Origin of the sequence: Bacteroides salyersiae WAL 10018 = DSM 18765 = JCM 12988, assembly GCF_000381365.1 — a bacterium.
Taxonomy (GTDB): Bacteria; Bacteroidota; Bacteroidia; order Bacteroidales; family Bacteroidaceae; genus Bacteroides; species Bacteroides salyersiae.
The window spans coordinates 530,771-588,441 of record NZ_KB905466.1; the positions used below are offsets into that span (position 1 = coordinate 530,771).

Below are 57,671 nucleotides of genomic sequence, written 5' to 3' on the forward strand. Positions count from 1 at the left end.
AGGACCGGCACCAATGATAAGGACCGTATCCTCTTCAGAAATCTCCGAAATGCGAGCTGCCCAAAAGCCTGTTGCAAGAACATCACCAACGAACAACGCTTGTTCATCACTAACGGTATCAGGTATACGGTTCAAACCTTGATCGGCATATGGAACCCTGATATATTCCGCCTGCCCACCGTCAATACGGCATCCCAATGCCCATCCCCCATTGGAATCAGTACAATTATTAACATATCCGTGCCGGCAAAAAAAACATTCTCCACAAAAAGTTTCAACATTTACTGTCACCCTATCTCCGGGCCTAACCGAAACAACTCCGGAACCGACTTCTTCCACAACGCCTACCATCTCATGACCGACCGTAACTCCAGGTACGGCACGCAGCACACTGCCATGTTTGATATGCAGATCGCTGGTACAAATACTACCAAGCGTTACACGTACAATCGCATCCCGTGTATCCTTTATTTTCGGTCTCGGCTTCTCCAATAGTTGGAACTTTCCATGTTCAATATAAGTATATGCAAGCATAAATATCTTCCCAATTAATTAATACATCTATTACACAACAAAAATAATAATTTCATCGACAAAACGTAAATTCTAATCAAATTAAAATCACAATCAGAGTTTCTCCACTCTGACTTAATCCCATTCTGCAGACATAGTACTATGAACGGAATATATTATTCTTTCCATCTTAGCAGTTTCTAAATCAAAAACTTTCTCAGGCAAAATAATAAATACAAATCACAAGACACTGATAAACAATAAAATAATCACAAAGTGATATGCTTTTCTTTAGACATAATCAAGCATACCGAATAGTAAGCAAAAGAATATTTTCATATACTTATCTTTAAATGTGCCAAAAACAAGAAATCCCTGTAAATTATTAATTTACAGGGATTTCCTTTGATTTTTATTTCTTTTTCGCGGAGAGACAGGGTTTTGAACCTACAAATCTAACCGCTTATATTTCAGCTACTTTGCTTTCAAAATTTCAAATAGGTAACGAAACAGTAACGATTTTCAGATGTTGGGCTTGTCCAACTTTGACCGCTGTTTGTCTGCCTAACTTTCGGGTTCAAAGATACGGCTTTCTTTTGAAACTCGCAAATATCTGATAATAAATATTTTTGGGTTAGTGCAAGGTGCAAGCTATATATATAAATATATACTTGCACCTTGCACTAAAAAAGCACTGGGGTACAAATGCTTAAAACAAAATCCGTATCTTCGTAACCGATTAAAAACAAACGTGTATGATAATAACTAACCGTGAAGAAGTAATAGATAAAGCGTTCGGCGTATTTGTCAGGATGAACTACGAGAAAGCAAGCATCATCACGCTTGCCAAAGCCTGCGGGGTGACAAAAACGGGTATCGTTTATTATTTTCCGCACAAGCTGGATTTATTCATGGCTGTGGCGGACAAATACGTGTTGCAAATGCACGAACCGGAAAACAAGTTTGCCGCTCCTGCCGATACGTTGGCGGAGTTCATCGGGCAATACGTGGCGGGGGTAGCCGCTTCCATGAAAAGGATTGTTGAACTGATTGGTGATAATAGCAGCCCGCATGATTGTAGTCCTAACTTCTACTACTTTCACTTTCTGTCACAAGTGCGTATGTACTATCCGGGCATCAGGCAGAAAATTGAGAAAATCTACCGACAAGACTATGACCTATGGGAGAAAGTCATACAGAAGGCAAAAGAAAGCGGGGAAATCAGGAGCAACACGGACGTGAAGAAAACGGCTATCATGTTCCGGCAAATGTTTTTAGGACTGTCATACGAACAAGCATTTCTAAACGGTTTGAACGTGGACGAACTGGCAGAAAATTTTCGCCATATCTATTCGCTGCTTAAAGCCTGATACTCTTTTGTTTTTTTAACCTCGATTATTTTTGAACAGATGTTCAAATAATGGTATTTTTATCTTATCTTTGGAGCGAAGCAAAATTCAGCGACATGGATAAGGTTCAGAAACAAAGAGGAAGCATCGTGCTACACAAAGAAACAAGGGACGGTGCGGACTACATACGGATAGAATATGCGAACAGTCAGGCTGTCGCCCTGCTGCTCGCCCAAGACACGGGCATGGAAATGGCTGGTAACGGCTCTGCATACATAGCGTCAGCCGCTTTCAGCCTGCCGGATTTTTACGACCGCTATTCGCCCCACGCCTATATTGATTACAGCCGGGTTTACGTGCGGCATCCCAAGCCCAAAAGGGAATACACACTGCCGAAAGGCTATCTCGAACTGCTGGAACAAAAGCGTTACAGCCCCTCGACCGTCAAAACATACCGTGCTTATTTCAGCGATTTCATGGAATATCACAAGGGACGGAACATCGACCGCCTGAAAGTGCCGGACATCAACAAGTACATACTCTATCTTGTGAACGAGAAGAAGATTTCGGTGTCGCAACAGAATATGCGCATCAATGCTATCAAGTTCTATTACGAGCAGGTGAAAGGCGGCAAACGGCAATACTATGGCGGTATCACCCGTGCCAAAGAGTACAAGAGCCTGCCCGAAGTGTTGAGCAAGAATGAAATTAAGCGCATCCTTGCACAAATTTCCAACATCAAGCATCACTGCATGATTTCGTTGGTTTACTCTGCCGGACTTAGAAGAAGCGAATTGCTTAACCTGCCCCCGCAGGACATCAACAGTGAAACAATGTCGGTTCGTATCATGGGCAAGGGGAAGAAATGCCGTTATTCGCTCCTTTCGCCCAAGTTGCTGGAAGAACTACGGCACTACTTTCGGGAATATCGTCCACAAAAATGGTTGTTTGAGGGCGAAACACCCGGAGAGCAATATTCGGCAAGTGCATTGGTGAAAGTGCTGAAAGAAGCCGCACATCGTGCAGGCATCAAACACCGTGTACACGTACACATGCTGCGCCACTCCTTTGCCACACACTTGCTGGAACAGGGGACAGACCTGCACACGATACAGGAATTGCTGGGACACAACGACATCAAGACCACAACCATTTATCTTCATGTGTCAAGTGCCCATAAAGCAAAAATCCCTAATCCTCTTGATACACTGGATAATTCGTGAGGTGCAGTTATAGAAGTGTAGGAACGACACCATAAGGTGCGGTTATAAATAACATTAACATTAATATATTACAATATGATAGAAATAGAACAGTGGGGAAAGATGATAATCTGGTTATGGAGCAGGTATATTAAGAAAAAACCTATTCCATATATTGATCTCGAATTCCATTATCCCATGTGGATGTTTTATCTTGTTGGTGGAATATTAGGAGGATTGATACTTGGAATCGCACTGTTCTATTTTACTATAATAAACTAATAGCTTTATAAATTGAATGTTAACAAGGTCGAGCCAACAGCTTAACGCTGTTCCTCACCAAACCATTAGCTGTAATTATATGACATGAAAATCTATGAGAATAAAATATTGAGAATACTTGGATTTATTTTTATTTGGATTTATGTATTCGGTGTGGGCATTTGCTTTGCTGCAAAATGGTATGCTATTGGAATATCGGGAGCTATCTTATTGGTTGTTTGGTTGAATTCCGGACTTATTGGTGATACTATTTATAAATATAGAGTAAAACAGGCTACAAAACAAATAAAAAGGCATGGAATACAATTATTTGTTGATTTAAACCAATGTAAAGTCACTACACAGAAATGGAATACCAAGAAATCAAGGATGCAAGAGCCTATCTTTCGGATATTCCATACATGGGAAATCCAATTTTGGAATGGTGTCAGTGGCTATTTATTCCCTGACATTTATCATAGTGAACAAATTGTGTCCACTACAATATGCACCGTAACGTACACAACCAAATACAATGGAAAGACAAAAACATTTCGCAGTGATGCAATCTTGAAGGAAAAAGTTTCATTGGAAATGCTATTGCAACACTATGGAATGACAACGATTTACATAAATCCGAAGAATGACAATCAATATTATTTTGATTTGGATTTTCTAAAATAGATACAGCTAACAACGCAGGATAACGGCAAGCCGTTCCCTGCTGAACCATTAGCGAAAACATATCAAAATGAAACGAATAGAATTATTTTGGAACATATTATACTATTGTACTTATACACTTTTGTATAGGTGCTTTCGTGCAATTGATCCGTTCCGTTTGATTGACAACAAACACACACGGAAGTTTTATAAGAAAGATAGTATCTTTTGGCAATCACTGGATTTTATGAGGCGAACAGAAGAAAGAGAAAAGGATTTTTCTCCTTTTATTCTTATGGAATCCATTGGAGGAACTTGCATTTTCACGATATTACTAATCTTTACTTTTTTGAATGTGATAATGATAGCAACCCATATACCTTTGTATGGAGTTGTATTTAGGGACTTTGGAAATACTATTAGTTTTCTGCTTATTGTTCTCTTGCTGTTATATGTTCCCAATCAATTATTCTTATTTAAAAATGGTAGATATATTTCCTATTTCAAACAATTCAGGAAAGAGCCTACAAATAAATATCTGAAATGCTATTATTTATCTTATATGCTGGCTTTGATAGCTTGTTCCTTTAGTTTCATTTTGATAGAACTGACAAAGGATAAAATAGAATATTTCGCTAACAACGCAGGATAACGGACAAGCCGTTCCCTGCTGAACCATTAATAATAGATAATTATAACGTTCAAAAAACATATATAAAGGCGCAATTATGGATGATGTAACAAAAAAAACGATTGAAGAACTCGTTCTAAATTTTATTTCAGAAATGAATGAATGGGAAAAATTTTGCAACAACTTAAAAAAAGAAAATACTCAATTATCATGGAGTGAAAAACAGGATATGATGAAACAAAAGGTAGCTTCTATATTCATCAAATATTGTACAAATAAAGAACGAAAAATGAGTCGTCCGAATGCTTTATCATGGGGAAGTGAAGGAAGTTACATTTATGATTCTAAAGAGGAAAAAATAGTTGACATACAAGAAAGTAGAAAGAATAGATTTATTGTAATAACACAAAATGACAACAAATATCTACAGTATGTAATTGTCAAAAAGGATAATAAATACTTGATAGATAGTAAAAAAAGAAGATTTTTGGACGAAGATAAATGGTACGTGGATTATTTGTAAGTCTAATAAACTCTATTATTAACAAGAAAAGATAACCCCTGAACGGAGTTCCTTTTCAACCCATTATAAACACTGTTGATTGAAAATGACGAAATATAAATTATTGTATATATTTTTTGGTATCCATATCTTATGTGGAATACTTGGTTTTATAGTAATATGTACAGTTCCAGAAACAGATCATATACGATGGAATATCGGATACATTATCGGATATACTTTCGTGTTATCTTTGATTTTTTCCTTCTTCATACACATTCCTAATAAATTACCCAAGGGGATCAAATATAGCATAAGAATATATAGAGGACTCTATTTGCTCGGTCTTATTATAGGTCTATTTGTTCCTAAAGGACTGTTCATGTTGTTGATATTATTCATTGATTATTCAAGCAATTCCAAGAAGATAGCCGAAGACGAACAATATATAATTCGTCATTATGTCACAGCATCACTATTTGATGACTATAATGAAAAGAGAGTATATAGGAAACAAGGAATAGTCGAGAAATATATTGGTAGTTTTGATGGTGGTGATATTATTCCACATAAGAGGTATGAGATACATTCTTTTCATATAGATGAGAGTAAAAATGTATTTATAGGACATGGTCATTCATTACTTGATGCCAAAGATACTGTCATGTCTTTTCCAATTGTAAAATCTTATAACTGAGTTTATAACAAGGTCGAGCCAACAGCTGAATGCTGTTCATCACCAAACCATTAGTAGCAGTTTAACGACCAATAAATTATAAAAGATATGAGTAAAGTTTATATTTGGATTGGACAGTTTCATTCAAATGCTGAATTTGAAACTTATATAGATCAATCAAAATTCCGTCAATGGTGGGCAGAACATGACGAAGATAATTTAGAGTTAAGTTGTCAATTCTGCAAAGAACTTAATATATCAAGTTATGATGAAGATTTTTTGGTAACGAAATTTTCACCATGTGGTATAGATGAATTGGTTAAAATGATACCAGCTAAAACAGAAAAAGTAATGCAACTATGTAAAGAGCAAAACATACAAAAAGCAAATGCCGCTATCTGTTATAATACTGGAGAAGATATAACACGTACACAGGCAAAGAAGGCTAAAAGTATGTTTTTCTTAGGAACATTTGATTTTCAAGCAGACGAAATAGAAGGTATATCATCTTCCTTAGCTGGGTTGCGCAATTTAACTTGGGTTGGAATAACACATAAAAGTAAAGATGAATTTATGCAATACTTCAATCAAGATGAATATCTTGAAGAATTGCGTAAATTCAATAATGGAGAGACAAAAAAGCGTCCAAGTCCAATGTTAAGATGCCAATTTTGTAAGGTTTTAGGGATAAATTTTTACTATCCAGAATTTTTGCACATAGAATTTGCAGATAATATAATTGAAGCCAAAGAGTTAGTACGGAACGTTATTAAGGATGAATTTTTATATGATGCAGTAGATTTTACTTTGGAAAAGCAAAAAATTAGAATGGCAAATTGTGCGTTCTGCTATATCCCTAATGGCTTTCGTGATAAGAAAAAAGACCAAAAAATATTCATTTTCAAAAAAGAATTATTCCGTAACGGAAATAAACCCAAAAACTATATTGAAGAATTGGATAATTATAACGGTCTTACTTTTTTAGGGGGATTTATGTGGGATTAATGAAGCTACTAACAAGCCAAGTTAGCTGCTAAACGCAGCTCCTTGTCAAACCATTAATCAATATGAGTAACCTTATCACAGTAAATAGATTTGGAAAAGTTCTGATATGGGTATGGAACAGATGTATAAAGAAAACTGCCATTCCTTATGAAGAACTTGATTTCCATTACCCCGATTGGGCTTTCATTATTACAGGTTGTATCTTTTTCGGGGTTGTGGTAGGTGTTACCCTGCTTTATTTTGCTTTTATAAAACAATAGACTATTTACAATGAAAGCCCGACTTAAATACCCGATATTCAGCTTTGCCCCCAAAGGCAACATGATATACGTGTTTCGCAAGGAAGAACTGTACACAACGACCAATACCGAGTTGTTGAAGAAGCGGAAGAACTACATTGTAGTGGATGCAACCGGGACGAAATATGTTGAAAAGGGGGCGCACAAAGTGAAGTGGCAAGGGATATTCGGATATTGTATCAGGATGCAGGGACGTGTGATTTCCATTGAATACGAGTACGGGGACAACCCCGAACCGTTCCCACTACGAAAACTGCAAGAACTGGTAGCGGAACGATACCCCAAGACACGGTGGTTCAAGGAAGAATGCTGGAACAGCGCAGACGAGTTCCGGCAAGCGATTTTCGCCTGCAAGACCTTTGAGGAAGTGGCGGACATACTGATGCCCGAACGAAAAACGAGCGTTTGGCAGCGCATTGAAGAATATTTCCTGCGGGCAGGTTTTCTTATGCTTGCCGCCATGTTCCTTTATCACGTGGTTTGGCGGCTAATCCAAAAGTTTTGGCTATGGGCTACCGGGTAACGTACAGAAAACAAATCAATTTATTCAAATATGGAACAACGGATTACATCATTATTGCTTCCCGCTCCCGAAGCGGAGTTGGAAGCGTCCTGCAAGGAACTGGACGAAAAGGTAACATGGCTGCTGCACAACAGCCGGAAAATGGACAACTACTTGGAACTTGAACCGTTCAGCAAGGACGGGCGGCTGTGCGCCCACGTGTGCGACACGCTCAAGAGCCTGCCGGAAACGCCGACACTGGCGGCATACAAGGACTACAAGGCAATCATTATCCTGCTGGGTATGTCCACCACCCATTACGCCATACTGGACGAACTGGCGGAACAGCACCGCAAGCGGGACGAGATACCCGAACTGACCGCCTACTGCGATGCGCTCCACTGGATGCGACCGGGACGGCAGTACCTCTGCAACGTGTACAACACGGTATGCCACGCTTTCCACCTGCTACGGAGAAACCCGGTAAGAGACAACCGCCTGCTGGTGACGGAAAAGGAACTGCGCCACGCCGAACGGATGCTGCCGGAGCTGGGCAGGCAGACATTCACCGAAATGGTGCGTCTGAAAGGCTACATGGTCTATGATGCCGAGCAACTGGCGGACAAATGCGGCATGGAATACGGCTCGTTCCGACGGAAGGTAAAGAAAATGACCGGGTACACGGCTAAGGAATGGGTGATAAAGGAGCGTGCAAAGGACGTGGAACACTACCTGACGAACACCAACCTCACGCTTACGGAAGTGGCGTTCACCACCGGGTTCGCATCGACATCGAACCTGAACGACTTCTGCAAGGCTTACTTGCTGGACACACCGGGCGAGATACGCAGAAAAGCGCAGGAAACAAGAAAATGCACAGTTACAAGAACGTAATGTGAAAAATCAAGAATAAAACAGATTTTTTATGCCCGTAACTTTGTGCTTCATAAAAGATAAGCACAAGGTTATGGAACATAAGATACCGTTGGAAACATACTTCGCCGGACTGCTTCAAAAAGTGGAATGGCAGATACAGGAATACGAGGACACCGCAGCGGACACGCTGACGCTCTGCCGCCTGTGCGTGGACTACCTGCAAGAGATACTGGGCGAACTCAAAAACTTTATAATCTCCTACCCGTTCGCCAGCACGGAAGAGGAAATACACTTCTTCAAGGAACTGAAACCGCTTTTAGCGAGCAAAATCATCTATTACAACACCGTTTACAAGATAGAGGTGCGCTTCCCCAGCGGCAGCGAGGAAGTGCAAAGGGACTACCTGCTGTCGGAAACCGACCGGATTTCAAGGTCGTTCCAGCGGAACTTGGCGTTCTACCAGTACCACCGAACGAAAGCCACCTACTTGGACAGGCAGTATTTCATGCGTGGGAAGCCTGACATACAAATCATCGTGGACAGTTTCTATTACGAAACAGACCCACAGTTCAGCACCAGTCACGATTTCAAGGTAGCCAAGATTTTAGCCAACGAACTGCTGGAAATATACCTCACCAACCGTCTGCACGAGCTGGAACGCCGGGAACAACGCAAGCGGGTGAAGAACGGCTTCATGGGAAAGGTGTTGCGCTGGACGGGGACGAAAAGGGCGTTGGTGGAACTTATCTACGCACTGGACGCCTGCGGCTGTCTGAACAAGGGGACGGTTGATATTAAGGAGATTGTAGCCTACTTTGAATACGTGTTCGACATCGACCTCGGCGACTTCTACCACACCTACATGGAACTAAAAGCCAAGACCAAAGACCGAACGGGCTTCCTCTCCACCCTGAAAGACAGGTTGCTGATGCGCATGAGGGAGCAGGATTAGGCAACCGTGCTTTAACAAAATTTATTTCGCCACAGGTGGGTACATCTGTGGCGTTTTATTTTTCAGGACACCCGAACTTTGCGGCAAATCAATCAGTTACCGTTATGGAAATAATAACATTCGAGTCCAAAGCCTACAAGGAACTGGACAACAAGATTACCGCCATTGCCGACTACATCTTCAACCACATGGAAATGGCAAGGCAAAGCGAGGAAGACATGTGGGTGGACAGCTACGAGGTCTGCACGTTCCTGAAAATAAGCGAAAAGACCCTGCAACGCCTGCGGGTGTCGGGGACTATCGCCTATTCCAACATCAGGGGACGTTACTTCTACAAGGTCAGCGAGATACGCCGGATGCTGGAAGAACGCCTGATAAGGAGCAACAAGGAGAACATCGACAACCTGATAACCAACCACCAGTTGTATGCTAAGGAAAGAGGAAATCTTAGAAAGAACAAGTAACGGGCTGGCGGTGTTCAAACACTACCTGCCCGGCAATTGGCGCATAGGTCGCAACTTCCTTAACCCGCTGTACGAGGACAGCAAGGCTTCCTGCAACATCTATTTCGACCGCCGGGGCGGTATCTACAAGATGAAGGACTTCGGCAACGACAGTTACAGCGGCGACTGTTTCTTCCTCGTGGGGCAGTTAAAGGGGCTGGACTGCAACCGGGCGGCTGACTTCGTGGAGATACTGGAAATCATCGACCGGGATTTGGGCTTGGGGCTGGCTTCCGGCATTCCGGTTTCCGTTCCCCCGGCAACCGTCCGCCGGGCAGTGCCGGACAAACCCGAAGAAACGCCCGAAAAGCCCGTCAAGCCCTACCAGTTCCGGGAACAGAAGTTCCCGCGTGCCGAACTGGTGTACTGGCAACAGTACGGCATCACGCCCGAACTGCTGGAACGTTACAAGGTCTGCTCGCTCCGGGAATACAACAGCGAAACGGCAGAGGGCAAACCGTACACCTACACTTCATCGGTGGCAGAACCCATGTACGGCTACAAGGGCAAACAGCACATCAAGCTGTACCGCCCGTTCTCCACGCCCCGCTTCCTCTACGGCGGCAGCTTCGGCGAGAACTACTGTTTCGGGCTGGAACAACTGCCAGCCAAAGGCGACACGCTATTCATCACGGGCGGCGAGAAAGACGTGCTTTCGCTGGCGGCGCACGGTTTTCACGCTATCTGCTTCAACAGCGAAACGGTGACTATACCGCCCACGCTGGTCTATCGGCTGACATTCCGCTTCAAACACATCGTCCTGCTCTTTGACATGGACAAGACGGGCAGGGAAAGTTCATGCAAGCAGGAAAAACTGTTGGAAGAATTTGGCGTGAAACGCCTGCTGCTACCGCTTCCGGGAACGAAAGAGGAAAAGGACATATCCGACTACTTCAAAGCCGGGAACACCCGTGAAGATTTCCTGAAGCTGTTTATCGAATTTTTAGACAACCTGTATAGCGACACATTGATTATGCTTAAATCGTGCGAGATAGATTTCAACAACCCGCCCGCCAAAGCGCAAGAGATTATTTCGGCGGGTGACGTTCCGCTGGGGACACAAGGCAACCTGTTCGGCATCACCGGGGGCGAGGGAACGGGAAAGAGCAATTATGTAGCCGCAATCGTGGCGGGCTGCATCTGCCCGGCTGGTGCGGAAGTAGATACGCTGGGCATACAGATAACCGCCAACGGCAGGCACAAGGCGGTCTTGCTCTACGACACCGAACAGTCGGAAGTGCAACTGTTCAAGAACGTAAGCAACCTGCTGGCACGTGCCAAACAGCCGGACAAACCCGATGAACTGAAAGCGTTCTGTCTTACCGGTATGTCACGCAAAGAACGCCTGAACGCCATTGTACAAAGCATGGACAAGTTCTACTACCAGTACGGCGGCATCCAGTTGGTCGTCATTGACGGCATCGCAGACCTTGTTAAGAGTGCCAACGATGAAGCGGAAAGCGTGGCGGTGATAGATGAACTTTATCGGCTGGCGGGTATCTACAACACGTGTATTCTGTGCGTGCTGCACTTCGTCCCCAACGGATTGAAACTGCGGGGACATTTGGGCAGCGAGTTGCAGCGCAAGGCGGCTACTATCCTGTCCATTGAGAAAGACGAAGAACCTACCCAGTCGGTGGTAAAAGCCCTGAAAGTAAGGGACGGAAGCCCGCTGGACGTGCCGCTGATGCTCTTTGCTTGGGACAAGGAAGCCGGGATGCACGTGTACAAGGGCGAGAAACCACGTGAGGAAAAGGAGAAGCGCAAGGAAAGGGAACTGGTGAATGTCGCACGTGACATCTTCGGGCGGCAGACACGCATCACCTACATAGACCTTTGCGAGCAGTTGCAGCAGGTATTGGACATCAAGGAGCGCACCGCAAAGAGCTATATCCGCTTCATGCGGGAAAGGGACATCATCACCAAAGACACGGCGAACCAAAGCTGTTTTGTCATCGGTTCATATCATCTTCAAAGGAACGCAAGCTGCCCGTAGGCGTATAGGCTGAACTTGTGTATTTTTAGGTGCTTGTGTCCTGCCCTGTTGTGATAACACGGCAGGATTTTTTCTGTTTGCACGTGATTTTTCAGGGTATTTGCTTAACTTTGCAGAAGTTACACGGAAAAGTAACGGCAGTTGGACGGCGGTTGCCGGAATATTGCCTTTATATATAACATATACGTTCGCCGAACGTCCCAAAGTAGAAAACTGGCACTTTTCAAAAAGAGGGGATATTCAGCGCAGGATATGCTATGCGTTTGTCATAGCGTGGCTGCACTGTTTCCTCTTTTGGGTATGCCAGTACCTCTACTTTGAAACAGCGTCATGCCACGCTTTCTTTTTTGGGGTGGCGGCTAACGTGCCAAGACAGTAGGGATTTATATCACTTTAATACCTGACAATATGGAACAAATCAAAGCGCACATCGCCGTATCGCTGGACGGGCATACCGCCACGCCGGACTATGAACTGGACTGGATGCCCCGTGAGGTCAAGGAACTGGTGGCAAGGGAACACGCCGCCGCAAGCTGCCTGCTTATGGGGGCGAACACCTACAACTACATCTTTGAACACTGGGGCGGGTGGCCGCACAAAAGCAAACGGTCTTTTGTGGTGTCACACTACGACACCAACGTTACACCGGACTGCGGGGTGGAGTTCCTGACCGAAGAACCGCTGCAAAGGGTCTATGAACTGAAACAGGAAACCGACATGCTGGTGGTGGGTGGCGGCAAGCTGCTTACTTCATTGATTAAAGCCGGACTGCTGGACAGCCTGACAATCTACACCGTCCCGGTCATGGCGGGCAAAGGCATCGGTTTTGTCGGGGAAACATCCGGCTCGCTGTGGAAGCTCTCGGAAAGCAGGGTGCTGGATAACGGGGTGGTCTGTTCGACCTATCTGTTTGGCGGGAACATATAAAAAATGCGCCCGGTTTCCCTCCGGGCGCAACCACTAAAATTTCAATTATTATAAGCTGTAAAACCTATCACAATGAAATTTCAGCGGCAAAGATAAGCTATTTCTTCGGTTTCGCTTTCTTTTCGGGGAATGAAAAACCGACATTGAACTGCTCGTCCAGTACCAGCGAAGCATCGAAAGCCTTGCCGTTCTTGCCCTTGAAGCCCTTGATTAGCCCGGTCTTGCGTTTCGTCACCAGCTCGACAATCTGCTTGTCGGAAAGCTGCTTGTCGCACTTGTTGCGGAATATGGTTAGCGTGCAGTCCACGTTGGAACACTTCGCCACTTTCGGGTAGAACAGGATGCGCCCGCTGCCGCATTTCGGGCAGGGGCAGGTTTCACCAGTAGCGACAGATAGCTGCACCGATAGCAGTTCTGCGGTGATTTGCGTTGCGTACACCTCGATGCCCTTCCGGAACGTGTCGGCATCCATGCTGCCCGCTTCTATCTTGGCAAGGGCGGTTTCCCACATGCCCGTCATTTCGACATCGGCAATCTTCTTGTCCTTGACAATCCCATAAACGGCAAGCCCCTTGTCGGTAGGCACAAGGTTCTTCTTCTCACGCACGATGTACTGGCGGGCGAACAGCGTTTCGATAATCGCCGCACGGGTAGCGGGCGTGCCTATCCCGGCATCTTTCAGGCTGGCTTTCAGTTCGGCATCTTCCAGTTCCCTGCCTGCGTTCTCCATTGCCGACAACAGGCTGCTTTCCGTGTGCAGCGGTTTCGGCTTGGTCTGCTTTTCGAGCAGATCCACGCCGGAGAGTGGCAAACATTCTCCCTCTTGGAGTGGCGGCAGGCTGGCGGCTTCTTCATCCCCGCCCGTTTCCTGCTCGCCGAACACGGCACGCCACCCGGCTTCTTTCATCACAGACCCTTTCACCGTGAAGTCGGTATCTCCCCCTGACAGCAAGGCGGTGGTAACGTCTTTCACGCACTTGCCCGAAAAGGCTTCCAGCATACGCCCGGCTACCAGCTCGTAAACCGCCCGCTCGTCTTTGGAAAGTTCGCCGGGCAGGTTCTCGGTAATGATTAAGGCGTGGTGGTCGGTCACTTTGCCGTCATTCACGCTGCGGCGGTTCAGGGGTGTGCCGTCCAGCCCGGCGGCATACCCGGCAAAGCGGGAGTATTGCCCCAGCAGGGCGACACGTTCCGGCATTTCATCGAAAACGTCCTCCGGAATATAGCGGCTTCCGGTTCTTGGGTAGGACATCACTTTCTTTTCATACAGGCTTTGCGCTATGGAAAGCGTCTTGTCAGCCGAGAAGTTCAGCTTCGTGTTCGCTTCCTTTTGCAGCGTGGTAAGGTCGTACAAAAGCGGCGGTTCTTGACAGGCTTCTTTCCTCTCAACGGATTTAACCACAAGTTGCCCGGCATCCTTTACCCGTTGCAGGGCGGCTATGGCTTCGGGCTGCTGTTCCCACTTGGCGGTCGATTGGGCGGTAAAATTTATTCCCCCGCTGGCGGTCGCCGCTTTGAGTTGCCAAAACTTGGCGGGTACGAAATTCTTGTTCTCCAAATAGCGGCTGCATATCATCACGAGCGTGGGTGTCTGCACCCTGCCCAGCGAGAACACCCCCTGCCCGGCGGCAACGCTCAACGCTTGGGTGGCGTTTATCCCTATCAGCCAGTCCGCTTCGCTGCGGGACTTGGCAGAGAAGTAGAGGTTATCGTAACGCTCTCCCGGCTGCAAGTTATCCAGCCCCTCACGGATTGCCTTGTCGGTAAGGCTGCTTATCCACAGGCGCACAAATGGTTTCCGGCAGTTCAGGTAATGGAAGATATAGCGGAAGATTAACTCACCCTCACGCCCGGCATCGGTGGCGACAATAATCCGGTCGCACTGGTCGAACACTTCCTTTATCACTTTCAACTGTTTCAGAACGCCGGGGTCTGCCTTGTAACCTTTCTCCGCTTTCACCTGACGGGGGATTAGTTGGAAATCGGGCGGCAGTATGGGCAGGCTCTCCCTGCGGAAGTTCGCCACGCCGTAGGCTTCCGGCATGGCAAGCTGGATTAAGTGGCCGAACGCCCATGTCACCATATACCCGTTACCGGAAAGATAACCGTCATTACGCCCGGTCGCCCCGATGATGCGGGCGATGTCCTTTGCCACGCTGGGCTTCTCTGCTATCAATGCAATCATAATTCTTTACTTTTTAATGGTGGATATTACATTTTCATTCCTCTGGACTTCTTGGGCTTGTCCGCTTTCAGGCTCTTGTCCTGCGCCTTGTCCTGCTTCTCTTTCTGCTTGGCGGTGGGCTTGTCCTGACCCTGTTTCAACGGCTCTTTGCCCTGCTTGGTGGCTTCGTTGGTCTTGCCCCCCCGAATTGACCGCTACCTGCGTCCGGCTCTCGGCGGTGGGGGTAACGTCTTTCGGCTGCACCTTGTCGGGGGATTTGCCCTGTGCGCCGGGCTGTACGTGACCGTTGAACTCAACGCCCTTGCCGTCCTTTAGCCCGGCGACCTGCCGCTCTGCGGGCTGCTGCCACTGCTGCAAGAACTGGACGGCGGCACGGGGCAGGAACTCCAAGCCACGCTCCACCGCACTGACCTGCAAATAGGCACTGCGCTGCGTGCCGTCCCTGAATTGCAGGTTTTCCATTTTCACCGCTTGCCCGGCTTCAAAGGCGGCTTTCTGTTCCGGGCTGACTTGCACGTTACAGATTGTATCGGGGCATTTCCACTTGTCAGCCCGCATATACTCCAGTTCGTGCGTGTACCTGTCCCGGCTGACGAACACGGGGATTTGCTCGCCGCTTTTCGGGTCTTTGATTTCAGCGATGCCGCCCAAGTTGCCAGTGCCTTGCAAGTTGCCCTGTTCCTGCTTGGTGAACTCGTGTTCATGGAACGGGCGTTGCAACAGTTTTTCGTCCTGCTGCACGCCGTGTAGCTTGGGTACTACCGTGCCGTCCTTTGCCTGATAGAAAGAGAACTTGACATCGGTAGGTTTGAGGTAGAAGCCGCCCACCGTCCCCGAAACGGTGTAGGTGTTGCGGGACTTGTAGCCACGCATCACCCGGTCGAAGTCCCTCGTGTTTTTCAGGGTGTCGGCGGTGATGCCGACTTTTTTCAGGTTCTCCCAGTCGATTTTTGCAGGGTCGAAGCGGTAGCCCTGCTTGAACTCGTGGAAGTCGGGCTTCGGAACTCGAAGCATTTCAGCCCGCTTGTCACCCTCCGGTGTAGGGTTGCGGTGGTTGTCCTCGATTGCCTTTGCGTCCCGCTCCGCTTCGGAAGCCTTGACGCTGAACAGTTCCAGCCCGGAAGTGTCCTGATACTTGCGGTAGAAGTTGGAAATGAAGTTGCTGAACACATCGCTGTTCTTGTCCACCTGCATGAACTCGCCACCGTGTCCGGTAGTGGGTGGCACGGTCTGCAAATTGCCCTCCTTGTCGATACCCTTAACGGCACTCACCTTTCCCTGCTGTTTATCCAAGACCAGCAGCACGTCTTTTTCCTGCCCCTCTGCGGGCGGGGTCATTCTGTTTGCCATAAATAATTGGAATTTTAGTGGTTACGGGAATAGTCCCGCCCAAAGGTAGCGACTAAATATGCTATATTTGGACGGGCGGCAAGGACTGTCCGAATTTGTCCTGCGCTGTCTGAAATTGTCCGGGTGGGATGAAATTCTGCAACCATTGGTTGCAGAATTGAAAAGGGCATAAAAAAGAGAGCGAAGTTAATCACTCTCTTAGAGTGAGCCATTTATGAGCCATTTAATTATAGACCTTATGCCTTATAATCAACGACTTATTAAAATTTGCATTATGCTTGCGAGCCATTTGTGAAGCGTTTATGAAACGTTTGCTATTTTATCAATAGGCTAATAATGAGCTACATATCAAAATTAATACTGAAATACAGCTTATTTTTGGAACGTTTGTGAAGCGTTTGGCAAGCCTTTGATTGAGTTTCCGTTATTCTCCTATTATCAGGTGACACGACAAAAAGAAAACATCTTCGGCAAAATCTTTGTTATGTTTTTGCAGGTGATTACATAATATACTATCTTTGCATATAGAAACAAAGGACATAAATATGGCTTCATTCAGAAAAGAGATACTTGGGCAGATTGAACGGATAGATACCGGGCGTATATTCACGTTCCGGGATTTGTCGTTTGAAACGGAAAAGACCGCCAATGTTGCGGTGCTACTTTCCGAACAGAGCCGCAAAGGGGTACTGGTACGGGTTGAAAAGGGGGCGTACTACCGTCCCAAGAAATCAGTGCTGGGACTGGGAAAGCTGCCTGTCTATCAGGATGAACAGTTCCGCTACCTGACTGAAAAACTGAACGGCTATATCACTGGTGCTTACGTCTATAACAAAATGGGGCTGACCGAACAGGTAGCCACAACCATAACGATAGCCACTCCTAACCCGGTTCGCCGTTTCCGTTTCAAGAACTTGGATATAGAGTGCGTGAAAGCCTACTGCATGGTCTATCCGGATGAAAGCCTTGTCCCGTACTTGCGGCTGCTCGATGCGATAAAGGACATGAAGCGCATACCCGGAACAACCGGGCAGGACATCTACAACCGGGTCAAGAGCCAATATTTCAACGGGTACAGCCTGCCGGAACTGGAAAAAATCGTATCTTTGGCGAAAAGTTACCCGCCACGTGTCAGAAAGGTGGTGGCGGACATACTGGGCGACATCAGACAAACCGTATTGCAAACAGAAATGGCAAAGACCATTCTTCCCACGACACGGTTCAACTTGGATTATAAAACGGCATAGGACAGAAATATGAATTTACATTCGGACAAGGAAGCGTTCAAGGAAATCATCGCACTGGCGGCTGAACATTTCGGCTACGAGCAGTCGCACGTGGAAAAGGATTACTGGGTATCGAAGATACTGCGGGATATTTCCATGTCCGAATATGCGGATAAGACCTACTTCAAAGGCGGAACTTCACTTTCCAAAGCCTACGGGCTGATAGAACGTTTCTCGGAAGATTTGGACTTGTTCGTGTTCACGGGTGACAAAGGTGCGTCCAAGCAGGCGGAAAAGACATTGAACAAGAAACTTTCCAAATACATAGCCGAACTCAATAGTGACATATACAAGGAAGATTTGTCGGAAACGGGCGGTAATTACCGTAAACTGTATTTCTCGTATGACAATGTATTTCAAGGCGTGGGACTGAAAGAACATTTGGAAGTAGAGATAAAATCCTGTGACCTGCCGGACAAAAAACTGATGTTCTACCCGGCGGACAAGCGGGTTATCAAACCGATTGTGACCGCCTTTCTTGAAAGCATCGGGCAAGAGGAACTGATAAGCACCTACGGGCTGGGAAGTTTTGAAACGCAGTGTATCAACCCCCGAAAGACTATCTGCGACAAGGTTTCAAGGCTGGTAAAGCTGTCTTACAATGAGGATGCAGCCGCACTGTTGGCAAAGCATATCCGTGACGTTTACGACTTGTCGGCACTCTACCACAATCAGGAATATAACGATTACCTACATTCGGAAGATTTCTTGGATGCCATGTACCGGGTGACGATAGAGGACGGACTAAATAAAAACTCCCGTTCGCACTTGTCGCTGGCTGATGCACCGATATTCAAGGATGCCGAAGCGGTCATGGCGTTGCCCGAAGTGGCTACGGCGTACACTGCCGATTTGAAGAAACTGACTTTCGACAAAAGCAAGATGCCGCCGATAGGCAAGGCTGTGGAAGCATTGAAGAACCTGCACGAAATATTAGTGCGTTTTGAAGCCTACCGCACCAAAAAGCAAAATGAAGAACAACCGTAAAGCTACATCGGCTGTTCTTCACTCCATACATTATTATATACAGCTATTCTTCCTCCTTAATCAAGTGGCATAGCTCCGGGTCGTTTTTAATCCGGGTTATCTCGTCCTCGACAATCTGCCGGACTTCCTGACGGATGCGGTCATAGTTGGCTTGTATCTCCTCCTGCATCCGGTCGTTGCCGTCCTTGTCGGTGAAGTCGATAATCTGCGGCAACTTCACGTAACGGGCGGTTTCCCGCTTCACCTTTTCATTATCCACCACGATTTCACAGTGGAAAATCTTCTGCTCTATCCGTTCATCGAAGTTGTCCGCCACCGCACCCACGAACATACCTTGCGTGAGGTTGGATATTTTACTGGCGGGTATCAGGCTGTCCATTTGGGTGCTTATCGAGGTGGATTTCTCCCGTTGGTTGATTGTCATGCTCTGCCTTTTCTGCAAAACCTTACCGAAACGCTCGGAAAGGATTTTCGCCGTTTCACCGACTACCTGACCGCTGAACACGTTACCCACCGTATTTTGTATCACACGGCTTTCCTTGTCCCCGTAATCACGGGTAAGCTGGCTGTAATCTTGAAAGCCCAGCAGAACCGCAACCTTGTTGCTTCGGGCGGTGGCAATCAAATTATCAAGCCCACGAAAATATATAGTCGGTAATTCATCTATTATCACTGAACTTTTAAGCTGACCTTTCTTGTTTATCAGCTTCACTATTCTACTGTTATATAATCCCAGTGCCGCCGAATAGATGTTCTGACGGTCGGGATTGTTGCCGACAACCAAGATTTTAGGCTCTTTCGGGTTGTTGATGTCCAGCGAGAAATCATCACCTGTCATTACCCAGTAAAGAGCGGGTGAAATCATCCTTGAAAGCGGGATTTTCGCACTTGCTATTTGACCCTGCAACTGCTCTTGAGCGTCTGATTCCCAAGCATCCACGAACGGGGAAAGGTAGTTTTCCAGTTCGGGATAACTGCGCAAAATAGTGAATACATCGGCGTATTTCTTGTTCAATAGTTCAATGGCATGGGGGAACGTGCAATACTTCCCGCCCTGATAGATACGCAAGTACCAAATAATGGCTGCAAGTAGGATAATCGGGCTTTCCACGAAGAAATCGCCCTGCTTGCTTATCCAAGAGCGGTTAAGGTTAAGCATAATCGTGTAGCTGGCTTCGTAGGCATCCGCAATGTCCGACATGAAGCTGGCGTTTATCGGGTTGCATCGGTGGCTCTTGCGGGGGTCATCAAAATTGATAATGTAGAATTTAGGCTTTACCTTATACCCGTCCAAGTGGTTAAGCAAATGATTATAAGCGATTTCCGATAAATCGGGAAACTTATAATCATAGCAGTAAAGCGCAAAACCTTTCTCGATTTGCTGTTTTATGTAACCGTTTACCACCGCATACGATTTGCCACTACCCGGCGTACCCAACACAAGGCTGGCACGGAACGGGTTCACGACATTTATCCAGCCGTTATTCCATTTCTTCTTATAGTAGAACCGGGTAGGCAGATTTACGGAATACTCGTTCTCGATAAGCCTTGTTTCCTGCTGGAAACTTTCGTTCTCTGTATTAAAGACATCATCCATTAGGTTGTTCTTCAACAGCCGGGACATCCATGTACCCGCCATGAGCATACAGATATAGCCCGCCGACAGCGTGGCGATATAAAACACGGCATCCGCCGTGTGTGGCAGCGGAAGTTCCAGCAACCACCAGTTCAGGAAAAACAACACGACACCCGCCGCAAGACTGCAATGTATCTTCGCCCACGTTATCTTTTCCTCTTTCACGCCCTTAGTGCCGATGCACGACAGGGCGAGGAACACCACCGAAAATAGTTTTGTCCAAAGGACGGACGAGAACAGCCCGGTGGTGCGCTGGAAGTTCCACAGTATCTTGTCTATCACTTCAAACGTCACTCCCCACTCTTTCAGGGTGGAGTAACAGAACCAGTACACGTTTATTCCCACGAATAGAATACTGACAGCCCGCATAAAGTCCATGACCCGTGCAAGCCCTCTCAAATCATCTTCCTGTTGCATGATTGTAATGTTTTTTTAAGTTAGTCAATGCGCCTTGTGCGCTTCTTTTTCTTCTTTCTCTTTTGGCGGGCGGTGTCCTGCGGATCGTCACCGCCTGATGCACCGCCGCCCAACAAACCGCCGAAAGCACCCAGCACGGAAGCCACGCCCGGAACGATGTCGGATTTTGGCATGAACCCCGGTTGTTCCTGATGCGTGGGCTGGTCTTGCTGCGGTGCTGACACTTCGGGCTGGTGCATCTTTCCGGTTTCGCCCGAAAAACGTTCGTTGAACACGTTCGCCGAATACTCCTTGCCCAAGCGTGAACCGTTCAGCACCACCCGGCTGTCGTCGTCGATGAACGTAACGCCATAGATGCGCCCGCTGTCATTCTGACGGAATACCACGTCAATGCCCTGCTTCTTTAGCTGTTGTTCCAGTTCCTTGCGGCTGCGGGTAGTCTGCATGGCAGTGGCTACAATCTTCCGGGTGCGCTCTTTCAGTTTCCCGTTCCTGATTGCTTCGCCCGATTTCTCCATTCTGCGCTGCACCGCTTCATAACCCACCGACTTGCCGATGCGGGAAGCCTTTACCGGGTTGCCCGCCTTTTCTCCCTTGTCGTTCATGGCGGAATAGACAATGCCCTGATAGGGCTTGCCGTTCACTTCACCCTTGACTTCCTCGGCGCACACGTTGTAAGCGGCAAGCAAAGCCTTGTACTCCCCGAACGACTGGAAGCGGTAGCCATAGCAAGCCGCTTTCACGGTATTGCCGATTTGGTGCTTCACGTCCCCGGCGGCATAGTCCACCTTTTTAAGTTCCGGGCGTTCGGCACGTTCCTTTCGCTCTGCCGGGTGCAGCCCGTATTTCTTTTCCAGCTCACGGGTGATTTGCTTGCTGCGCCGATGCTCGAACCTGTCATTCAGCGGCTTGCCGTTCTCGTCCACTCGCAACCCCACGATGTGGATGTGGTGGCGGTCGATGTCGGTATGCTTGTACACCAAATAGGGCTGGTCGCCATAGCCCAATTTCCGCATATACTCTTTGGCAATGTCGGAAAGCAGCTGGTCGGTCAGCACGTCTTCCGGGTGCGGGTTTATGGAAATATGAAGTATCGGCTTCTTGGTGGATAGCTGGACGGGCATCTGCATTTCAAAGCTGCGCATACACTCGCCGATAGAGAAATTCCCGTCCTCGCTCAACAGCATCCGGTTGGAGAAAAGCACCTTTGCTTCCCCGCTGTCCACCTTGTTTTGGTTGTACGCCAGTGCGCCGAACATATTGCCGCCCGTGCTTATTTTGGCAACCATAGTTCCTTGCACTCGTTTGTCAGGTCGATAACCTGACGGTTCAACACAGCCAGTTCGGTGGTCGCTTTCTCCAGTTTATAGAGAAAAGCCAGTGCCTTTTTCTCCGAAAAGTTGCTGTGCAACGCCTTTACGACTTGGTTGTAATTGACCGCTACCGCTCTGAATTGGGCGTAAAATTCGGTCAGCCGGGCGCAATACTCGACCGCCGATTTGTCCACTTTCACCACCCGGAACGGCTCGCCGAACAACCGGGCGGCGATGAAACGGGACTTGCTCGTGACGCCCGACTGCTCCCATTGCGAGAGGAAGCGGGCATTCTCCCGGTCGTTCAGGTAAAGGACATGGCGATGCTTCGCCGGGTCTGCGAGGGCGGGGCGACCGCCCTTGTTAGGTTTTCTTGTTTCCATGCTTCTTTGGATTAAAAAATTACGACTTCGGAGTGATTTTTACCCCCGCAAGGGGCAAGGCGTTTTCAGGCACGGAAAACGGTTTTGTAGCATACAAAACACACCTTGCTATTTTCTGACGAAAATCGAAATCCGTCACGGACGGATTGGGGTCAGCGTGGAACGGTAAGCCCAGCCATTCACCAGCCCTGTTTTACACCTGCGCCCCCTGCGGTTCGTTACTCCGCTGCAAAGTAACGGTGATTTATAATGCTGTAAAATAGGTGGTTGGTGGACAAAACGGGACAGCGCAGGACAAATCGGGACAAGGTTTTCAGGGGACGTTTTTTCTCCCTTTTTTTGCATCGGATTTCAAGATTGAAAGCAAGATTGAAAGAAATATTCCAATCAGGAAAGAATGATTGAAAGCATGATTTCAAGAAAACGTGATTGCAGGATTTCAATATTTCAAGAAAGAATGAAAGCAGGAAAACAAGATTGAAATAAAACAGTCTTTCAATATTTCAAGATTGCAATATGGAATGAATGATTGAAAGCAATAAATAAATCTATCAACCAATAATGAACGGAAGCAATATGGAAAACGAGAAAACACCCCTTTATGTCGCCTTTTCCACCCAAAAGGGCGGGGTCGGCAAAACCACCTTTACCGTGCTGGCGGCGAGTTACCTCTATTACCTCAAAGGCTACGATGTGGCGGTGGTCGATTGCGACTACCCGCAACACTCCATTGCCGGGATGCGAAAGCGGGATGCCGAGCAGGTCGGGGCGGATGAAGATTACAAGCGAATGGCGTATGAGCAGTTCACCCGGCTGGGGAAGAAAGCCTACCCGGTATTGTGCAGTTCACCTGAAAAGGCGATTGCAACGGCTGACGAACATATAGCCGCCGGACACGTGCCGGATATAGTGTTTTTCGACCTGCCCGGCACGGTGAACAGCGAGGGCGTGATAAACTCCCTCGCGGGCATGGACTACATTTTCACCCCCATTTCAGCCGACAAGGTGGTGCTGGAAAGCAGCCTGTCGTTCGCAATGGCTATCCAAAAGTTATTGGTGAGGAATGAAGCCTGCCGACTTGCCGGGCTGTACCTCTTTTGGAACATGGTGGACGGTAGGGAGAAAACAGACCTTTACACCGCCTACGACAAGACCATTAAGGAACTGGAACTGCCGCTGATGAAAACCTTTATCCCCGATACCAAACGCTACAAAAAGGAACTGGTGGCGGATAAAAAGGCGGTGTTCCGCTCCACGCTCTTTCCCGCCAGCCGCCCGCTGGTAAGGGGAAGCAACTTGGAAGAACTGATAACCGAAATAGTGTACTACATCAAATTAAAATGATATGGCAAAGCAAAGCGGCGGGATGCCGAAGATAGACGAGGATTTCATGAAAGAGCTTATCTCGCAGGGTGTTCCCAGTAAAGAAGATAATAAACCGAATGATGCACCACATACCAATCTTGCATCACAAGTTACCCAAGAGGAACAGCAGACGGAAACGGTGCGGGTGGAGAAAACGACAAACCGCAAGCGCAAGGGCGGCACGGGCGACTACCGGGAAACCTATTTTCAGAAAGTGGAACTGGCAGACCGACAGCCCTTGTACGTGAGCCGTACCACGCACGAGAAGCTGATGCGTATCGTGACAGTGATAGGCGGGCGCAAGGTGACGGTAAGCAGCTACGTGGAAAACATTCTGCTGCGGCACTTCGAGCAGTACCAAGACGAGATAAACACCCTGTACGAAAGCCACTTCCAAAAGCCTGTCTGACTATGGTAATCTATTGCATACTTACCGGGCTTTTGGTGTACTATATCGCCCTATGGCTGTGGTATCGCTACACGGACAGCCGGACATCACCGGGCAGAACAGATGATGCGCCACTCCCACGAAACGGGGTTTCGGGCTACACGCTGATAGGTGAAAGCCGATACAAGGGCGGACTAATCGAGACAGCGCAGGACAAATCGGGACACATCCCGCAAGCGGCTGAAAATGATACTATTTTTGCGCCGCAGGCTGACGGACAGCCGGAAGAAAACATTCCGGAAACAGCAGCCGAAGCGGAAGAAACGCCCGGTTACGAGAATGACGAACCCGACTACGAGGACGAGGAAATAGCCGGGTACATGGACGGTGACGATGATACCGGGCGGGCTACGGGCGTGAGCTTCGATGAACTGGGCGAAGCGGTACGCACGGCGAACGCCGACAACCCCACCGAAGCGGAGAAACGGCAAGCAGCCGGGACACTGGCAAGCATTGAGGGGACGAACCTCTACGATGCGGTGGTGGAGAACATCAACGGCGGGCTGGCAAAGGTGGCGGAACTGCTGGGACGCAACGAAGCGGAACTGGCTACGGCTGCTGTCCCTGCCGGAACTGGCGATACAAGCGAGGAACACGAAGCGTTCGACATGAACGATTTCCTATAATATAATAATGTATAAGCCTGACAGCATGAAACAACGGGATTACGGTTGATTGGCAACCTGAAAACCAAACAGACAAACGGGACTATCCCCGACCACTAAAATTTCAAATTATTCACCAGCCGGGAAAGGCGGACTATCCACCCGCCGCCCGGCATTAAAAACAAATCACAATGAGAAAGAAAATCTTCTTGTCGGCGGCTATACTTGCCGCCGTGGTAAGTGCCTACGCACAAGGAAACGGGCAGGCGGGCATCACCGAAGCCACGAACCTAATCACCGGGTATTTTGACCCCGGAACAAAACTGGTGTACGCAATCGGGGCGGTCTGCGGCTTGATTGGCGGGGTAAAAGTATATAACAAGTTCTCAAGCGGCGACCCCGACACCTCAAAGACCGCCGCCAGTTGGTTCGGGGCGTGCATCTTCCTGATTGTCGCCGCCACTATCCTGCGTTCGTTCTTCCTCTAAAAAGGCGGTAATGTCTGAATATCCGGTAAACAGGGGTATCGGGAAGCCGGTGGAGTTCAAGGGGCTGAAAAGCCAGTACCTCTTTATCTTTTGCGGCGGCTTGCTCGCCGTCTTCGTGGTGTTCATCATCCTGTTCATGGCAGGCGTGAACCAGTGGCTATGTATCGGTTTCATCGTGTCGGCTTCGCTGCTGCTCGTGTGGCAGACGTTCCGGCTCAACGCCAAGTACGGCACGCACGGGCTGATGAAAGCTGCCGCACGCAAAAGACACCCACGCTTCATTATCAGCCGAAAGGCGATACCCCGGCTGTTCAACTACAAAAGAAGAAAGGAAGAAAGAACATGAGGAATATGTTAAAGGCTACCACGCTGGAAAGGAAATTTCCCCTTTTGGCGGTGGAGAACGGCTGCATCATATCAAAGGATGCAGACCTGACGGTGGCTTTCAGGGTGGAACTGCCCGAACTGTTCACCGTCACCAGTGCCGAGTACGAAGCCATACATTCGGCGTGGTACAAGGCGGTCAAGGTGCTGCCCGACTACTCCATAGTACACAAGCAGGACTTCTTCATCAAGGAGAACTACCAGCCCGACACCGAAAGGGACGAGCTTAGTTTTTTAAGCCGCTCCTTTGAACGGCACTTCAATGAACGCCCGTTCCTGAACCATTACTGCTACCTGTTCCTGACGAAAACGACAAGGGAGAGAAGCCGCCGACAGAGCGACTTCTCCACCCTTTGCCGGGGAAGGATTGTACCGCAGGAGATAGCCGACAAGGAAGCGGCGGCAAAGTTCATCGAAGCGGTCGGGCAGTTTGACAGGATTATGAACGACAGCGGGTTTGTCACCCTTACCCGGCTGGCGGCATCGGAAATCACCGGGCAGGACGGAAAGGCGGGCATCATCGAGAAATACTTCTCGCTCTCGCAAACCGACACTACTTGCCTGAAAGACATCGGGCTGTACCCGGAAGAAATGCGGGTCGGGGACGATATACTGTGCCTGCACACGCTTTCAGACGTGGAAGATTTGCCCGGAAAGGTCGGGACGGACTGCCGATTTGAGAAGCTGTCCACAGACAGAAGCGATTGCAGATTAAGTTTTGCCGCCCCGGTGGGCGTGCTGTTGTCGTGTAACCACATCTATAACCAGTTCATCTTCATAGACGACCACGCCGAAAACCTGAAGAACTTCGAGCAGACCGCCCGGAATATGCAATCGCTCTCCCGCTACTCCCGTGCCAACCAAGTGAACAAGGAGTGGATAGACGAGTACCTGAACGAAGCGCACAGCAAGGGGCTTATTTCGGTACGCTGCCACTGCAACGTCATGGCATGGAGTGACGATAGGGACGAACTCAAACGCATACGCAACGATGTGGGAAGCCAGCTTGCGCTAATGGAGTGCAAGCCACGCCACAACACCACCGACACGCCCACGCTCTTTTGGGCGGGCATACCCGGCAACGAGGCGGACTTCCCCGCAGAGGAAAGTTTCTACACGTTCTTGGGGCAGGCTCTCTGCCTGTTCGTGGAAGAAACGAACTACAAGAGTTCGCTTTCGCCGTTCGGCATCAAAATGGTGGACAGGGTAAGCGGTCGCCCGCTGCACATCGACATATCGGATTTGCCCATGAAGAAAGGCATCACGACCAACAGAAACAAGTTCATACTTGGGCCGAGCGGGTCGGGTAAGTCCTTCTTTACCAACCACATGGTGCGCCAGTATTACGAACAGGGTGCGCACGTGCTGCTGGTCGATACGGGTAACAGTTACTTGGGGCTGTCCCAGCTTATCCACAACCGCACGCACGGCGAGGACGGGATTTATTTCACCTACACCAACGAGAACCCGATAGCGTTCAACCCGTTCTATGTCGAAGACGGGGTATTTGACATCGAGAAGAAAGAGAGTATCAAGACCCTGATACTCACCCTGTGGAAGCGGGACGATGAAGCCCCCAAACGGTCGGAAGAAGTGGCGTTGTCCAATGCGGTAAGTGCCTATATCGACCTGATAGGCAAAGACAGTTCGGTAACGCCCTGCTTCAACACGTTCTACGAGTTTGTCCGGGATGATTACCGCCGACAGCTTGAACAGAAGAACGTCAGGGAAAAGGATTTTGACATTGACAATTTCCTGAACGTGCTTGAACCGTACTATCGTGGCGGTGAGTACGACTACCTGCTGAACTCCAACAAGGAACTGGATTTGCTGCATAAACGCTTCATTGTCTTTGAGTTGGATAACATCAAAGACCACAAGATTTTATTCCCGGTAACGACTATCATCATCATGGAAGCCTTTATAAACAAGATGCGCAAGTTAAAGGGGATAAGGAAGTTAATACTAATCGAGGAAGCGTGGAAAGCGATTGCATCGGCGAACATGGCGGACTACATAAAATATTTGTACAAAACCGTCCGAAAGTATTTCGGGGAAGCGATTGTAGTCACGCAAGAGGTAGAGGATATTATTTCTTCCCCTATCGTGAAAGAAAGTATCATCAATAACTCGGACTGCAAAATATTGTTAGACCAGCGAAAATATCTCAACAAGTTCGACAGCATACAGAACCTCTTGGGACTGACCGACAAGGAGCGTTCGCAGATATTGTCTATCAACATGGCGAACCACCCCGGACGGAAGTACAAGGAAGTGTTCTTCTCGCTGGGCGGCACACAATCGGCGGTATATGCCACGGAAGTTTCATTGGAAGAATATTACACGTACACGACCGAGGAAAGCGAGAAAATGGAACTGTTCGCCCTCGCCGACAAGCTGGGCGGCAACCTTGAACTGGCTATCAAGCGGCTTGCAGAAAGCAAAAGAAATCCCCAATCATCAACAACTTAAAAATTAGGAATATGAAATGGATTGACAATCTGATATACACGCTATTGTCCGCCTGCCTGCTGGCGGGCTGCGAGGACAGCGGAAGCAAGGAGCTGGAAAGGATGCAGGGCTATTGGGTACACGTCAAGGGACACCCGGCTTTCACACTCTCGGAAACGGGCGGCAGATACACCGTCACCCGGAAAGCGAATGTCAGGGGCAGAATACTGGAAACGGCTTACCCGGTAACAGAACGGAACGGCTGCCTGTTCATCGAAACGGGCTTCCGCATACAGTTCACCTATGACAAAAAGACCGACCGGATAACGCTCATGCCCGGCGGCGAATACAAACGAGTTACAAACCCTGAAAACAAAAGATAATGAAAAGAACAATTCTCCTTATGGCGGTATGCCTTTGCTTCATCGGCAAGGCATCCGCACAGTGGGTGGTGTCAGACCCCGGCAACTTGGCGCAGGGCATCATCAACACCACCAAGCAGATAGTGCAGACTTCCACCACTGCCAAGAACACGCTGGACGGCTTCATGGAAGCGCAGAAGATTTTCCAGCAGGGTAAAAAATATTACGATGCGCTCAAAGCGGTACACGATGTTGTCAAGGGCGGCATCAAGGTGAAGAAGTCCATTGAGCTGGTGGCGGAAATATCCGAAATCTACGTGCGAAACTATCAGAACATGCTGGCAGACCCGAACTACACGCCGGATGAACTCACCGCCATTTCAGCCGGGTACGCCAAGCTGCTCTCCGAAAGTGCGGACGTGTTGCAGGACTTGAAGAATGTAGTGAACGTGACGGGCATGTCGCTGACGGATGCCGAAAGGCTGGCGGTAATCAACAACGCCTATAAAAGCCTGCTCAACTACCGCAACCTCGTGAACTACTACACCCGAAAGAACATATCCGTGTCCTACCTGCGGGCGAAGAAGAAGAACGACACCGACCGGGTGCTGGCTCTCTACGGCTCGGCGGATGAACGCTACTGGTAACATATAAATCGGTATGCCTATGTTATTAGCAGCGGTGGATTTTGACAACCTGCACCAAGTGTTGCGGGTGCTGTACGATGAAATGATGCCCTTGTGCAGCAACATGACGGGGGTAGCCAAAGGGATAGCCGGGCTGGGAGCTTTGTTCTATGTAGCCGCCAAAGTGTGGCAGTCGCTCGCACGTGCCGAACCCATAGACGTGTACCCGCTCCTGCGTCCCTTTGCGTTGGGGCTGTGCATCATGTTTTTTCCAACTTTCGTGCTGGGGACTATCAACACGGTGCTGTCGCCAGTGGTGAAAGGGTGCAACCAGCTTATGGAAACGCAGACTTTCGACATGAACGAGTACCGGGCGCAGAAAGACCGACTGGAATATGAAGCCCTGATGCGAAGCCCCGAAACGGCTTACCTCGCATCGGACGAGGAATTTGACCGACAACTGGAAGAACTGGGCTGGTCGCCCTCCGACATGGTGACTATGACGGGCATGTACATGGACAGGACGGCTTATAATATAAAGAAGTCCGTCCGGGACTGGTTCAGGGAGTTATTGGAAATGCTCTTTCAGGCGGCGGGGCTGATTATAGACACGCTGCGCACGTTCTTCCTAATCGTGTTAAGCATACTGGGTCCGCTGGCGTTTGCGATTTCCGTCTATGACGGTTTCCAAAGCACGCTGACCCGGTGGATTTCACGCTATATATCCATTTACCTGTGGCTGCCCGTGTCGGACTTGTTCAGCAGCGTGCTGGCACGCATACAAACCCTGATGCTCCAAAAAGACATCGAGCAGCTTTCAGACCCGGATTTCATCCCGGACGGGAGCAGCACCGTGTATATAATCTTTATGATTATCGGCATCGTGGGCTACTTCACCATTCCAACGGTGGCAAGCTGGATAGTGTCGGCTGGCGGTACGTCTGCCTATAACCGCAACGTGGCACGGGCTGGTTCAATCGCCGGGGCTGCGGTCGGTGCGGCTGGCGGAAAGGTTTCGGGAAAACTACTCAAATAAACAACATCAATTTATAGGATATGGAATTTAAGTCATTAACGAACATCGAAACGAGTTTCCGGCAAATCCGGCTCTTTGCGCTGGTATTCATCTGCCTGTGCGCACTGGTGACGGGCTTTGCCGTGTGGAACTCGTACAGCTTCGCCGAAAAGCAGCGGCAGAAGATATACGTCCTCGACAACGGCAAAAGCCTGATGCTGGCACTCTCGCAGGACATGGCGCAGAACAGACCCGTGGAAGCGAAGTCGCACGTGCGGCGTTTCCACGAACTTTTCTTCACCTTATCACCCGAAAAGGGGGCTATCGAAAGCAACATCAAACGCTCGTTGTTTCTCGCCGACAAGACCGCTTTCAACTATTACAAGGACTTGGCGGAAAAGGGCTACTACAACCGGGTGATTTCCGGAAACGTCACGCAGACGGTGGAGATTGACAGCGTGAAGTGCGACTTCGACCAGTACCCCTACAAGGTGAACACGTATGCCCGCCAGTTGATTGTCCGGGAAAGCAGCCTGACGGTGCGAAGCCTTGTCACCTCGTGCCGGTTGCTTAACGCCACACGGAGCGACAACAACCCGCACGGCTTTATCATCGAAGCGTTCACCATTACCGAGAACAAGGATTTGCAGACCATTAAAAGATAGCCTTATGGAAAGAAAACGAAACCACATCGAAAAGGTGCGGGACTGGGCGGACGACCGCCTGCGCCGAATGTGCGGACGGATTACGCCGGGCAAAAGGCTGGCGGTTATCCTCCTGATGTTCTTCTTTTTCGGCGGCTTGTCTATCTACATCACCGTTTCATCAATCTACAATATCGGGAAACGGGACGGGCAAAGGCTGCAAATAGAACACATCAGACAACTGCCGTTGCACGGCAATGACACAACCAAAAGTATCAACCCGTTAAACAGACCGCAATATGGAAGAAGTACAGAAGAATGAGAACGGCACGACCGTACCGCAGGCGGACGGGAAGCCGAAAAAGGAAGATAAACCCAAACGGGAACTTACCCCGCAGCAGGTGCAGCAGCGCAGGAAAATGATAGTCTTCCCGCTGATGTTCCTTGCCTTTGCAGGGTGCATGTACCTGATATTCGCACCCTCCGGCAAAGAGGACGTGAATGTGGAAAGCGTGGGCGGCTTCAATGCCGACATACCCCTGCCCGCAGAGGACGGGATTATAGCCGACAAGCAAAAGGCTTACGAGCAGGCGGTGACAAACCGCAAACAGCAGGACAAGATACAATCCTTGCAGGACTTCGGTTTCACGCTGGACGATGATACGGAAGAACCACAAGAGGAAATCAATCTGATGCCGGAAGAAGATCCGAAGCCACAAAGGGGCGGCGGTGCTTCTTCAAGGGCGGCTTACCGGGACATCAACCGCCAGTTAAGCACGTTCTACGAAACGCCCCCTGTGGACGAGGAAAAAGAAGAATTGAAACGGCAGGTGGCGGAACTGACCGACCGACTGAAACAGCAGCAGAACGCCACGCCTACGGCTGACGACCAAATGGCACTCTTGGAAAAGTCCTACGAGCTGGCGGCAAAGTATATGAACGGGCAGGACGGACAAAGGGGGCAGATTGCCCAAATACCGACAGCCGGGCAGAACGGCGGCGGTATCGGCACTCCGGCTATTCCGGTGCAGGCTATCCGGGAAACGACCGTTTCGGGATTGCAGCAGCCCATGAGCGATGCCGACTTCATCCGGGCTTACAGCCAGCCACGAAACTACGGCTTCAACACGGCGGTAGGTACGGGCTACGCTATGGGAAAGAACACGGTAGCCGCCTGCATCCACCAAGACCAAACGCTGGTGGACGGGCAGGCGGTGAAACTACGGCTGCTCGAACCCATGCAGGCGGGAAATATCGTTGTGCCGAAGAATACCCTTGTGGCGGGGACGGCAAAGGTGCAGGGCGAACGGCTCGACATACTGGTGTCCTCGATTGAGTACGCTGGCAACATCATCCCGGTGGAACTCGCCGTGTTCGACACGGACGGGCAAAAGGGGCTTTCCGTACCGTCCTCTATGGAGCAGGAAGCGTTCAACGAAGCTATGGCGAATATCGGAAGCGGGCTGGGTACAAGCATTTCCTTTGCCCAAAGTGCCGGGCAGCAGGTGGCTATGGACGTGACAAGGGGATTGCTGCAAGGAACGTCCGGCTACCTCGCCAAGAAGTTCCGAACCGTGAAAGTGAAGCTGAAAGCAGGCTATAAAGTCATGCTTTACGCCAAACAACAATAACCATTTTATCAACCGTTAAAATTTCAATTGACAATGAAACAGATTTTTGGATTGTTCGCCCTCTTGCTGGGCATGTGTGCGGCAAACGCACAAACCGCTGACACCGTGAAGTATGCGGCTGGCAACGACTTGTACCGGGGGATTACCCGGAAACTCCCGTACCGCCAAATGGTTACGCCCTACGGCGTGGAAGTGACCTTTGCCAAGACGGTGCATATCATCTTCCCCGCCGCCGTCCGCTATGTCGATTTGGGAAGCAACCACATCATAGCGGGCAAGGCGGACGGTGCGGAGAACGTAATCAGGGTGAAAGCCACGACAGAGGGCTTTCCGGGAGAAACGAACTTCTCCGTTATCTGCGAGGACGGCAGTTTCTTTTCGTTCAACGCCAAGTACGCCCGTGAACCGGAAATGCTCAACATCGAAATGAAGGACTTCTTGGAGAATGAAGATACGTCCGACTTCTCGCATACCCGGATGAACATCCATTTCCGGGAACTGGCGGGTGAAAGCCCGCTATTAGTGAAGCTGATAATGCAGAGCATCTACAAGAACAATGACCGGAAAGTGCGCCACTTGGGTAGCAAGCGTTTCGGCATACAGTTCTTAATCAAGGGGATTTACACCTATAACGGGATGCTCTACGTGCACACGCAGACAAAGAACAGTTCCAACGTGCCTTTCGACACGGACTTCATCAGGTTTAAGATAACCGATAAGAAAGTGCCCAAACGCACGGCTATTCAGGAAACGGTACTGGATGCGGTACGCAGCTACAACGAGGTGATAGAGATTGCCGGGAAATCGACCGTGCGCACGGTGTACGCCCTGCCGAAGTTTACCATTCCTGACGACAAGCTGCTGGTCGTGGAACTCTACGAGAAGAACGGCGGGCGGCATCAGACCATACGGGTGGAAAACGCCGACATCGTGAACGCAGAAGTGATTGACGAACTAAAAATCAAATAGGGAATGAAAAGACACATCTTTATAATGATGCTCTTTGCGCTGTGCCTGACCTCGTTTCAGGCACACGCACAAAGATACCTGCCGGGCATGAAAGGCTTGCAGGTCACGGCGGGCATGACGGACGGGGTGCATTGGAACGCCAATACGGATTTTGCCTACCACATCGGGGCGGCGTACAGCGTTTACACCAAGAACGCCAACCGCTGGGTGATTGGCGGCGAATACCTGCACAAGAAGTATGACTACAAGGATATGCAGATACCCGTGGAACAGTTCACCGCAGAGGGCGGCTATTACCTGAAATTCCTATCGGACAGGCGAAAGACTTTTTTCCTTTCATTGGGCTTGTCGGCTCTCGCCGGGTACGAAACAAGCAACCGAAGCGAAAAGCTCTTGCCGGACGGCTCTACCTTGCTGGATAAGGACTGCTTCATCTACGGCGGTGCGCTGACGCTGGAACTGGAAGCCTACCTGACTGACCGGGTGGCTCTGCTACTGAACGCAAGGGAACGGGCGTTGTTCGGCTCGGACATCGGGAAGTTCCACACGCAAGTATCTTTGGGACTGAAATTCATTATCAACTGACCGCTATATAATAATGTATATGAAGAATGTAATGTATAAAATCATCATGGGCTGCTGCATCGTGGCCGCCCTTGTGCTTGTCACCGCCTGTAATGACAACTTGGATATTCAGCAGGCGTACCCGTTCGGCATCGAAACGTTGCCAGTACCCAAAAGGCTGAAAGTCGGGGAAACCGCCGAGATACGCTGCCGACTGGTGCGTGAGGGTTACTACCAGCCGACTACCTATCAGATAAGGTATTTCCAGCCGGACGGCAAAGGAAAGCTGGAAATGGATAACGGCACGGTGTTCCTGCCCAATGACCTATACCCGCTGGAGAAAGAAACGTTCAGGCTCTACTACACCTCGGCATCAACCGACCAGCAGACGATTGACATTTATATCATCGACAGCTTCGGGCAGATGCAGCAACTTACACTATCATTCAATAATGACAACAGCGAAGAAGGAACGGAAACAATAACCCCCTAATAACAAAACGACATGGTAAAAATAGAATTGGATATAGAAGGCATCTCGTGGTACATAGAAACCACGTTGGAAACAGATACAGTTCCGGCAGTAGGTGACATCATCATTGTGGACAAGGACTGTATTTCCGAACGTGACAGTGCTGAATTATGGAAAACGCCGTCCAATCAGGTTTTCAAATGGGCGGACGAAGAAGACGATGCGCCCGTAATGGTATGGTTCGATTGCGAAACGGAAATGCTTGTCAATAAACGGACATGGAAATATGACATCGAGGAAGAAGAAACCGTGTGCATACTTGGTGTAAAATTTATTCACTATGAGGATTTATAGTTGCGACATCCGTTTTTATCATCCTCTTGGGAAACCGGGTATGGAATGATACGCAAAGCGTAAATATCGGGCAGACAGCCCGCCGGGAAGCATCGGCGGGCTGTTTCCATGATAGGGAAAACGAAAGGCTTCTTTGTTACTTTCTTCACCCGCTGGCAGGCTCACGGAAGAAAGTAACGGCGGCAAGCAGCCGCCGTCCTCTATCAACTGGTTTTAAGGCTCTTTATGGACGTGTATTTCTCTAACCACACCTTTACCTGCTCCATGTTATATTCGCCCGTGATGATTGCCGTATGGTCGTCTATGGCTACAAACCGGACACTTTCGTAGCTTATGTAAATCTTTGCATAAATTACGTTATGTATAGGGAATAATTATGTAAAGTTTGTTTGGTTTATTTTTATTAAGTTACTGATTTTCATCTGTTAAATAACATAATATCCCAAACAAACTTCACATAAGTTTTAATACTTAGTCCGTAAATCCTTTAGATAACCCAACAAGGATTTGTCTTTTTGCCATGTCGTTTTACCCTCTTTTATTATTCCCGGATTTACACGTGACAATGCCTCCAGCTTCTTCTTTTCACTTGCACGAGCATATATTTCTGTTGTAGTTGTTGAAACATGCCCTAAAAAATCCCTTATATAAACCAAATTTATATCCGCCTCCAATAAGTGCATGGCTTTGGAATGCCGGAAAGAATGGCATCCCAAATTTTCAGGGATTAAATCAGGGGACTTTTTTCGAGCTATCTCTGCATATTTCTTTACAATATTCAGGACGGCAACACGGGAAAGTTTCTCTCCGTGGAAATTACAAAAAATAGGAACACAATGCCTGTCCTCTTTCATCAATCCCTCATCATACATATATTTTTTGAGATTGGATGCTTGTTGTTTTGATAAAGGTACAATCCGTGCCTTATTACCCTTTCCGCATAATTTGACAGTCGCCGTATCATTAAATTCTATATTAGGTGGCGTAAGGTCAATTAGTTCCTGAACTCTTGCCCCACTGTCATAGAGTAGTGAAAGAAGAACGAAATCCCGACGACCATATCGTGTTTTCAAATCAGGTTGACTTAAAATCAACTTTATACCATCTATCGTAAGATAAGCCATTTCAGGAGCAGCAGTTTTCTTTTTCCTTATTGACATTATTTCATGATAACGGAACATTCCTTTTACATCTCGATATTGCAGGTAACTATAAAAAGACCGAATGGCTGCAAGACGTGCATTTCGCGTGGAAACAGAGCAATGCCTGTCTTCTTCAAGCCATTGCAAGAAATTTATAATCCGTTCTTTGGTTATATCCGCAAGGGTAACACGCTGTGGATTTATAAATTCTTGCTCTTTCAGGAACTCAATCAACAGGGAGAATGTGTAACTGTAAGTCAATATCGTATTTTGGGAAACGCCACATTCTATTGGCAGATATGTGCCAAAAAAATCGGTCAGATATTTAGAAAAATCAGTAGGTTTCATAATTATTCTTCTGTTTCAATATTAATATCAGGGAATACACAACGATAGGTATCATCAACTTTTGCAATTAATTGAGGATACATTTGCTGCGTCATCCGTACATACTGGTTTGTTGAGTATAAAGATTTATGTCCGACATAAGTCATAAGGAGTGGCAATGAGTTGTATAGGTCTTTTCCTGATTCTGACATTTTAACAAGAGATTCCACGCAAAAAGTATGGCGCAAGTCATGAAGTCTGGGCGTTTTGCCCTTTGCCCCTGCAAATATTCCTGCCCGTTGCAACACCGCCTTGAACAATCTGTTTATAGATGTTCCTCTGCATCGCTTTCCGTCAGCAGAAGAAAAGAAGGGCGCATCCGGTTCAACAGACATATTACAGTGTTCTTTATAAACAACATAGTCCTTACAAATTGCAGTCAAAGACAAAGACATTGGCACGATTCGGTCTTGTCCGTTCTTACACTCATGCAGGGTTAGTGTACCCAAAGCGAGATTAACGTCCTTATGGCAAAGTTTTAACGCTTCTCCGATACGTATTCCCGTTCCGTATAGCATCCTGATAATTAAAGGAATTACACCTCTTATCGAATTGTAAACGCATTGTGTGCTTCCCATTTTGTCACACTCCTTAAAAATTGCAGCCATCTCTCTTTTGGTGTATATATGAGGGATGAACGAACGCTTGGTTTTACGCAATTTCGGGACATAGGAATCATATCCCAAAAGTCTAAGATAACTTGAAAAACCACGAAGGTATAACATGCGTGTTTCACGATTTCTTTCTGATTCCAACGGATTCAGGTTTTTCCAAGCGTTGAATAAATCTCTTGAAATGCCTATTTCTGTTTCGTTGCGTTCAATAGTGAGCATGTCAAAACGGTGTAATCTCCTTTCAATATCAACCATCTTATATCCTTTTGAACGCTTATAATCAGCATATTGCTGGATTAATTCGGAATATATGCCATAGTTATTTGCTTTCTCCATATAGATTATCATAAATTGTTGTCGGAATAAAAGGTACATCCAATGCGCATTGTCGCAAAAGGTCAACAGATACACGAAGATATGCCGTTGTAACTTGGGAATTGCTGTGTCCCAATGTTTCAGATATGACAGGTAATGTCACTTCGTTACTCAATAAGCTTGTGGCAAGGCTATGGCGCAGGATATGGCTCCCATGTCGTCTTGTTGCAAAATCAACTCCGGCATTGTGCATCCATTCTGTTATGGTATTTGCTACAGCATTTTTAGCCAGTGGGTTATAGGGAGTCTTAAATGACAAGAACACATAAGGTAAATCCACCTTAGGACGGCTATGTTGTATGTAATCTATTATTGCCATGCCAACTTCTTCCGAAAGTGGCAATGTAACCCTCTTGCCCGTTTTTTGCTGTGCAAAACATAACCTGTTATTCTCCCAATCCAAATTGCAGAAACGCAGCCCTCTAATGTCAGAATTGCGCAAACCGTATCGGGCTCCCAATAATATAATGGCATAATCCCTTTTCCCTCTTGATGTCGTACGGTCAATGGCATTGATAATCGCCTCTACTTCTTGGGGCGTATAAACGGACGGTATTTTGGGGCTTTTGAGAAATCTGTGTTTAAAAAGTTCCTTCCAACGTTCCGGATTGTTGTCCGGTAATAACCCACGCTCGCACATATAAAACAAAAATGCACGTACTTTCGTAATAGCTTCTTCCCGTCCACCTGTAGTCAGTTCCTTATCAAGTTTTTGTATATATAAGATTCCTTCTTGCAACCCGAATGTTGCGGCATCCAAATCGGCAGATACCCAATACTTATACAAATCATATAATCTGATTTCACTTCTACGGATAGAAGCGGACTGCCTTCCGGTAGATTGTAAATCTTTCAGGAAAAGACGAAAGGGATAACCTTTTTCCCCACCGAACTCATACGGCTTTTTGAGTGTCCGTGCTCTTACCTCATTCGATTCCAACAACTGGTTTAAAGCGTCAATATGCCGGTAACGCAGTTTTTCCCGTACTGTTAGGGTCTGGTAATCCCTATTCAAGAACCTATATTGAAGAAACTGATACCCTACGGAATTATCATATTCCGCTATTTTCTTCTGTTCCATGAAGTGCGCCAATTCATTATAAGTACGATTGTACATTTTGAAACTTCCTTGTTTGTAACCTCTTGATTGCAAGAAAGACATAACACGCTCTCTTAGTAAATCTAATTTTCCTATTCGCATAATAAATCATGATTTAAAAATGGATAAAGACAAAAGTATTATGCGAAGATGTTATGTGAATAGTTTCTTCTGAAATATTTGATATTCTTATAGTTGGTTGTTAGCAATATGTAAGATTAATGTAAACTTTACATAATTATTCCCTATACATAACATAGCTGTTTACCCAACCTTGCAAGGAACAGACGCCCCACGTGTCCACATCTGCAAAAACACTGCGGTCTATCCGGCTGATTGGCTCGCCGAAAACTACCGTCATTATCTGAAAGTCCGGTTTGTCCTCCAACAGTTGCAAATGATGCAGCGTGCCGAACTCGTCTATTTTGCGCCCCCACGCCCACACATCATTATACAAATCATCGCCCCACTGGTGCGGGTGGTCGAAACGGACTTTTACCTCTATGGTGTGTTCGTTTTCTTCTGTGTCCTCGATAACGCCCGTTACCATTAAGCCCGTAAAAATACACTCGCAACGCCTGCCGATAAGCTCCTTGTTTACTTCTGTCGTTTTCATGTCCCTAAAATTTACTTGTTTATTACTCCGTTCTTCTTCGCTACCCATTCGTCACGCCTGCGGCGGCACTCGTCCAGCGTTTTGGCTACCGTGCTGAAAAGTTCGCCGTCCGTGTGGCGGTAGTCATATTGATAATAAATTTGTCCCCTGAAAGCCCCTAAACGGCATTTCACGAACTTTTCTTCTCCCGGTGTTTGGGTGATGCTTACCCCGTTTTTGTTAAGTGACTGCATGATGTCTTATTTTTTTATGGTTATAAACTTGGTTGTTTTAAGCGGGCAGGGCTTTGACACCCCGCCCGGATTGGTTGTTATGCCGCCCGGAACACAAAGCCGTCATCAAACCAGTAATCGCACATGAACAGGTCACGGGCAAACTGTTTGTAATCGAAATAGGTCTTTGCGAACTCCGGCAGGTCGTAACATTCCTCTACAATTTCATAGGCGAAATCTTCTTCATCGTCATATTCCCCTTGATATTCATCCCGGAAATCACGTACAAGGTCGTCCGCATCTTCCTCGCCCAAATCATGGCTTTTATAGTTGCACCACACGAAAAAGGCTTCCTGCTCGGTGTCGCTCAAATCCTCCACCGCATCACGCAGGGCGAAGAAGTTTTCAGAAATCCAGCTTTCGTCGATTAAGCCCTCCGGCACGTTCTCCCAGTCCTGAAACATGTATTCCGCATCTTCCTCGTCCTTGTGAAGTTCCCGGCAGGCTTCATAAAATTCTTCCTTGTCCGAATAGTCCGAAAGGTCGAGCCATGCGCCGGACAATGAACCGTTGTTGTACTTGGCATAAGTGCCTACATAAACTTTTGCTTCCGATAATACCTTTGCTTCCATATTGCTGTAATTTTTAAGTTTTTAATTTTATGCGGATTTGAGAGGTGAGGGAGTTGAAGTTTCACTGAACTTTTTTCCTGTTTCCCGTAAATCCGACTTTTTTTTTTATGCGTCTTCCGGTCGGGTCGGTCGTTTTCGTTTCACATAGGCGTAAAAGGGTAGTGTTTAGAGTTTGCAAGGTTTTGGGCAAAAAATACCTCGCAAGGCAGGGAAGATTTTTTCGCCAAACCGGAACGGCTCGACCTTGCAAAATCGTGAAGAACACGTAACTACCTTTGCCTATTGAAATGATTAAAACGACTGTCCCGGCTGGGGGACTGCGTAAGAGGAAGATTTACAGATAGGGAAACCGGGGAAAAGTGCCTGTTCTCTTTCATCTTTTAGGGAACACTCCATGCGGGCGGGAAAGGCAAGGGTGTTGTGAGCTTGCTTGCAATACGCTTGTGCGGGTTTCCAACGGCTCTTTTCACGGAATACAGTCAGCCATGCCACGCACGGCTGGCGTTTCGGGGAATGTGCCAGTTGGAAAAGGATATAAAAAATGCGGGTAGTCGGTGGACTGCCCGCAAGGTGGAAGAATGTACTTCATTGGGATATAGTTTGTTAGGCGGAACTTCGTTACCGAAATCGTTACCTATTCGTTTTTGTCACGGTTATAGGTAACGAAACCTACCGGACGGCGTTCTTTCTGTTGTTTCGACTGGCTCAAAAGCTGGGTAAGGGCTTGGTATAGTTCGTTGAACTGCGCATCGGTGCTTACCTCCAGTTCCTCGATGCGCCTTGACAGTTCCTCGTAACCGATTGCCATTTGGCGCATGAGGACAAAAGCCCGCATGATTGAAATGTTTACTTCTATGGCTACTTTGGAGCGGAGAACCGAAGAAAGCATGGCTACGCCCTGCTCGGTGAAAGCCATAGGCATAGCAACGCCGAAGTTGTAATCAGGGGGTATCACATTTTGTGATACCCCTATGGATAACAGCAAGTTAGCTTCCTCTTGGGTGAGTACAAACATAAAATCACCCGGAAAACGCTCGATATTGCGCTTGACCGCCTGCTTCAAGGCTCGTGTTTCCACTTGGTAGAGTTCTGCCAAATGATAATCGAGCATCACCCGGCAACCTCTGACCTCAAAAATCTTGTTTTGGATAATCTGCAAATCCATAATCGTATATTTTAGGAGATTTAGCAATGTTGGAATAATAGTAAGGACTGGTCACAAATTGTGACCAGTTCCCAATAATCAAGATTACATGGCGACTTCCTTGTAAATCTTCTCGATGCCGATAAACTTCTTGTCAAGCCCCTGCATATCGCTGCCTATCTTGCTGTTGGTGATGCGGGCGTAGATTTGCGTAGTTTCTATGTTTGTGTGTCCCAGCATCTTGGACACCGTTTCAATGGGTACGCCCTTTGACAGCGTGGTGGTTGTGGCGAACGTGTGCCGGGCAAGGTGGAACGTCAGGTTCTTTTTAATACCGCATATATCGGCAATCTCTTTCAAGTAGGCGTTTAGCTTCTGATTGCTGATTACGGGAAGTATCTTCCCGTCCGGTAACTTGCCCTTGTACTTCTTCAAAATCATCTTGGGAATATCCAGCAGGGGGACATTCACGTCCGTATTCGTCTTTTGCCGCTTGGTGATTATCCAAAGGTTGCCGTCAAAGGACTTTTGGATATTCTCCTGCCGCAAGTTGGCGACATCGCTGTAAGCCAAACCGCAGAAACAGGAAAAGACGAACAAGTCCCTGACGTGTTCCAGCCGCTCGGAAACCATTTTCTTTTTAAGGATGATTTTTATCTCGTCCTCTGTCAGATAACCCCTGTCCACTTTCTCCAGCCGGATTTTATAGCTGGCGAACGGGTCGCCCACCAGTATGCCGTTGTTACGGGCAATGATGATGATACGCTTGAAGAACTGCATGAACTTGGCGGTGGTGTTGTAGCCGCACTTGCAGGCGGTACGCAAATACAACTCAAAATCGGTAATGAACATCGGGCTTATCTCCTTTATGGATATGTCCGATACGTTGTACTTGCTTTGGATAAATTCAGCGAGGTGGCGGCGGGTCACTTCATACTTGCGGTAGGTCGCTATCGTCTTGGATATGCCCACAAGCTGCTTCACATCGTCATTGTGCTTTTGGAACAATGAAAGGATTGTTTCGTGGCTCTCGCTATGACCTAAAAACTCGTTTTTCACTTTCTCGGCGGTCACGTAGTTGTCACGCCGCTGCATTTCGTGGTAAATGGTATTCAGGGAAGAACGTATGTCGTCCAAAAGGGCGTTTATCCTCCCGGCATCCCTGCCTTTGGCTTTGCCCGCAGCAATGCTCCAGTTGTCGGGCTGGATGCTCTGTTTCGTACTGAACTGGCAAAGTTTGCCGTCTATGGTGATGCGTGCCATAATCATAACCTCGCCGTTTTTCTTTTCAGAACCTTTCTTCAAATAAAAAAGAACCTTGAATGTCGATTTCATAACTCAAAATTTTTAGTTGCAAAATTAGTTTTTACCTCTCGTTTTCGAGTTATGCAGACTATGGACTAATATAGTCATTATCAGGTCATTTATGGACAATTCGTTACCGTTTTTGTCCGGCAGGGAATAGGTAACGATTTAGTAACGAAACTTTGTCTTTTACCGTACTTTTGAAGTCTTGGAAGCAGGACTTTCGGGCAATAAAAAAAGCCACAAATCATTGATTTGTAGCTTTTTGTCCGTTTGCTGACCATTTCTGTCCAGCACGTTCAGCGGAGAGAAGGGCTCTCGAACTTATACTTTCACAGAATATCATAAAACTGCAAACGACTGATAATCAAGTGTAAATTACAATATAGAGTAAAAGTAAATGTTTCTAAATGTCTTTTGCTATCTCAATAATTGGGTGTATATTTGGGTGTAGAATTTCAAACGCACCCAATTATGAATATCAAGCGCAACATCATTTTTGCATTGGAGAGCCGGAAAAAGAACGGTGTGCCAATCGTAGAGAACGTACCCATCCGTATGCGTGTCATCTTTGCCAGCCAACGCATCGAGTTTACAACGGGCTACCGGATTGACGTAGCCAAATGGGATGCAGATAAGCAGCGGGTAAAGAACGGATGTACCAACAAGCTAAAGCAAAGTGCAGCCGAAATCAATACGGACTTGCTGAAATACTATGCCGAAATCCAGAATATTTTCAAGGAATTTGAGGTGCAGGAGGTCATGCCAACGACCCAACAGTTGAAGGAAGCTTTCAACATGAGAATGAAAGACACCAGCGAAGAACAGCCGGAAGAAGCCCCTGTCAGCTTTTGGGAGGTGTTCGATGAGTTTGTAAAAGAGTGCGGTAACCAGAATAACTGGACGGCATCCACCTATGAAAAATTTGCAGCAGTGAGGAACCACCTCAAAGAGTTCAAGGAGGATGCAACGTTCAACTATTTCAACGAGTTTGGATTGAACGAATACGTCAACTTCCTGCGTGACACCAAGGATATGAGAAACAGCACCATCGGCAAGCAAATGGGATTCCTCAAATGGTTCCTGCGCTGGAGCTTCAAGAAAGGACATCATCAGAACATTGCATACGATACGTTCAAACCGAAACTGAAAACCACCTCGAAAAAAGTAATCTTCCTGACTTGGGATGAACTGAACAAGCTGAAAGACTACCAGATACCCAAGGATAAGCAATACCTGGAACGTGTGCGTGATGTTTTCCTGTTCTGCTGCTTTACGAGTTTGCGGTATTCGGATGTTCGCAATCTGAAAAGAAGCGATGTGAAGTCCGACCACATCGAAATAACCACAGTCAAGACTGCCGACAGCCTGACGATTGAACTGAACAAATACAGCAAAGCCATACTGGACAAATACAAGGACATCCATTTCGAGAATTACATGGCTCTGCCCGTCATCAGCAACCAGAAGATGAACGATTACCTGAAAGAGCTGGGCGAACTGGCAGAAATCAACGAGCCTGTACGGGAAACCTACTACAAGGGAAATGAACGTATTGATGAAGTCACACCCAAATACGCTTTGCTCAGTACCCATGCAGGAAGAAGGACATTCATCTGCAATGCGCTGGCTCTCGGAATCCCGGCACAGGTGGTCATGAAATGGACGGGACACAGCGACTACAAAGCTATGAAACCCTACATTGACATAGCGGATGATATTAAGGCAAATGCCATGAACAAGTTTAATCAACTATAAAAGTATCAAACAGTTTCATAGATAGTTACCAATGACTATATTTGTAGAAATTATCATCACAATATGAGCAACAAGGAATCCAACATAGAGAAAACGAATTTTGATACATTCATACAAGCGGTCGGTTCGGAAATAGAACAGGCACAAGTAAGGCTGATTGTTGCAGCCAATGCACAAATGCTGTTCCATTACTGGAAGATAGGCAATTACATCCTTTATCACCAGCAGCTGCACGGATGGGGAAGCAAAATCATCAAGCAGTTGGCAAAGGCTATCCGACTGCATTACCCTGAAAAGAAAGGCTATTCGGAACGTAACCTTACCTATATGTGCCAGTTTGCAAAAGCATATCCTTTAAGAGCGTTGCAAAGTTTCATAGAAACAGATGCAAGCCTGTCTGTCCCAACCATACAGAGTGTGACCAATGAAGTATTAAAACTGAATGACAAGCAATTTACGCAGGAACTTACTGCGCAAATACAATCGATTGATTGTCAATCATTAGCAATTACGCAGGAAGTTCCTGCGCAATTTGAAGATGTGGGAAAAACCGTGTCTGCCATTTACAGGATGGGAATCAGGGAAATAGAAGAAGTTTTCTTGACCTCTCCTATAGCCAAAATAAACTGGACAAGCCAAATGACTATACTTGACAGTTCGCTACCTTTAGGTCTAAGCTACTGGTACATGAAGCAGTCTGTGGAAATAGGATGGAGCAGCAATGTATTGAAAATGCAAATTGACAGTGATTTGTATAGCCGACAAATCAGCAACAACAAGGTAAACAATTTCACGACCACACTTCCGGCTCCACAAAGCGACCTTGCCAATTACCTACTCAAAGACCCGTACATCTTTGATTTGGCAGGAGCCAAAGAAAAAGCAGACGAAAGGGATATTGAAGAACAGCTGGTGAAACACGTTACCCGCTACCTGTTGGAAATGGGCAACGGTTTTGCCTTCGTTGCCCGGCAGAAGCACTTCCAAGTCGGAAACAGCGATTTCTTTGCCGACCTGATTCTATATTCCATTCCGTTGCACGCATATATCGTGGTAGAATTAAAGGCTACCCCATTCAAACCGGAGTATGCAGGACAACTGAACTTCTACATCAATGTGGTGGATGATAAACTGAGGGGAGAGAATGACAACAAGACTATCGGGTTGTTGCTATGCAAGGGAAAAGACGAAGTTGTGGCACAATACGCATTGACAGGCTATGACCAGCCCATCGGCATCAGCGATTACCAATTGAGCAAAGCGATTCCCGAGAAACTGAAATCAGCGTTGCCCAGCGTGGAAGAAGTGGAAGAAGAACTGGCCTCTTTCCTTGACAAAGACAATAACACTCAAAAATAGTTGCGTCCATGAAAGATGTAATTACAACGCTGATTCCCCGATACGGAGAATTGAACAGAATATATAAAGACTGGTTTGATAATAAAGGTTTCTCTTTTGAAAAGCAGAAATTCATTACCAAGTTCTATCTGGACTACAATGATGTAACGGTTCTTGAAACAGCCATTCTTGAACTGGTGTTTCATCTTCCACAGGAGCAATACACACTGATTCTGAATAGCCTGAAAAAGGAAGTATGCGAAAACATAAGTTATTACAAGAAAGGATGTATGCCGGATGAACAGACCGTTTACAATATCTGCTTCCGAGTTTCAGAAATCTATAAAGAAGCCATAGAAGAACAGCAATACAAGACGACCAAGCTCCATGCTCCGCTAAACGAAGCATACCACCGATACGATTCCATAGGTTATCGGGAACACACTGCAGAGGATGAAAAGCGTGCGGAAATGGAATATGAACGGTGCAAAGATGAATACGAGGAGAAAAAAAACAAGCTGACCGAACTCTACGATCTGCAAAAACAGACCAGAGAGAAAGCCCTGCAATATGCAAAAAGCCGTTTCAATGAAATCTATCGGCTGGGCTGCCACCTCAAAGAGACATTGGCGAAATATGTATTTGATGAAACAAACGAGCCGGAAGAGCCAGCCGAACAAGAACCAAATGCCCCCAACATACAGGAAGAAGTGCTGGGAACGAAACAGACTGAGTATTTCAATATGGAACTGCTTTCGCTCATTCATGTAACCTGCGTGGGAGAACAGTTCGAGAATATTTCCGAACATGATTTCTATACCTGCATGAACCTGCTACCAAGCGACACCAAACCCCAAATCAGACCGAGAGAAAAAATACGTACCTGCTATCTGATATTCCTGATGAGCGAAAAACTGCCCAAACAGGACAGGGAGAATTGGAAGAGGAATATCCTGAAAATATTGGATATTGAGGAAAGCTACTACAAGTCAAAGTACAAAGAGCCTGTTTCCGATTTCCCCAGTGACAGCAACCGGAAATTTGCCAAAGAAATGGATGGTATATTCCGATAATCTGTGATATGCCCTGACATTTTACGAAACAACCACTTTTACCACTCAAATTAAATTTTTGAGTGGTATTTTTATTATCTGATATTCAGATAAATAACAAGATATTCCATTTATATCAACCACATCCTTACCACTTACAACCCTACCTAATTTTGCATCGTTCGAGAACAGAGATAACAGCCAGTGCGCAGGGCTGATTGTTAAACGACTAAATAGATTGAACGATGAAAAATCTTCAAGAATTATTATCAAAACCCGTCTGGCAGATGACAGGTGAAGAGTTCATATTCCTAAGTAAGCACGCTTCCCGTCAAACGGAAACGCAGCCACAGCCCATTACAGACACAGAAAGAAAATATGTGTACGGAATACTGGGCATAGCCAAACTGTTCGGGTGCAGCCTACCCACCGCCAACCGTATCAAGAAAAGCGGAAAGATTGACAAGGCAATCACTCAGATAGGACGTAAGATTATCGTGGATGTTGAGCTTGCCCTTGAACTGGCTGGAAAGAAAACAGGAGGACGGAAATAACGGGAGGCATGGCTATGGACTATATGAAAGAGACTAAGGAAATATCGGCTGAAGAAGCCATAATCCTTTGGCAAGCCTCACGTTTGAGCCTGTCGAAAAGTTATGAGAAAGCACCTGAAATCCTTAAAGTACATGATTCTGTCATTGGGACATTGGGTAATTTCAGCGCATCCATCGGCAAAGCCAAAAGTAAAAAAACGTTCAATGTATCGGCTATCGTAGCCGCTGCATTGAAGAACGGCACAGTGCTGCGGTATGTGGCTGAACTGCCTGAAGATAAGCGGAAAGTGCTTTATGTTGATACAGAGCAAAGCCCTTACCATTGTCTGAAAGTCATGACGCGCATTTTGCGAATGGCTGGTTTGCCAGATGATAGGGACAATGAGAATCTTGAATTTCTTGCCTTAAGAAAATACACGCCTGAGCAGCGTATCAGGATTGTGGAACAGGCTATTTACAATACACCCGAAATCGGTCTTGTAATTATAGACGGCATACGGGATATGGTGTATGACATCAACAGCCCCAGTGAATCAACACGCATCATATCCAAGCTGATGCAGTGGACGGACGACAGGCAGATACATATCCATACGATACTGCATCAGAACAAAGGGGATGAGAACGCAAGAGGGCACATTGGTACGGAGTTGAACAACAAGGCGGAAACCGTATTGCAGGTAGAAAAGGACAAGGGCAACGGTGACATCAGCCATGTTTCAGCCATTCACATCCGGGCAATGGACTTTGAGCCTTTCGCATTCCGTATCAACGACAAAGCCCTTCCCGAACTCATTGAGGGATACAAACCTGAAACAAAGAAGCCGGGAAGACCCGAAGAAGAGAAGTTCGACCCTTACAGGCATATCACCGAGCAGCAGCACCGTATCGCATTGGAAGCCGTTTTCGGGCTGAAAGAGGAATACGGCTACAAGGAACTGGAAGATGCCTTAATCAAGACCTATATGTCAGTGGGTGTAAAGTTGAACCATAAAAAGGCGGTATCGCTCATCACCATGCTCCGCAACAAACGGATGATAGTGCAGGAGACAGGCAGAAAATACACATTCATGCCTGACTTCCACTATTAGCCCATTTCCCTGCAATCACTTCACTTTATTCTCGGGGTGTATATATTAGGAATATAGTGAAGTGCTTGGGGAATGGGACTAAATCACTTCACTTTATTACCGTATCCTATATATACGAGAATTTAGTGAAGTGATTATAGACCGTACTTCCTAAAAAGGTACGGGCAAAAAGAAAAATAAACCAATTCACCAACTACTAAAACAATCATTTTATGGATATACAGACAGCCAAGCAAATCAGAATAGCGGATTATCTGCATAGTTTAGGATATTCTCCCGTCAAGCAACAAGGTGTCAATCTGTGGTATAAATCACCGTTAAGGGAAGAAGCCGAAGCCTCGTTCAAGGTAAATACCGAACGTGAACAATGGTATGACTTCGGTTTGGGTAAAGGTGGTGGTATCATAGAACTGGCTGCACACCTGTACGCTACCGACCATGTACCTTACATCTTGAAACGGATAGCAGAGCAGACACCGCACGTGCGCCCGGTATCTTTCTCTTTTGGAAAGCAAAACTCTTCCGAGCCGAGCTTCCAACAGTTGGAGATTGTTCCGCTGTCATCTACTGCCCTGCTTGCCTACTTACAAGGTAGAGGAATTAACATAAAACTGGCGAAAAGAGAATGTAGTGAAGCACGTTTCACTCACAACGGCAAGCGGTACTTTGCCATCGCCTTTCCCAATGGTTCGTGTGGATATGAAATCCGCAACCGCTATTTCAAGGGCTGCATCGCCCCAAAGGAAATCTCCCACATCAGGCAGTCGGGAAAAGCGAGGAATACCTGTTATGTGTTCGAGGGATTTATGGACTACCTCTCCTTTTTGACATTGAGACAAGAGAGCTGCCCAAATTATCCGGAATTGGACGGGCAGGACTACATTGTATTGAACTCCGTATCGAATGTAAACAAGGCTCTCTATCCGTTGGGCAATTACGAACGCATCCACTGCTTTTTCGACAACGACCATGCAGGACTGGAAGCACTCCGGCAAATCCGCATGGAATACGGCAGAGAGCGGTACATCCGGGACGCTTCGCAGATTTACAGAGGATGCAAGGACTTGAACGAATACTTACAGAAACAGATTGAAAGAAAAAGGCAGCTCCAGTCCGCCAAAGGGGTGCGCAGCCAATCACCGGAAAAGAAGAACGGCTTCCAGTTATAGCCCACTATAACTACACGCTTCGCTTTCGTAGTTGTGGGCTCTCCCGAGGGGATTAGGGCTTTGCCCTAATGACCCACTCAGGGCGTTTCACCCCTGAGAACCCCGAGCAAAGAGTGACCCTCTCTTTGCAATCTCCGCTTATGGGTTACCCCTAAGAACCCCTCTGCGAAAGCGAGCAAAGTAAATCAATTGTAAACAAAGGAAAGAAGCTATGGCAACAAAATCAAGCATACATATCAAGCCTTGCAACATCGCATCGAGCGAGGCACACAACCGAAGGACTGCCGAGTATATGCGTAATATCGGGGAGTCCAGAATCTATGTCATTCCCGAACTTTCCACCGATAACGAACAGTGGATAAATCCCGACTTCGGCACTCCCGAACTGCGAACTCATTATGACAATATCAAGCAAATGGTCAAGGAAAAGACCGAACGTGCCATGCAGGAAAAGGAAAGGGAACGCAAGGGAAAGAATGGAAAGATTATCAAGGTGGCGGGATGCTCACCCATCCGTGAAGGAGTATTGCTTATCAGACCGGACACCACACTGGCTGATGTACGCAAATTCGGTGAAGAGTGCCAAAGACGCTGGGGCATCACTCCGCTACAGATTTTCCTGCATAAAGACGAAGGGCATTGGCTGAACGGTCAGCCGGAAGCAGAAGACAAGGAGAGCTTCCAAGTCGGTAACAGATGGTTCAAACCAAATTATCATGCTCATGTCGTATTCGACTGGATGAACCATGAAACTGGAAAGAGCCGAAAGCTCAATGACGAGGATATGGCAACCATGCAGACCCTTGCTTCCGATATTCTCCTGATGGAACGTGGACAGGCAAAAGCTGTCACAGGTAAAGAGCATCTGGAACGAAATGATTTCATCATTGAGAAGCAGAAAGCCGAACTGCAACGTATAGAGGAAACCAAGCGACACAAGGAACAACAAGTAAGCCTTGCCGAACAGGAACTCAAACAGGTAAAAGCAGAGATACGCACGGACAAACTAAAGAAAACAGCCACCAATGCTGCTACCGCCATAGCAAGCGGTGTAGGTTCTCTTTTCGGAAGCGGTAAGCTGAAAGAACTGGAACATCACATCGAGCAGCTACATCAGGAAATTACCAAACGGGACAAAGCTACTGATGAATTAAAAATTCAGATACAACAAATACAGGAACAGCATAGCAGACAAATTCGTAATCTTCAAAGAATACATAATCAAGAACTTGAAGCCAAAGACAAGGAAATATCACGATTGAGCACCTTGCTTGAAAAAGCCCACAAATGGTTTCCCATGTTCAAAGAGATGTTGAGAATGGAAAAATTATGCGCTGTTATCGGGTTTACCAAAGACATGATAGAAAACCTCTTGACAAAGAAAGAATCCATACAATGTAGTGGCAAAATTTATTCCGAAGAACACAGGTGGAAATTTGACATCAAGAATGATATTTTTAGGGTTGAGAAACATCCGATGGATAGTGGTAAGCTTATGCTGACCATAAACCGACAACCCATAGTACAATGGTTTAAGGAACAATGGGAAAAGTTACAGCAGAATCTACGTAACTCGGTGCAGAGAGAGCAAAAATCCAGAGGATTTAGAATATAGAATAGCCTATTATTAATAAAATCAAGTATCTATGCATCCAAACAGATTGTTTTTATTACAGAATCAAAATCCTAAGAATTTATAAAAAATGAAGCCTAAAGAAGTTTTGGAAAAATGGATAGATTGCTTTAACAAAGCAGATGCTTATCATATAGCAGAGCTGTATGCTACTAATGCAGTAAATCATCAAGTCGCAAACGAACCAATAATAGGTAAAGAATCAATCTACAAAATGTTTGTGAATGAATTTGCCACTGCTAAAATGGTTTGTATGGTGGAAAATATTTTTGAAGATGGCGAATGGGCTATCATGGAATGGAAAGACTCTCTTGGACTTCGTGGATGCGGATTTTTTCATGTAAAAGATAACAAAATCGTCTTTCAAAGAGGGTATTGGGATAAACTTTCATTCTTGAAGCAACACAATCTTCCAATTGAATAAGTACTATCAGAATACGGACTGGGAAATTGAAATACCCAGTCCGAGTTATATAATGAATTTTACTTGTTAAACTATTTAAAGTCAGTTGGATAACAAACCATACCTTTCACATTCTCAGTAGCTCCAGGTATTAATTCAGCCACCATGCAATATTCATGAGAGACTTCGAAAGGAAATTCAATTCCTAAATCGATAGCCTTGCGATAGCCAAATCGAGGATAATACTCTTTATGCCCCAATACGACTGCTGTGCCGTAACCCAAAAGTGCTGCCCTCTGATGGGCTTACTGAATCAACATCCCCCCCCAATTCCCTTACGCTGGAATTCCGGCAAGACTGCCAATGGAGCTACACTCAGGGATGTGACAGACTGGGTGTCACTGTCTATCTTTACTTCTGTAAGTAAGATATACCAGACAATTTGTTTTTCTGTCATTTTCTTGTTCTTATCTAATTGTTAGGCTCATTGTTGTTATACATTGTTTAATTATAGATAAATCGTGAATATCCTTCTCTCTTAAATCGTAGCCCGAATGGAATACTTGTTGCCCTTTTGCAGAAATGCAAGGGATGCTTCTGCCTTCAAAGACTGCTGTTCCAAAATAGTCCGGTTGAAATTCATACCAGCCTCCATCCAAGTCGGCTTGTTTGGAAGTGCCGTCCGCATTCAAGACAAAAGGATGGATATCAATATAGCCTAATTCTTTGCTATACAGTTCCACACGGGTGGGCAACCAATTTGTTTCAATTTGATATCCTCTCTCCTGCAAAAGACCAAGGAGTTGGTCTGTATAATTGGCATCAAAATCAATGTCAATATCTCTATGCAAGCGGGTTTGCTGTCCGTACAAGACATCCACTCCCCAGCCTCCATCCAACCAAAACTGCATGTCCAGGCTTTCCAACAAGTCCAAAACTTGAAATAACTCTGTAATCGTAGTGTGTTCTTTCTTTGTCATATAATAATTCTTTAATAAATAATACTATGCGTAATTATCCAACTGCTTGATTGAAGAAATAAAATTTGCACCCACTCCAATCAGAAAGATAACCCATCCGCTGATCATAAAGACGGATGTGATACCCCATGCTTCCACCCAATATCCTGAAGCTACGATACCCAGCATTGATGGAAAGGTACTCAAACTAAAGATGAGAGAAAAAGTCCGTCCAAGCATGTCCGAAGCCAAGTTCTGCTGAATAATAGCGATGAAAAGCGCATGGTAAATGGAATAGGCTATGCCTCCTGTAAATGTTAGGCAAACAAAACCTATAAATGCGCTTGATGGTAAATAACTGGCGCTAATCAGATACAATCCCAATATCACATAAGCCGTATGCATCACTAATGTTTGCTTGCTTTTCAAAGCCTTACAGGCAAGTACTAAACCGCCCAACAATGCCCCTGAGCCCCAACCCATTTCCACAACTCCCATTTGCAAAATGTTTCCGTTGAAATGCAGAAGCGTCATAAAAGGAAATAACGTAAAAACAGGCATAAGGACAAAAGTCACCAGCGTAAAGCATACGAATAAAGGCAAAATGCCCATTGTACGCCGCAAGGTATGCCAACATTCCGTCAGTTCTTTTTTGAAATCTGGAAGAACTTTCGTTTTTTGAAGAGAAGGAATCTGGACACAAAGTAAGGTCAGACAAGCAGCAACAGCTCCGATCACATCTATGAGCAGAATATACTGTATGGGAAGCCAAACAACGAGGCTTGCCCCTACAACGGGAGCTATCACCTCACTGAAGGATTGAATGGAATGGTACAAACCTGATACCCTGACAAGATGGTGCTTGGGAACCAGTAGAGGGATGCTTGCCTGTAAAGCAGGTGCATGAAACGTACTGCCTATTGAACGACAAGCAGTCAATAGATAAAAAAAAGAAAGGTCTTTATAACCCTTGGTTATCACAATAAAAAGACATAGGGTACAGAACGCGATGAACAAGTCCGAATAAAACATCGTTTTCTTTCGATTCCATCTGTCAACATAGACCCCGGTAAACAAGCCTAATACAAATTGTGGTAAAAATCCAGCTAAAATAGCCAGAGATAAAGCTGTCGGGGATTTAAATTCGTTGCTAATCCAAAAAATAATGGAGAAGCCAACAATCGTACTTGTTAAAATAGATATGAGTTGGCCTATTCCTATCACGGCCAAAGTTGATTTCCAATGATTCATTGTGCTAATATTTCATGCGTTTATAGATAAGTACTTTCGTACATTAAGCAAAACGAAATTCTATCCACACAAAAAACTTGTATTATAATCCACTCCTGACGTTGGAATACAATAACAAATACTTTCAGGACGATGTAAAGTCCTGAAAAATCAAAGTGAATGGATAGATAAATATTAGTCTTTTCTCATCGGATTCTTTTAATATCGCTACTCTTTTATTATGTAGTGGTTGTATTATCTTAAATAAAACAAAAACACCAGACTTTACATTCTTGGGTGTAAAACTGGGTGTTTGTTTTGCAATCTGCTGATTTTCAGCGTTTGTTGCGGAGAGACAGGGATTCGAACCCCGGGTACCTCGCAGTACAACGGTTTTCAAGACCGCCGCAATCGACCACTCTGCCACCTCTCCAAAACTCCTTTATTAAGAAGCGCTTCCCTCCGAAAGCGGTGCAAAGGTACGTATTCTTTTTAAATCTGCAAGCATTCTGACGATTTTTTCACGAAATAATCGTATTTTTGCTTCGTAATTCAAATTGCAACAGCTAATCTCAATCATAAATCATAAATAGATAAATCGTAAAGATCAATGATATACCCTCAAAACTTTGAGCAAAAAATAGGATTTGACCAAATCAGACAACTACTGAAAGAAAAATGTCTCAGTACATTGGGAGAAGAAAGAGTGACAGATATGACTTTCTCTGACCAACACGATAAAGTGGAAGAGTTACTGAATCAAGTTATGGAGTTTGTCCGTATCATTCAAGAAGAAGACAGTTTTCCCGATCAATTCTTTTTTGATGTCCGTCCTTCACTAAAACGGGTAAGGATAGAAGGAATGTATTTGGACGAACAAGAACTGTTCGATTTGAGACGTTCACTTGAAACGATCCGTGACATCGTTCGCTTCCTCCATCGAAATGAAGAGGAGGAAGAGTCGGACTGCCCCTACCCCAGCCTTAAACGGCTGGCAGGAGATATTGCCGTATTCCCTCAATTGATAGGAAAAATAGACAGTATACTGAATAAATATGGCAAGATAAAGGATAACGCCTCCACAGAGTTGGCACGCATCCGTCGAGAATTGGCAAGCACGATGGGAAGCATTTCCCGTTCACTGAACAGTATACTGCGCAGCGCCCAATCCGAAGGATATGTAGATAAGGATGTAGTTCCCACCATGCGCGATGGCCGTCTGGTGATCCCCGTAGCCCCCGGACTGAAACGAAAAATAAAAGGTATCGTACACGATGAGTCCGCCAGCGGGAAAACCGTCTTTATCGAACCGGCAGAAGTAGTGGAAGCTAATAATCGTATCCGAGAACTGGAAGGAGACGAACGACGGGAAATCATCCGTATTCTTACAGAGTTCTCCAATGTATTGCGACCCTCCATCCCCGAAATACTCCAATCGTACGAATTTCTTGCCGAGATAGATTTCATCCGGGCGAAAAGCTACTTCGCCATACAGACCAACGCATTAAAACCGGCTCTTGAAAACGAACAATTGCTCGACTGGACAATGGCTGTACACCCGTTGTTGCAATTATCGCTTTCCAAACATGGAAAGAAAGTTGTTCCTCTTGACATCGAACTCAACCAGAAGCAACGTATTCTTATTATTTCCGGCCCTAATGCCGGCGGTAAATCCGTATGTCTCAAAACGGTAGGTCTGTTGCAATACATGTTGCAATGCGGAATGCCGGTTCCGATGCACGAACGCAGCCATGCCGGGATATTCAGTAACATATTTATCGACATCGGTGACGAACAGTCCATCGAAGATGATTTAAGTACCTACTCTTCTCACCTCACCAATATGAAAGTGATGATGAAAAGTTGTGATGGACACAGCCTCATCCTTATCGACGAATTCGGAGGTGGAACAGAACCACAGATAGGTGGGGCAATCGCAGAAGCGGTATTAAAGCGTTTCAATCAAAAAAAGACATTCGGAGTTATTACCACACATTATCAGAATCTTAAGCACTTTGCCGAGGATAATGAAGGGGTAGTAAACGGTGCCATGCTTTACGATCGCCACCTTATGCAGGCACTTTTCCAATTACAGATCGGTAATCCCGGTAGCTCGTTTGCTGTAGAAATTGCCCGCAAAATCGGATTACCGGAAGATGTCATTGCAGACGCTTCCGAAATTGTGGGCAGCGAATACATCAATGCAGACAAATATTTGCAAGATATCGTTCGTGACAAACGCTACTGGGAAGGAAAACGCCAGACCATTCGCCAAAGGGAGAAACACATGGAAGAGACCATCGCACGTTATCAGACAGAGATGGAAGAGTTGCAGAAATCCCGCAAGGAGATTATCCGTCAGGCTAAGGAAGAAGCTGAACGATTATTACAAGAATCAAATGCACGGATCGAAAACACGATACGTGCCATCAAAGAGGCACAGGCCGAAAAAGAGAAAACCCGGCTTGTCCGTCAGGAATTAAATGATTTCCGTGCTTCGGTAAACGAACTTGCTTCCAAAGAACAAGAGGACAAAATTGCCCGGAAGATGGAAAAGCTGAAGGAAAAGCAGAACCGGAAAAAGGAAAAGAAGCAGGTTTCTGAAAGTCAAACACCTTCACCGCACCCCCCTAAAATCACTCCGATTACCATTGGCGAACATGTAAAGATTAAAGGTCAAAGTGCCATAGGCGAAGTATTAGAAATCAACGGTAAAAACACCGCCGTAGTAGGTTTTGGAAGTATCAAGACAACAGTAAAATTAGACAGACTGGAACGCACCAATGCAGCTCCACAGAAACAAGAACCTGCAAAAAGTACATTTGTCAGTAGCCAGACGCACGACCAGATGTACGAAAAGAAACTTGGCTTCAAACAGGACATCGATGTACGCGGAATGAGGGGCGACGAAGCTTTACAGGCAGTTACCTATTTTATAGATGATGCCATCCTGGTAGGTATGGGACGCGTACGCATCCTGCACGGCACAGGAACAGGAATCTTGCGTACCCTGATCCGACAGTATCTGGATACAGTACCGGGAGTACGTCACTTTGCCGATGAACATGTACAATTCGGTGGTGCCGGAATTACAGTAGTAGATTTAGCTTAAAAGAAAACAAAAGCACAGGACAGCTTGTTCTCATTATAGTCGTGAGTAGCTTTCAAATTAATACTCATTAAAGAAAACCATTACCTTTGTCGTAGTGGTCTTCTTAAACAAAAAATAAAGCATGAAAAACAACCTGTTAAGTGAAAAATTAATTTATACGGGTGAGAGCCAGACTCCTACCCATCTGCATCTCTGTACATACAATCTCAATGAAATGCAGGAATCTTCAGGAACAAACTTTCATGAAGTCAGTAATTCACTGAACAATGAACGTATCAACTGGTTACAAGTACACGGTTTGAAAGACACAGAAACGATTCGTGAAATCTGCGAACATTTCGAAATAGACTTCCTTGTACTGCAAGATATTTTAAATGCCGACCATCCTACCAAAATAGAAGAACATGATAAATACATCGTACTTATTCTAAAGCTCTTCCACCCTGCTAAAAAAGAAAATGAAAACGATCTGGATGAATTGGAGCAGCAACAGGTATGTATTATCTTAGGTGCAAACTATGTATTGACCTTTCTTGAAAAGGAGACTAATTTCTTTGACGACGTAAGTATAGCCTTGCGCAACGATGTATTAAAGATACGAAGCAGACAAAGCGATTATCTGTTGAGCGTACTCCTGAACAGCGTAATAGGGAATTATACTTCAATGGTCTCGGATATAGACGATGCACTTGAAGACCTTGAAGAAGAATTGCTCAGAATCAGTGACGGTGATGATATAGGCATTCAAATTCAATCTCTCAGACGCCAGTATATGTTGATGAAAAAATCCATATTTCCTCTAAAAGAACAATATATCAGACTGCTGAGAGGAGACAGTACATTGATGCATAAAGCCAACCGTGCCTTTTTCAATGATGTAAACGACCATTTGCAATTTGTTCTCCAGACAATTGAAATATGCCGTGAAACACTGTCATCTCTGGTAGACCTCTATATATCCAACAATGATTTACGGATGAACGATATTATGAAACGGCTGACAATCGTATCTACCATTTTTATACCGCTGACCTTTCTTGTCGGTGTGTGGGGG

General features: G+C 46.4%; 58 protein-coding genes, 1 tRNA gene and 3 pseudogenes (2 of these 62 running past the window's edge). 42 read left to right on the top strand and 20 right to left on the bottom strand.

The window, feature by feature from the left end; genetic code table 11:
• Positions 1-534 carry the 5' portion of an alcohol dehydrogenase gene (locus HMPREF1532_RS02050; RefSeq protein ID WP_005924130.1) on the bottom strand. The gene continues 504 nt to the left of window position 1, outside the view, so the window shows 534 of its 1,038 coding nt (coding positions 1-534); its start codon is at positions 532-534; the stop codon falls past the left edge of the window.
• Between the two features lie 734 nt (positions 535-1,268).
• Between HMPREF1532_RS02050 and HMPREF1532_RS02055 the strand changes: the two genes are divergently transcribed.
• The 14 genes from HMPREF1532_RS02055 to HMPREF1532_RS02125 all read left to right on the top strand — a co-directional run bounded on the left by HMPREF1532_RS02055 (position 1,269) and on the right by HMPREF1532_RS02125 (position 12,857).
• Positions 1,269-1,883: a TetR/AcrR family transcriptional regulator gene (locus tag HMPREF1532_RS02055; protein ID WP_005924132.1), complete on the top strand. Its 615-nt coding sequence runs from the start codon at positions 1,269-1,271 to the stop codon at positions 1,881-1,883.
• A 95-nt stretch (positions 1,884-1,978) separates the two neighbouring features.
• Positions 1,979-3,085, top strand: a complete 1,107-nt coding sequence (locus HMPREF1532_RS02060; protein ID WP_044097441.1) for a tyrosine-type recombinase/integrase — start codon at positions 1,979-1,981, stop codon at positions 3,083-3,085.
• 345 nt (positions 3,086-3,430) lie between these two features.
• A complete protein-coding gene (locus HMPREF1532_RS02070) occupies positions 3,431-4,009 on the top strand; it encodes a hypothetical protein (RefSeq protein WP_005924139.1) in 579 nt (192 codons plus the stop codon).
• A gap of 226 nt (positions 4,010-4,235) precedes the next feature.
• Positions 4,236-4,640, top strand: a complete 405-nt coding sequence (locus tag HMPREF1532_RS02075; protein WP_244266398.1) for a hypothetical protein — start codon at positions 4,236-4,238, stop codon at positions 4,638-4,640.
• 76 nt (positions 4,641-4,716) lie between these two features.
• Positions 4,717-5,142, top strand: coding sequence for an NTF2 fold immunity protein (locus HMPREF1532_RS02080; protein WP_005924143.1), 426 nt, complete (start codon positions 4,717-4,719; stop codon positions 5,140-5,142).
• A gap of 361 nt (positions 5,143-5,503) precedes the next feature.
• Positions 5,504-5,818 (top strand): hypothetical protein, encoded by a 315-nt coding sequence (locus tag HMPREF1532_RS21675; protein WP_223805087.1) that lies wholly within the window; start codon positions 5,504-5,506, stop codon positions 5,816-5,818.
• Between the two features lie 87 nt (positions 5,819-5,905).
• Positions 5,906-6,802: an immunity 22 family protein gene (locus HMPREF1532_RS02090; protein ID WP_005924147.1), complete on the top strand. Its 897-nt coding sequence runs from the start codon at positions 5,906-5,908 to the stop codon at positions 6,800-6,802.
• Positions 6,803-6,864: 62 nt separating this feature from the next.
• Entirely contained in the window at positions 6,865-7,062 is a 198-nt protein-coding gene (locus tag HMPREF1532_RS02095) for a hypothetical protein (RefSeq protein WP_005924149.1), read from the top strand.
• Between the two features lie 10 nt (positions 7,063-7,072).
• Positions 7,073-7,624 (top strand): hypothetical protein, encoded by a 552-nt coding sequence (locus HMPREF1532_RS02100; RefSeq protein ID WP_004326093.1) that lies wholly within the window; start codon positions 7,073-7,075, stop codon positions 7,622-7,624.
• Between the two features lie 30 nt (positions 7,625-7,654).
• Positions 7,655-8,497 carry a helix-turn-helix domain-containing protein gene (locus HMPREF1532_RS02105; RefSeq protein WP_005924151.1) on the top strand — a complete coding sequence of 281 codons (843 nt, stop codon included), beginning with the start codon at positions 7,655-7,657 and terminating at the stop codon, positions 8,495-8,497.
• Positions 8,498-8,528: 31 nt separating this feature from the next.
• On the top strand, positions 8,529-9,431 hold the full coding sequence (locus HMPREF1532_RS02110; protein WP_005924153.1) for an RteC domain-containing protein: 903 nt from the start codon (positions 8,529-8,531) through the stop codon (positions 9,429-9,431).
• A 35-nt stretch (positions 9,432-9,466) separates the two neighbouring features.
• Entirely contained in the window at positions 9,467-9,895 is a 429-nt protein-coding gene (locus HMPREF1532_RS02115; protein ID WP_005924155.1) for a helix-turn-helix domain-containing protein, read from the top strand.
• Positions 9,858-11,930 (top strand): bifunctional DNA primase/helicase, encoded by a 2,073-nt coding sequence (locus HMPREF1532_RS02120; protein ID WP_005924158.1) that lies wholly within the window; start codon positions 9,858-9,860, stop codon positions 11,928-11,930. Before HMPREF1532_RS02115 ends, HMPREF1532_RS02120 begins: the two co-directional genes overlap by 38 nt.
• A 408-nt stretch (positions 11,931-12,338) precedes the next feature.
• Positions 12,339-12,857, top strand: coding sequence for a dihydrofolate reductase family protein (locus HMPREF1532_RS02125; RefSeq protein WP_005924160.1), 519 nt, complete (start codon positions 12,339-12,341; stop codon positions 12,855-12,857).
• A 97-nt stretch (positions 12,858-12,954) separates the two neighbouring features.
• Here HMPREF1532_RS02125 and HMPREF1532_RS02130 read toward each other — a convergent pair whose 3' ends face one another.
• Positions 12,955-15,042: a type IA DNA topoisomerase gene (locus tag HMPREF1532_RS02130; protein WP_005924167.1), complete on the bottom strand. Its 2,088-nt coding sequence runs from the start codon at positions 15,040-15,042 to the stop codon at positions 12,955-12,957.
• Positions 15,043-15,068: 26 nt separating this feature from the next.
• Positions 15,069-16,392, bottom strand: a pseudogene (locus HMPREF1532_RS02135) (DUF3945 domain-containing protein).
• Positions 16,393-16,937: 545 nt separating this feature from the next.
• On the opposite strand from HMPREF1532_RS02135, the gene HMPREF1532_RS02140 reads away from it, so the two are divergent.
• Together HMPREF1532_RS02140 and HMPREF1532_RS02145 are read left to right on the top strand one after the other, a co-directional pair.
• Complete coding sequence (locus tag HMPREF1532_RS02140; RefSeq protein ID WP_005924175.1) at positions 16,938-17,639, top strand: DUF6088 family protein; 702 nt, start codon at positions 16,938-16,940, stop codon at positions 17,637-17,639.
• Positions 17,640-17,648: 9 nt separating this feature from the next.
• Complete coding sequence (locus tag HMPREF1532_RS02145) at positions 17,649-18,665, top strand: nucleotidyl transferase AbiEii/AbiGii toxin family protein (protein WP_005924177.1); 1,017 nt, start codon at positions 17,649-17,651, stop codon at positions 18,663-18,665.
• Positions 18,666-18,708: 43 nt separating this feature from the next.
• Here HMPREF1532_RS02145 and mobC read toward each other — a convergent pair whose 3' ends face one another.
• The 3 genes from mobC to mobA are packed head-to-tail and all read right to left on the bottom strand — an operon-like array spanning position 18,709 to position 22,414.
• Positions 18,709-20,718, bottom strand: coding sequence for a conjugal transfer protein MobC (gene mobC, locus HMPREF1532_RS02150; protein ID WP_005924178.1), 2,010 nt, complete (start codon positions 20,716-20,718; stop codon positions 18,709-18,711).
• A gap of 20 nt (positions 20,719-20,738) precedes the next feature.
• On the bottom strand, positions 20,739-22,007 hold the full coding sequence (gene mobB, locus HMPREF1532_RS02155) for a conjugal transfer protein MobB (protein ID WP_025819237.1): 1,269 nt from the start codon (positions 22,005-22,007) through the stop codon (positions 20,739-20,741).
• Positions 21,992-22,414, bottom strand: a complete 423-nt coding sequence (gene mobA, locus HMPREF1532_RS02160) for a conjugal transfer protein MobA (protein ID WP_005924185.1) — start codon at positions 22,412-22,414, stop codon at positions 21,992-21,994. Before mobA ends, mobB begins: the two co-directional genes overlap by 16 nt.
• A 561-nt stretch (positions 22,415-22,975) precedes the next feature.
• Here mobA and HMPREF1532_RS02165 point away from each other — a divergent pair.
• From HMPREF1532_RS02165 to HMPREF1532_RS02240, 16 genes are all read left to right on the top strand, one after another.
• Positions 22,976-23,758, top strand: coding sequence for a ParA family protein (locus HMPREF1532_RS02165; protein ID WP_005924189.1), 783 nt, complete (start codon positions 22,976-22,978; stop codon positions 23,756-23,758).
• Position 23,759: 1 nt separating this feature from the next.
• On the top strand, positions 23,760-24,188 hold the full coding sequence (locus HMPREF1532_RS02170) for a DUF3408 domain-containing protein (protein WP_005924192.1): 429 nt from the start codon (positions 23,760-23,762) through the stop codon (positions 24,186-24,188).
• A gap of 2 nt (positions 24,189-24,190) precedes the next feature.
• Positions 24,191-24,853 (top strand): hypothetical protein, encoded by a 663-nt coding sequence (locus tag HMPREF1532_RS02175; RefSeq protein WP_005924195.1) that lies wholly within the window; start codon positions 24,191-24,193, stop codon positions 24,851-24,853.
• Between the two features lie 170 nt (positions 24,854-25,023).
• The gene (locus HMPREF1532_RS02180; protein WP_004308755.1) at positions 25,024-25,320 is read left to right on the top strand and encodes a DUF4134 domain-containing protein; all 297 of its coding nucleotides are present in this window, start codon (positions 25,024-25,026) and stop codon (positions 25,318-25,320) included.
• 10 nt (positions 25,321-25,330) lie between these two features.
• Entirely contained in the window at positions 25,331-25,666 is a 336-nt protein-coding gene (locus tag HMPREF1532_RS02185; protein ID WP_005924198.1) for a DUF4133 domain-containing protein, read from the top strand.
• Positions 25,663-28,176 (top strand): TraG family conjugative transposon ATPase, encoded by a 2,514-nt coding sequence (locus tag HMPREF1532_RS02190; protein WP_005924201.1) that lies wholly within the window; start codon positions 25,663-25,665, stop codon positions 28,174-28,176. Before HMPREF1532_RS02185 ends, HMPREF1532_RS02190 begins: the two co-directional genes overlap by 4 nt.
• An 11-nt stretch (positions 28,177-28,187) precedes the next feature.
• The gene (locus tag HMPREF1532_RS02195; RefSeq protein ID WP_005924203.1) at positions 28,188-28,538 is read left to right on the top strand and encodes a DUF3876 domain-containing protein; all 351 of its coding nucleotides are present in this window, start codon (positions 28,188-28,190) and stop codon (positions 28,536-28,538) included.
• Positions 28,538-29,164, top strand: a complete 627-nt coding sequence (locus tag HMPREF1532_RS02200; RefSeq protein ID WP_008648479.1) for a DUF4141 domain-containing protein — start codon at positions 28,538-28,540, stop codon at positions 29,162-29,164. Before HMPREF1532_RS02195 ends, HMPREF1532_RS02200 begins: the two co-directional genes overlap by 1 nt.
• Positions 29,165-29,183: 19 nt before the next feature.
• Entirely contained in the window at positions 29,184-30,179 is a 996-nt protein-coding gene (gene traJ / locus HMPREF1532_RS02205; RefSeq protein ID WP_005924207.1) for a conjugative transposon protein TraJ, read from the top strand.
• A 20-nt stretch (positions 30,180-30,199) separates the two neighbouring features.
• Entirely contained in the window at positions 30,200-30,823 is a 624-nt protein-coding gene (gene traK, locus HMPREF1532_RS02210) for a conjugative transposon protein TraK (protein WP_004308760.1), read from the top strand.
• 4 nt (positions 30,824-30,827) lie between these two features.
• Positions 30,828-31,124: a TraL conjugative transposon family protein gene (locus HMPREF1532_RS02215; protein WP_005924209.1), complete on the top strand. Its 297-nt coding sequence runs from the start codon at positions 30,828-30,830 to the stop codon at positions 31,122-31,124.
• On the top strand, positions 31,102-32,433 hold the full coding sequence (gene traM, locus HMPREF1532_RS02220) for a conjugative transposon protein TraM (RefSeq protein WP_005924211.1): 1,332 nt from the start codon (positions 31,102-31,104) through the stop codon (positions 32,431-32,433). The genes HMPREF1532_RS02215 and traM overlap by 23 nt, the downstream gene beginning before the upstream one ends.
• A gap of 33 nt (positions 32,434-32,466) precedes the next feature.
• The gene (gene traN / locus HMPREF1532_RS02225) at positions 32,467-33,402 is read left to right on the top strand and encodes a conjugative transposon protein TraN (protein ID WP_005924214.1); all 936 of its coding nucleotides are present in this window, start codon (positions 32,467-32,469) and stop codon (positions 33,400-33,402) included.
• Positions 33,403-33,405: 3 nt separating this feature from the next.
• Positions 33,406-33,987 carry a conjugal transfer protein TraO gene (locus HMPREF1532_RS02230; RefSeq protein ID WP_005924216.1) on the top strand — a complete coding sequence of 194 codons (582 nt, stop codon included), beginning with the start codon at positions 33,406-33,408 and terminating at the stop codon, positions 33,985-33,987.
• A 13-nt stretch (positions 33,988-34,000) separates the two neighbouring features.
• Positions 34,001-34,459 carry a DUF3872 domain-containing protein gene (locus HMPREF1532_RS02235; protein ID WP_015532756.1) on the top strand — a complete coding sequence of 153 codons (459 nt, stop codon included), beginning with the start codon at positions 34,001-34,003 and terminating at the stop codon, positions 34,457-34,459.
• Positions 34,460-34,471: 12 nt separating this feature from the next.
• On the top strand, positions 34,472-34,792 hold the full coding sequence (locus HMPREF1532_RS02240) for a hypothetical protein (RefSeq protein ID WP_004308767.1): 321 nt from the start codon (positions 34,472-34,474) through the stop codon (positions 34,790-34,792).
• A gap of 203 nt (positions 34,793-34,995) precedes the next feature.
• Here the strand turns inward: HMPREF1532_RS02240 and HMPREF1532_RS21995 are convergent.
• From HMPREF1532_RS21995 to HMPREF1532_RS02280, 10 genes and pseudogenes are all read right to left on the bottom strand, one after another.
• A pseudogene (locus HMPREF1532_RS21995) lies at positions 34,996-35,124 on the bottom strand (DUF6956 domain-containing protein); the annotation flags it as partial.
• Between the two features lie 132 nt (positions 35,125-35,256).
• Positions 35,257-36,282, bottom strand: coding sequence for a tyrosine-type recombinase/integrase (locus tag HMPREF1532_RS02245; RefSeq protein WP_005841877.1), 1,026 nt, complete (start codon positions 36,280-36,282; stop codon positions 35,257-35,259).
• 2 nt (positions 36,283-36,284) lie between these two features.
• Positions 36,285-37,271 (bottom strand): tyrosine-type recombinase/integrase, encoded by a 987-nt coding sequence (locus HMPREF1532_RS02250; protein ID WP_005924223.1) that lies wholly within the window; start codon positions 37,269-37,271, stop codon positions 36,285-36,287.
• A complete protein-coding gene (locus tag HMPREF1532_RS02255; RefSeq protein ID WP_244266399.1) occupies positions 37,255-38,472 on the bottom strand; it encodes a site-specific integrase in 1,218 nt (405 codons plus the stop codon). The genes HMPREF1532_RS02250 and HMPREF1532_RS02255 overlap by 17 nt, the downstream gene beginning before the upstream one ends.
• A 181-nt stretch (positions 38,473-38,653) precedes the next feature.
• Positions 38,654-39,025 (bottom strand): annotated as a pseudogene (locus HMPREF1532_RS02260) (DUF7258 domain-containing protein); the annotation flags it as partial.
• 11 nt (positions 39,026-39,036) lie between these two features.
• Positions 39,037-39,258, bottom strand: coding sequence for a DUF3873 domain-containing protein (locus HMPREF1532_RS02265; RefSeq protein ID WP_005924228.1), 222 nt, complete (start codon positions 39,256-39,258; stop codon positions 39,037-39,039).
• Between the two features lie 77 nt (positions 39,259-39,335).
• A complete protein-coding gene (locus HMPREF1532_RS02270; protein ID WP_004329650.1) occupies positions 39,336-39,869 on the bottom strand; it encodes an antirestriction protein ArdA in 534 nt (177 codons plus the stop codon).
• A 291-nt stretch (positions 39,870-40,160) separates the two neighbouring features.
• Positions 40,161-40,361, bottom strand: a complete 201-nt coding sequence (locus tag HMPREF1532_RS20715) for a hypothetical protein (protein WP_081443384.1) — start codon at positions 40,359-40,361, stop codon at positions 40,161-40,163.
• Between the two features lie 142 nt (positions 40,362-40,503).
• The gene (locus HMPREF1532_RS02275; protein ID WP_005924231.1) at positions 40,504-41,034 is read right to left on the bottom strand and encodes an ORF6N domain-containing protein; all 531 of its coding nucleotides are present in this window, start codon (positions 41,032-41,034) and stop codon (positions 40,504-40,506) included.
• 84 nt (positions 41,035-41,118) lie between these two features.
• Entirely contained in the window at positions 41,119-42,348 is a 1,230-nt protein-coding gene (locus HMPREF1532_RS02280; RefSeq protein WP_005924233.1) for a site-specific integrase, read from the bottom strand.
• 444 nt (positions 42,349-42,792) lie between these two features.
• Between HMPREF1532_RS02280 and HMPREF1532_RS02285 the strand changes: the two genes are divergently transcribed.
• The 8 genes from HMPREF1532_RS02285 (at position 42,793) to HMPREF1532_RS02320 (ending at position 51,337) form a co-directional block, all read left to right on the top strand.
• Positions 42,793-44,076: a site-specific integrase gene (locus HMPREF1532_RS02285; protein ID WP_004308773.1), complete on the top strand. Its 1,284-nt coding sequence runs from the start codon at positions 42,793-42,795 to the stop codon at positions 44,074-44,076.
• A 63-nt stretch (positions 44,077-44,139) separates the two neighbouring features.
• A complete protein-coding gene (locus HMPREF1532_RS02290; RefSeq protein WP_005924237.1) occupies positions 44,140-45,435 on the top strand; it encodes a PDDEXK nuclease domain-containing protein in 1,296 nt (431 codons plus the stop codon).
• Positions 45,436-45,443: 8 nt separating this feature from the next.
• The gene (locus HMPREF1532_RS02295) at positions 45,444-46,487 is read left to right on the top strand and encodes a hypothetical protein (RefSeq protein ID WP_004308775.1); all 1,044 of its coding nucleotides are present in this window, start codon (positions 45,444-45,446) and stop codon (positions 46,485-46,487) included.
• Between the two features lie 224 nt (positions 46,488-46,711).
• Positions 46,712-47,020: a DUF3853 family protein gene (locus HMPREF1532_RS02300; protein WP_004308776.1), complete on the top strand. Its 309-nt coding sequence runs from the start codon at positions 46,712-46,714 to the stop codon at positions 47,018-47,020.
• 14 nt (positions 47,021-47,034) lie between these two features.
• Positions 47,035-48,111: an AAA family ATPase gene (locus tag HMPREF1532_RS02305; protein WP_008766855.1), complete on the top strand. Its 1,077-nt coding sequence runs from the start codon at positions 47,035-47,037 to the stop codon at positions 48,109-48,111.
• 212 nt (positions 48,112-48,323) lie between these two features.
• The gene (locus tag HMPREF1532_RS02310; RefSeq protein ID WP_004308778.1) at positions 48,324-49,280 is read left to right on the top strand and encodes a toprim domain-containing protein; all 957 of its coding nucleotides are present in this window, start codon (positions 48,324-48,326) and stop codon (positions 49,278-49,280) included.
• Between the two features lie 211 nt (positions 49,281-49,491).
• Positions 49,492-50,895 (top strand): hypothetical protein, encoded by a 1,404-nt coding sequence (locus HMPREF1532_RS02315; protein ID WP_005924248.1) that lies wholly within the window; start codon positions 49,492-49,494, stop codon positions 50,893-50,895.
• 88 nt (positions 50,896-50,983) lie between these two features.
• Complete coding sequence (locus HMPREF1532_RS02320) at positions 50,984-51,337, top strand: nuclear transport factor 2 family protein (protein ID WP_004308780.1); 354 nt, start codon at positions 50,984-50,986, stop codon at positions 51,335-51,337.
• Positions 51,338-51,629: 292 nt separating this feature from the next.
• Here the strand turns inward: HMPREF1532_RS02320 and HMPREF1532_RS21460 are convergent, their stop codons facing one another.
• From HMPREF1532_RS21460 to HMPREF1532_RS02335, 4 genes are all read right to left on the bottom strand, one after another.
• Entirely contained in the window at positions 51,630-51,773 is a 144-nt protein-coding gene (locus HMPREF1532_RS21460) for a hypothetical protein (protein ID WP_004308782.1), read from the bottom strand.
• Positions 51,774-51,783: 10 nt separating this feature from the next.
• Complete coding sequence (lnu(AN2), locus tag HMPREF1532_RS02325) at positions 51,784-52,296, bottom strand: lincosamide nucleotidyltransferase Lnu(AN2) (protein ID WP_005924251.1); 513 nt, start codon at positions 52,294-52,296, stop codon at positions 51,784-51,786.
• Between the two features lie 24 nt (positions 52,297-52,320).
• Entirely contained in the window at positions 52,321-53,526 is a 1,206-nt protein-coding gene (gene mef(En2), locus HMPREF1532_RS02330; protein ID WP_005924254.1) for a macrolide efflux MFS transporter Mef(En2), read from the bottom strand.
• Positions 53,527-53,853: 327 nt separating this feature from the next.
• Positions 53,854-53,938 (bottom strand) — tRNA-Ser (locus HMPREF1532_RS02335).
• Between the two features lie 177 nt (positions 53,939-54,115).
• Here HMPREF1532_RS02335 and HMPREF1532_RS02340 point away from each other — a divergent pair.
• Together HMPREF1532_RS02340 and corA are read left to right on the top strand one after the other, a co-directional pair.
• The gene (locus HMPREF1532_RS02340) at positions 54,116-56,617 is read left to right on the top strand and encodes an endonuclease MutS2 (protein WP_005924257.1); all 2,502 of its coding nucleotides are present in this window, start codon (positions 54,116-54,118) and stop codon (positions 56,615-56,617) included.
• A gap of 121 nt (positions 56,618-56,738) precedes the next feature.
• On the top strand, positions 56,739-57,671 hold the 5' portion of the coding sequence (corA, locus tag HMPREF1532_RS02345; RefSeq protein ID WP_005924260.1) for a magnesium/cobalt transporter CorA. 120 nt of this gene lie beyond the right edge of the window; 933 of the gene's 1,053 nt are visible here — the first part of the coding sequence; its start codon is at positions 56,739-56,741; its stop codon lies off the right edge, out of view.

Bases quoted from the DNA above. Each gene is read 5' to 3' on its own strand.
- HMPREF1532_RS02055 (WP_005924132.1), top strand. From the start codon at position 1,269: ATGATAATAACTAACCGTGAAGAAGTAATAGATAAAGCGTTCGGCGTA.
- HMPREF1532_RS02060 (WP_044097441.1), top strand. From the start codon at position 1,979: ATGGATAAGGTTCAGAAACAAAGAGGAAGCATCGTGCTACACAAAGAA.
- HMPREF1532_RS02070 (WP_005924139.1), top strand. From the start codon at position 3,431: ATGAAAATCTATGAGAATAAAATATTGAGAATACTTGGATTTATTTTT.
- HMPREF1532_RS02075 (WP_244266398.1), top strand. From the start codon at position 4,236: ATGAGGCGAACAGAAGAAAGAGAAAAGGATTTTTCTCCTTTTATTCTT.
- HMPREF1532_RS02080 (WP_005924143.1), top strand. From the start codon at position 4,717: ATGGATGATGTAACAAAAAAAACGATTGAAGAACTCGTTCTAAATTTT.
- HMPREF1532_RS21675 (WP_223805087.1), top strand. From the start codon at position 5,504: ATGTTGTTGATATTATTCATTGATTATTCAAGCAATTCCAAGAAGATA.
- HMPREF1532_RS02090 (WP_005924147.1), top strand. From the start codon at position 5,906: ATGAGTAAAGTTTATATTTGGATTGGACAGTTTCATTCAAATGCTGAA.
- HMPREF1532_RS02095 (WP_005924149.1), top strand. From the start codon at position 6,865: ATGAGTAACCTTATCACAGTAAATAGATTTGGAAAAGTTCTGATATGG.
- HMPREF1532_RS02100 (WP_004326093.1), top strand. From the start codon at position 7,073: ATGAAAGCCCGACTTAAATACCCGATATTCAGCTTTGCCCCCAAAGGC.
- HMPREF1532_RS02105 (WP_005924151.1), top strand. From the start codon at position 7,655: ATGGAACAACGGATTACATCATTATTGCTTCCCGCTCCCGAAGCGGAG.
- HMPREF1532_RS02110 (WP_005924153.1), top strand. From the start codon at position 8,529: ATGCCCGTAACTTTGTGCTTCATAAAAGATAAGCACAAGGTTATGGAA.
- HMPREF1532_RS02120 (WP_005924158.1), top strand. From the start codon at position 9,858: ATGCTAAGGAAAGAGGAAATCTTAGAAAGAACAAGTAACGGGCTGGCG.
- HMPREF1532_RS02125 (WP_005924160.1), top strand. From the start codon at position 12,339: ATGGAACAAATCAAAGCGCACATCGCCGTATCGCTGGACGGGCATACC.
- HMPREF1532_RS02130 (WP_005924167.1), bottom strand. From the start codon at position 15,042: ATGATTGCATTGATAGCAGAGAAGCCCAGCGTGGCAAAGGACATCGCC.
- HMPREF1532_RS02140 (WP_005924175.1), top strand. From the start codon at position 16,938: ATGGCTTCATTCAGAAAAGAGATACTTGGGCAGATTGAACGGATAGAT.
- HMPREF1532_RS02145 (WP_005924177.1), top strand. From the start codon at position 17,649: ATGAATTTACATTCGGACAAGGAAGCGTTCAAGGAAATCATCGCACTG.
- mobC (WP_005924178.1), bottom strand. From the start codon at position 20,718: ATGCAACAGGAAGATGATTTGAGAGGGCTTGCACGGGTCATGGACTTT.
- mobB (WP_025819237.1), bottom strand. From the start codon at position 22,007: ATGGTTGCCAAAATAAGCACGGGCGGCAATATGTTCGGCGCACTGGCG.
- mobA (WP_005924185.1), bottom strand. From the start codon at position 22,414: ATGGAAACAAGAAAACCTAACAAGGGCGGTCGCCCCGCCCTCGCAGAC.
- HMPREF1532_RS02165 (WP_005924189.1), top strand. From the start codon at position 22,976: ATGAACGGAAGCAATATGGAAAACGAGAAAACACCCCTTTATGTCGCC.
- HMPREF1532_RS02170 (WP_005924192.1), top strand. From the start codon at position 23,760: ATGGCAAAGCAAAGCGGCGGGATGCCGAAGATAGACGAGGATTTCATG.
- HMPREF1532_RS02175 (WP_005924195.1), top strand. From the start codon at position 24,191: ATGGTAATCTATTGCATACTTACCGGGCTTTTGGTGTACTATATCGCC.
- HMPREF1532_RS02180 (WP_004308755.1), top strand. From the start codon at position 25,024: ATGAGAAAGAAAATCTTCTTGTCGGCGGCTATACTTGCCGCCGTGGTA.
- HMPREF1532_RS02185 (WP_005924198.1), top strand. From the start codon at position 25,331: ATGTCTGAATATCCGGTAAACAGGGGTATCGGGAAGCCGGTGGAGTTC.
- HMPREF1532_RS02190 (WP_005924201.1), top strand. From the start codon at position 25,663: ATGAGGAATATGTTAAAGGCTACCACGCTGGAAAGGAAATTTCCCCTT.
- HMPREF1532_RS02195 (WP_005924203.1), top strand. From the start codon at position 28,188: ATGAAATGGATTGACAATCTGATATACACGCTATTGTCCGCCTGCCTG.
- HMPREF1532_RS02200 (WP_008648479.1), top strand. From the start codon at position 28,538: ATGAAAAGAACAATTCTCCTTATGGCGGTATGCCTTTGCTTCATCGGC.
- traJ (WP_005924207.1), top strand. From the start codon at position 29,184: ATGTTATTAGCAGCGGTGGATTTTGACAACCTGCACCAAGTGTTGCGG.
- traK (WP_004308760.1), top strand. From the start codon at position 30,200: ATGGAATTTAAGTCATTAACGAACATCGAAACGAGTTTCCGGCAAATC.
- HMPREF1532_RS02215 (WP_005924209.1), top strand. From the start codon at position 30,828: ATGGAAAGAAAACGAAACCACATCGAAAAGGTGCGGGACTGGGCGGAC.
- traM (WP_005924211.1), top strand. From the start codon at position 31,102: ATGGAAGAAGTACAGAAGAATGAGAACGGCACGACCGTACCGCAGGCG.
- traN (WP_005924214.1), top strand. From the start codon at position 32,467: ATGAAACAGATTTTTGGATTGTTCGCCCTCTTGCTGGGCATGTGTGCG.
- HMPREF1532_RS02230 (WP_005924216.1), top strand. From the start codon at position 33,406: ATGAAAAGACACATCTTTATAATGATGCTCTTTGCGCTGTGCCTGACC.
- HMPREF1532_RS02235 (WP_015532756.1), top strand. From the start codon at position 34,001: ATGTATATGAAGAATGTAATGTATAAAATCATCATGGGCTGCTGCATC.
- HMPREF1532_RS02240 (WP_004308767.1), top strand. From the start codon at position 34,472: ATGGTAAAAATAGAATTGGATATAGAAGGCATCTCGTGGTACATAGAA.
- HMPREF1532_RS02245 (WP_005841877.1), bottom strand. From the start codon at position 36,282: ATGAAACCTACTGATTTTTCTAAATATCTGACCGATTTTTTTGGCACA.
- HMPREF1532_RS02250 (WP_005924223.1), bottom strand. From the start codon at position 37,271: ATGGAGAAAGCAAATAACTATGGCATATATTCCGAATTAATCCAGCAA.
- HMPREF1532_RS02255 (WP_244266399.1), bottom strand. From the start codon at position 38,472: ATGTCTTTCTTGCAATCAAGAGGTTACAAACAAGGAAGTTTCAAAATG.
- HMPREF1532_RS02265 (WP_005924228.1), bottom strand. From the start codon at position 39,258: ATGCAGTCACTTAACAAAAACGGGGTAAGCATCACCCAAACACCGGGA.
- HMPREF1532_RS02270 (WP_004329650.1), bottom strand. From the start codon at position 39,869: ATGGAAGCAAAGGTATTATCGGAAGCAAAAGTTTATGTAGGCACTTAT.
- HMPREF1532_RS02275 (WP_005924231.1), bottom strand. From the start codon at position 41,034: ATGGATTTGCAGATTATCCAAAACAAGATTTTTGAGGTCAGAGGTTGC.
- HMPREF1532_RS02280 (WP_005924233.1), bottom strand. From the start codon at position 42,348: ATGAAATCGACATTCAAGGTTCTTTTTTATTTGAAGAAAGGTTCTGAA.
- HMPREF1532_RS02285 (WP_004308773.1), top strand. From the start codon at position 42,793: ATGAATATCAAGCGCAACATCATTTTTGCATTGGAGAGCCGGAAAAAG.
- HMPREF1532_RS02290 (WP_005924237.1), top strand. From the start codon at position 44,140: ATGAGCAACAAGGAATCCAACATAGAGAAAACGAATTTTGATACATTC.
- HMPREF1532_RS02295 (WP_004308775.1), top strand. From the start codon at position 45,444: ATGAAAGATGTAATTACAACGCTGATTCCCCGATACGGAGAATTGAAC.
- HMPREF1532_RS02300 (WP_004308776.1), top strand. From the start codon at position 46,712: ATGAAAAATCTTCAAGAATTATTATCAAAACCCGTCTGGCAGATGACA.
- HMPREF1532_RS02305 (WP_008766855.1), top strand. From the start codon at position 47,035: ATGGACTATATGAAAGAGACTAAGGAAATATCGGCTGAAGAAGCCATA.
- HMPREF1532_RS02310 (WP_004308778.1), top strand. From the start codon at position 48,324: ATGGATATACAGACAGCCAAGCAAATCAGAATAGCGGATTATCTGCAT.
- HMPREF1532_RS02315 (WP_005924248.1), top strand. From the start codon at position 49,492: ATGGCAACAAAATCAAGCATACATATCAAGCCTTGCAACATCGCATCG.
- HMPREF1532_RS02320 (WP_004308780.1), top strand. From the start codon at position 50,984: ATGAAGCCTAAAGAAGTTTTGGAAAAATGGATAGATTGCTTTAACAAA.
- HMPREF1532_RS21460 (WP_004308782.1), bottom strand. From the start codon at position 51,773: ATGACAGAAAAACAAATTGTCTGGTATATCTTACTTACAGAAGTAAAG.
- HMPREF1532_RS02340 (WP_005924257.1), top strand. From the start codon at position 54,116: ATGATATACCCTCAAAACTTTGAGCAAAAAATAGGATTTGACCAAATC.